Here is a 57671-nt window from a genome sequence, read left to right on the forward strand (position 1 = left end):
GCCTTGCCACTTGGCGTGTTCCAGACATGCTGATTGGCAGGATGCTCCAGATGGAAGCCACCTGGCTGATAAACCCGCTGGTTAAAGTCATGGAACTCATCAAACACATCGGCAATTGAATCACGAATACGGTCATAGCTTTCAATGTACCAGCGCCATTTAATTTGACTGTCAGGCAAGGTCGCTTCTGCCATTCGGGCGACAATATCAGGTTCAGAAAGAATATTGTCTGAAATGGGTGGATTGCGTCCTGCGGAGAGATGCACATTACTCACTGAGTCTTCAACTGAAATAGCCTGCGCACCATGTAGTTGCATATCCACTTCGGTACGCCCCAAACAAGGCAGCATCAGGGCATCCTGACCACAGACCAAATGACTTCGATTCAGCTTGGTGGTGATATGCACCGTCAGGTCACAACGGCGTAACGCCTCCTGTGTATATAATGTGTCAGGCGTGGCAACAGCAAAATTACCACCCAGGCCAATAAAGACTTTGACATCACCCTCATACATTGCCTTGATGGTATCCACCACCCCATAACCATGTTTACGGGGTGATTGAATGCCAAACACCCGATCAATGTTATCCAGCAGTTTTTTACTTGGATTTTCATTGATGCCCATGGTTCGGTCACCCTGCACATTACTGTGCCCACGCACTGGACATAATCCTGCGCCAGGACGACCAATATGCCCTCTTGCCAACATCAGGTTGGCGAGCATATGAATATTGGCTGTTCCATGACGGTGCTGGGTAATGCCCATGCCCCAACAGAAAATGGCTTTATTCGAATCAAGGAACATTTTGGCAATTGATTCCAACTGTTCAGCAGCAAGCCCTGTGTGTTTATGAATGTGATCCCACGACGTTCGATCCACCTCAGCCAGCATCTCATCAAAGCCAATGGTGTTCATGGCAATAAAACTACGGTCAAAAACGCTTGGTTTGCCTTTGGCAAGTGCTTTTTTATCCCATTCGGACAAGTGTTTCAGCACACCAAACAATAAGGCGTAATCACCGCCAATTTTAGGCTGGAAATAATAACGGCTGATTGGGGTACTGCCGTTGGTCATCATTTCCAGAGGGGCTTGTGGGTCCTGAAAACGTTCCAGTCCACGCTCCTTAATCGGATTAATGGCAATAATATTGCCACCACGTTTTGACACTTCCCGTAAAGTTGCCAACATACGCGGATGGTTGGTGCCTGGATTATGTCCAAAACTAAAAATCGCATCCGCCAGATCAAAATCATCCAGCGTGACGGTGCCTTTACCCAAACCAATCGAATCGGTTAGCCCGACACTAGTGGTTTCGTGGCACATATTGGAACAGTCTGGAAAATTATTGGTGCCAAAACTACGGACAAAGAGCTGGTACAAAAACGCCGCTTCATTACTGGCACGACCAGAGGTATAAAATGCGGCTTTATCTGGATGATCCAAAGCCTGTAAATGTTTGGCAATCAGTTGAAATGCATCATCCCATGAAATCGGGACATATTTATCCGAGACTGGATCATAACGCATCGGGTCGGTTAAACGCCCCAAATCTTCAAGATAAAAGTCGCTCTGTTCAGATAACCAACTGACCGTATGCTGTGCAAAAAATTCAGGTGTAACGGTTTTGCTAGTTGCCTCAAAAGCCACTGCTTTTGCGCCATTCTCACAAAAGTTAAAGGCATGTGCGTCTTTCTTTTCGGGCCATGCACAACCTGGACAGTCAAAACCTGTAGGCTGGTTAATATTCAGTAAGGTGATTGAACCTTTCTTGAGAATATCTTGTCGTTTGAGATTGCGTGCAACACTTAACAGTGCTCCCCATCCCCCAGCAGGCTGGGTATAAGGTTCAATTCTGGCGTAGCCATTATTCTCTTGTTTATGCTTTGTTTGCTCTGAATTGTCCATGCGACCGTCCTCATCTGAGCTATTTTTATCTAAAGTTCGGTTTAGATTTAACATGAAAAGGCAACATTTACTATGCTGAATATGTTCGATTGCATTAATTCATTCTGGAACATCCAAACACTTCAACCTAGATGACAGGCGTATTCATAAAGCTCAACTCATCCATTGATTTGGTGACGTTTAAAAATCCCCTCACTCAGCAATACATAGATGTCCTGCAAATCTTTACGATCTGCTCCAGCCAGCAACTGACCATGCATCTGTAGAATATTCTGGTCACCCCGCATGGCAGGCCCAGTTTGCATGATTTTTGGGTTATACTTTGTGGCCTTGTCCGCAGTTTCCAGAATCAGGGGATAAAGCAGGCTAAAATCAACCTGTTCAGCCTCAACAATCTGCTGGGCCATGTCATAACAATAATTACTGAAATTACATGCAAACACTGCCGCCAGATGCAAGGTCTGACGCTGCTTGGAACTGTATTGATAAACTCGGTTACTTAGGCTATTTGCCAATTGTGTTAAAGTTTCCAAGTCTTGCTGCTGAGTTGCTTCCACAAACAATGGCGTTTCCAGCCAGTTCACTTCACGCTCAAAACTAAAGGTTTGCAGTGGATAAAATACACCTGCCCGCGGATGTGTGTGCTCAATGACTGCTAGACTGGTACTGCCAGAGGTATGAACAATCAGATTTTGTGGTAAATATCCAGTAATTGAATGAATGACTTGGGAAATCGCCTGATCACTCACTGCAACAATGACCAGATCAACCTGTGGATCAAGCTGGCTCGGACAGTTGATCGCCTGTGCATCAAGCTGCTGCGCCAACTTTTGCGCATGGGCCAGCTTAGGGCTAAAGACCTGCACAATCTGGTGCTGGCTCTGTAATACCAACGCCAAATGGGTTGCCACACGCCCAGAACCAATCAGGGTGATTTTCATAGCAGTTCTCTATCAGGAAATTTGCTCAAGCATAGCAAAATGAAATACAAAAAATAAAATCGAGCTATGGATAGCTCGATTTTATGCAGAAATCTCAATCAACCTGTTTAAAAGTTAAAAAAGACCTGTTAATTAAACACATTATTCAAGTAAACCACACGCTCAACAGTACGCTTGGTGAAACATTGGGTGTATTGCATATCCTGATTCTGCTGACGCATTGCATCATTCCAGTATCGTGCCTGCTTTTGATATGTTTCCATGTCTTTTTCAGCAATATCATAGACACTCTTTTGTGACAGCACCTTACAGTCCACATCACGTTTTTCAAACCAGTCGGACTGGTCCTGCTGCAATTGTGCTTTTTGCTCAGGCGTAAATTGATCCCAGGCTTGATTTAAACGCTCAACCTGTTTGGCTTTTTCAGCATCCAACTCTTTTTGACGCACATTCATGGCTTTTTGTGCCAAGTCAGTTTGAGCAGACTCATTGGCATCATACTCTTGTTGATATGCTGCCCCTTCTTTTTCAATCCGCTGATTTTCCTTTAAATAAGCAACATACTGCACTGCCCTTGTTGCCATAAAGACCACACCCTCAATCACAGAGTTCTGATTTGGGATATTAAAGACCAACCCATCTTTATCTGTTTTGGTGAGGTCATACAAGAACTCGCCTTTTAATTGGTCATCTTCAAGACTTAGTGGATATTCGCTATCGGAAAAATGATCATTCAGGGTATATGGCTTACAACTCTCTTCACACTCCCCATCACCCTGATATTTTTGTTCTTCAAGATAGGCATTTTCTGCACGTTTGTGTAAGCCTTTCGGGAAAGAAATCACCAACTGGCTTTCGCAGTTTAATTTGGTTTTTGATGCTTCCCCACTCTCAGCCTCTAAAGTACGCACATTGGTAATTTCAAACTTGAGTCCCTTGTTGATTTTATCCAGAATGTCATAGTCAGACTGGTAGTCACTTTGTCTTAAACTACGGTCAATCTGTTTTAAATATTCTTTTTTCAACGCCGCCTGAATATGGTTGAGATTTTCCTGATTGGTACAGCTCCACTCGGAAGCAGCCGTTGCGGCATCTTCGGCTTTCTCAGTTGGCTTTAATTTATTACAACCCACCAATAACATTGTCGTTGTCAAAGTTGTAAATATAAAAAACCTGTTCATTTTGAATCACCCTCTTGTCTTGTTTTTTTCGGGCGTATTCTACTCAATTTAAAAGCCTATTTTCGAGTTTTTTCTTTATTTTGCTTTAAACAGTCCTATTTATAATTAAATAGCTAAAGCAAATGGTCAAAATAAAAGGAGTTATGTCGCTATAACTCCTTTCAGACACTGCTTAAATAACAGCTTACGGGGTTACTGAAAATTCAATACGGCGGTTTTTAAAACGCCCCTCTTCTGTTGCATTATCTGCCACTGGATGATCAGCACCATGACCTACGGCGCTAAGTTGAGCAGCATCCACCCCCTGACTGACCAGATAATCCACCACAGCCTGAGCACGTTTCAGCGATAAGGCTTTGTTGTTATTAGCATGACCAGTTGAATCGGTATAACCTGCCACTGTCAATTTTGCATCCTTGACATTTTTCATTAATGTGGCGGCCTTATCCAGAATGGCTTTATTTTCCTCTGGAATTTGATGGGAAGCTGTTGCGAAGTTAATAATCTGTAGATTTAGGGCCTTAATGACTGCGTTGATATCAACCTGATTGCTATCAATATTTGCCAAAGCATCCTGAGCTGCGTTTAGGCTATTCGTTACGGTTTGAGCGGTATTATCTTCAGTTTCCACCACAACTTCGGTATTGGGTACAAGAGCTTTTATCTGCCCAGCCAATTCATTGAGTTTAGCGGAATTGCCACCCCTTAATGTCAGTTTATCCCCAACCCAATCGAGAGATACATTGGGTACACCTTTCAGCAAACCCAGCACACCAGCAAGCCCAGCCTGATCAGTAAATGACGCTGCATAGTTTGTAGCAGTATCAAGTGTACAATCTTGAGCCGAAGAGAAAACCTCTTTCACTTTTGCCTGCATGGCTGCAAACAGTCCTTGATCTCCAATTCCTGCATGGCATTGAGAAACATCACCCTTATCATCAGTACGCAATGAGAATGTTGCAGGAGCTACATTTGCAGCCACTTCAGATGCTGAAGAATCAGAACGATTGTCTATAGGCACCGCCACCTGTTGCTGTTGGCAGGATTTCCATAGCCACGCAACCAATAAAGCCAGAATAATGAGTGCCACAATCGGCAACCAAACCCGTGATTTACCTGCACCATTCACAGGGGGATTTGCCAAATTCGATGTGGTGGCAGAAGTACTGGAGATAAGTCCTAAAGGTGCAAGCAACCCTACGGCCCAGACTGGCAACAGTGAACGGATTGAATCAGCATGGTGCTGTAAATAATGCAGGATACTCTGTGTATCATTGCCAGCCTCGCTGGTCAAAGCAGCCATGCTTTTAGGAATCGCCTGTGTCAATGTCTGCTCAGCCTCTATATTGGAAAGCTGTCCATCCGTAAGCTTGGACAAAAATGTATCTTTAATCTGCTCATCCTGACCAAATAAAACGGCTAATGAGGGTGAGATGGAGTCTTTTAATTTCTGGATCAGTTCAGGTTTTGCCATCAAAATGGAAAGAAAAATTGGATAGAATTTAGATAACAGTGCATTTTTTTGGCTGGTCAAACCATCTTGGTCATTCAGGAATACAGGGGTGACTTTTTGCTTTAACAGTTCGATTGGATTTATTGACATTGTTATTTACTCCAACAAATTAAATTTATAATGTTCAGATTGCTTAGGGAAATTGTTCTATTACACACAAACTGATGCTTTTCATTCTAAGCATTTATATTTTTTTTGATCATTTTTACATAATTTAAATACAAGACTTACATCACAATTTACAAATAAAATGATAAAAAATACACTTAATATATTTCATTAATCGTTTTATTATTATGAAATTTTAATTATAAAACATATACTTATTTAAAGACCATTCAAACAACTTATTTACCTAACTGGTATAACCAGATGAGTGAAAAACTGGCAAAAAACAGGGCAAAAAATGGGAAAATTCGATGATGTCTATGAGACTCAGGTGGCATTTCTGGCAAGGATTCTTCTGGCTGTGCAGGCTCGTTTAATTCAAGCTGATCCAAAGGTAAAAGCACCTCGGCACTCCAAACAGGCAACAGTGCCTGAATCGACACATTATGCTCCCTAAGATAATGAATAATATAGATGGCCTCATTGCCAACCTCAGCTGAAAGCACAGCCAGGCTTTTAGGAATTGCCCGATTTAAGGTGGTCTCTACTTCTGTAACTGAAAGTTTTCCAGCGCCAAGATGTATAAGCAATGAATTGATCACCTGATTATTATTTTCCAGTAAATCAGACAGACAAGGCCTTAGCTTTTCCTTAAGTTGATCAATCAGTTCTGGATTTGCTAAAAAACGACTTAAGAGAATTGGGTAGAATCTTGATAAGATGGCATTTTTTTCATTGACCAGACAAGTTTGGTCATTGACGATGACCGATGAAACTTTCTGTTTAAGTAACTCCATTGGATTTATAGACATATTCTTTACTCCAATTTCCATTCAACCGCTTTATCGTATTAGCCGAGCCTTAGCTATTTGTTATTACTTTAATGAATTTTTCTTAGTTTTAATCTGTTCTATAAACTTTCAATACAATACTTACATCACATTTTACAAAGCAGAATAAGGTGCAGTCAACTTATTCTGCCTTTTATGATAATTATCAGGCAAATATGCCAATAACCTTACCTGTCAGTTGCTGTCCAATCAATGGGGTGTTTTTCCCTTGGGAAAGAATCGACGCTTTGGAAACTACCCATTGCAATGATGGATCAACCAGCACCCAGCCTGCCTCCTGTTGCCAGCGTTGTGACATATTCGCCACCTGTGCAGGAATTGAAGTGACTTTTTCCACCCATTCCAGTGGCTCAAATACCCCCTCGCTTACCAGTTGCACACCCAGTGCCACATAAGTATCAAAAGCGGTGATTCCAGACTGTGTTTCAGCAAAAGGTGCCATTTTCGCAGAACTACTTAATGGTTCATGATGGGTACAGATCGCATCAATCACGCCCTCTTTCACACCCTGACGCAATAACGCCTTGTCCTGTTCAGAACGCAATGGTGGACGTACATGTGCCAGCGCATTAAAGCCATCCGTCAACTGTTCAGTTAGATGTAACTGGTGCATGGCAACATCGGCCGTCACAGGCAAACCTTTGGCTTTAGCAGCGCGAATCAACTCCACTGACGCACCACAGGATAACAGGCCAAAATGGGCTTTGACACCTGTCGCCTCAATCATCAGTAGATATTTGGCAATTGCAACCGTTTCTGCAATCGCAGGGATCATTGGCAAGCCCTGACGTGAGGCAATAAAGCCCTCATGCGCGCAGCCATCTTTAGCAATTTGCGGTTCTTCCGCATAGAACACCACGGTCAGCCCCAAACCAGCAGCATATTCAAGGGTGCGAATCACCACATCATCATTTTCAAAGGCAGCATTGGCATTGGAAACGGCTGTACAACCGCCTTTTTTTAACCCTGCCATATTGGCTGGCTGTTTTCCATTTAGTCCTTGCGTCTGTGCGCCAATGATCTGTAAATAGATACCGCCATCGAGTTGTGCCTTTTCAATGAGACCATGAATCAAGGCACCATTATCCTGCACAATTGGCTTTGAATCTGGTGGCGTAATCACATGCAGAATGCCATTGGCACGGGCTGCCTTGCCTTCCGACTTCAAGGTGCCATGCTGCTGCTGACCTGGTTCACGCAAACGCGCACACAAGTCCACCATGGTTGGCATCAACCATTTACCCTGCCCATCAATGCTTTCATCCACCTGATCAACGGCTTCAACCAATTTTCCGTTTTCAATAAAAACTGTTTTAACCAGATCAGTTTTTTGAATTGGATCGAGCACACGGACATTTTCAATTTTTACAATACTCATGTGAGCTATCCCTTACAGTGCAATCGCATCAATTAAACCCTGTTCCTGTAATTGTCCTTGCATTGCAAGTGCCAATACCGCCATACGAACCGCAATACCGTTAGTGACCTGCTTGAGAATCACGGACTGATCACCATCGGCAATGCTGGAATCAATTTCAACCCCACGGTTCATCGGCCCTGGGTGCATCACGATACAATCTGGTTTTGCCAAAGCCAGACGTTCTTTATTGAGTCCGTACATTTTATAAAATTCAGACTGTGACGCTAACGCAGGTGAATCAATCCGCTCGTTCTGGATACGCAAGGCAATAATCACATCACAGTCTGTCACGCCTGCATCCATCTGGTTAAATAAACGCACATGATCACCATACTCATCAAAACCCACAGGCAGCAAGGTATTGGGCGCAATCACACGAATATCCTTACAACCGAGCGTTTGTAATGCCGCAACGTCTGAACGTGCCACCCGTGAATGTTTAATATCACCGATAATGGCCACACTGAGTTGTTCAAATGGTTTCTTGGTTTCACGGCGAATAGTCAACATATCCAGCATTGCTTGGGTCGGATGTGCATGGCGACCATCACCCGCATTAATAATGGCAACTTTAGGGCAGATATCTTTGGCAATAAAATGTGCGGCACCTGAAGATGAGTGACGTACTACAAAAATATCGGCTGCCATCGCCTCCAGATTCCAGAGCGTATCCCGCAGCGTTTCACCTTTTGAAGTACTTGAGCGTGCAATATCAATATTCAGGACATTGGCAGATAAACGTTTCGCCGCAGCCTCAAAGGTGGTTCGGGTACGGGTCGAGTTTTCAAAGAAAAGGTTCATCACCGTCAAACCCTCTAATAAGGGACGGTTGATCAGGTTATTATTGTCATCTAAAAAGCTTTGTGCTGTATCTAAAATCTTGGTCAGGCTTTCCCTTGAAAGGCCCTCAATGGTTAAAAAGTGTTTTAAATTTCCTTGCTGATTCAATTGAACCTGACTCGGTTGATGCAGGGCTGCAATATGCATAATGGATTCCTATGGGTCGAATCACCAAAACCTGCATAGTGTAGCCCAATTCTTGTATTTTCGCAGAACAACTTTTCACCGTTATGTTGCATTAAATGAGAGAGTTGCAACAGATTCAGCTAGCGGAGCGCACCAATATAGTGATGGTGAACCTGTGCCTGATAAATCTCCTCGTCAGTCACCTCTATTGAATAGTAGTCATTTTCCTCAACAGGCTTTTCTTTCTCAGCCTCCACCTTAGTTTCAACCAAGGCGAGAGCTGGCTCAGGATATAGGTCAATTAACGGGCGCAAGCGCTCAACATAATGGGCCAGCTCGGCATCCTGTGTTGCCAAGGCAATATCCACAATATGTTGTGCATATTCCTTGTTATGTACCAGATACATCACGTCAATCACGCGACTGGATACGCGTCTTAAACGTACATACATTTGGGTTGCGATTGCAAAAGCCTCGGCATTGACCATCACTTCATTATTCATGCTTTCTTTCATAACGTCCTCACATCGTTGGGAGAAGTATTTACTGATAATTCATCTGAAGAAATGCAAAAGCTGTACCAATTATTAAAATAAATTAAAAAATGCCCTGCCCAACGTGCAGAAATTATAAACAAACATCAGATCACTTTAAAAAAAACCTCTTAATAGATGATAAAGCTGACGATCACACAAATATGCGCCGACAGAACAGGTAAAAATCAGTTAAAATAACCGATTGCTAAAACCGCTTTGGAACATTGAATGAACGCTAAACCACGTCTAACAGAATATTGGGTGACCTGTGCGGATGGACTGGAAACCTTATTACAACAAGAACTGGAAAGCTTTGGTATTCAGGACATTCAACGTTTTGCGGGACGTTTAATTTTTAAGGGCACACTGGAACAGGCGTATCGGGTCTGCATGTGGTCACGCCTTGCCTCACGGGTCGTTTTGCCCATTCATAGACATGAGTTGGAACATTCGCATGATGCCCGTGATGTGGCAGAAGAACTTTATGAGGGTGCAATCAGTTTTGACTGGTCTTTAATTTTTGCACCACAAAGCACCTTTGCAGTTCGCCTGCACGTTGAACGTGAAATTAAGGTCAATACCCAGTTTGCCACCTTACGGGTTAAAGATGGTGTGGTGGATTCCTTTATGGAGGCAGTAGGCAAACGTCCAAGTATTGATATCAAGCAGCCTGAAATTACACTTTATGTGTTGGCAGGTAAAACTGAACATACCTACTGTCTGGATTTATCTGGTGATTCTCTACATAAGCGTGGCTATCGCCGTTTTATGACCGATGCGCCAATTAAAGAAAATCTGGCAGCGGCAATTCTGCAAAAAGCCCAATTAGCACAATATCAACCCGATATTATTCTTGACCCAATGTGTGGTTCAGGGACTTTTATTATTGAAGCACTCATGATTTTAACGGATCGTGCGCCAGGCCTAGTCCGACGTTTTGGTTTTAATGGCTGGCATGGGCATGACCGTGATCTCTGGTTATCACTTAAGGCTGAAGCAGCAGAACGCCATGAAAAAGCTTTGGAACAGGCTTTACCTAAATTTTATGCTTACGATGCGGACTGGGAAGCGGTCAAAGCCACCCGCCAAAATATCATTGCCGCAGGTTTTGAAAAACTGCTTGACCAGATCCAAATTGAAGAACGCACCTTAGCAGACTGGGTTGACTTCCATGCCGAGGGCAAGAAAGCCTTTATTGTGACCAATCCTCCTTATGGAGAACGTTTGGGAGATAAAGCCTCAAACCGTTCTTTATATCTGGGTTTATCGGCTTTATTGCAGAAGAATTTTCCAAACCAACGTGCTGCTATCATTGCGGCACAGGTTGAACAGGCAGATGTACTGGCATTTAATGATCCACAAACCTTACGTTTAATGAATGGTAAATTACCAATATACGTGCGTTTTGGCACCATCAAGCCAGCAACCGTCACCCAGCCATTTCTGGCGAGCTGGCAACCACAACAGTTTGAAAAAATCGAGGGTGCTGAGGACTTTACCAACCGTTTGCAAAAAAACATGCAGGCCTTGAAGAAATGGGCGGTTAAGGAAAATATCTACTGTCTGCGTCTGTATGATGCCGACTTGCCTGACTTCAACGTTGCCGTTGATTTATATGGGGATAGATTGCATGTACAGGAATATGCACCACCTAAAACCATTGATCCTGAAAAAGCCAAAAAACGTTTTAACCTTGCACTTGCCGCAATCCGTGCTGTGACTGGCTTACAACGTGATGCCATATTTATTAAAACCCGTGCAAAACAGACAGGTACAAATCAATACACCAAACAAAGCACCGCCTCTAAACGCTTTATCGTCCAAGAGGGTAATGCCAAAATTTTGGTGAATTTAACGGATTACCTAGATACAGGTCTATTTTTAGACCATCGCCAGATTCGTCTTCGAATCGCCAAGGAAGCGCGTGGCAAGCATTTCCTGAACCTGTATAGCTATACCTCAACAGCAAGTTTACATGCCGCATTGGGTGGCGCAGCCAGTACCACCAGTGTCGATTTATCCAATACTTATCTGAGTTGGTCTAAAGAAAACTTTGTGCTGAATGGCTTAACGGTAGACCATGCAGATGAACAGCATATGTTCTTTGCCAGTGACTGTTTTGAATGGTTGAAAGAGGGTCATGAGCAATATGACCTGATCTTTATTGATCCACCGACATTCTCAAATTCAAAGAAATTCTATGGAACATTTGATGTACAGCGTGATCATGTTTCACTGCTCAAACGGGCAATGAACCGCCTAAACAGTGAAGGGACGCTATATTTCTCGAATAACTATAGAGGCTTCGAATTGGATGAGGAACTTGAAGCCCTATATGATGTTGAAGAAATTACCTCTGAAACCATTGGGCTGGATTTCAAACGTAATCAAAAAATTCATCGTGCCTGGAAAATAAAGCATCCACAAATGTAAAAAATTCAGATCACACTATTCTCGTGATGTATGAATAGTGATCTCTGCGTGAACATTATCATTCGTGTCAAATTGATAAATCATAAAACGATCGGGAGCTTGAGCATGAGGTTTCATACGAGCTTCCTTTTTTTCATTAATTTCATCAATTTTCGTTTTTTTCTGCTCTTCATGTGGAGATAATACACTTTCCAATAACGTATTAATGCGTATCTCACGTAAATTCCAGTCGCTCAAGGCACGTTGGGCACGCCAGCGTTCTTCCTCTGGCTTTAATGCATCCTGCTGGGCTTTTACAATAATGCGTGGCAATGCGTTATTCAGCACTCCTGTTTGTAGTGCCAAATTTACTTCACTTAATGGTTGTGCAGTGTGCCCCATTGAAGATAAAGTGATCATAAACAAAACTACACAGAGGTCCGTGTAATGATGTTGCTTATTTTCCATTGCAATTCATCCTGAATTTTTTTCTTATTTGCTCTGAAACTATCAAGTTTTTCATCAAGTCGCAATGTTATTGGTAATTTTCCCTAAAAAATCTGACCAGTTGCACCCATATAAAAAAAGATGGTGATTCTCATCACCATCTTTTTGTCCAGCAATTACAGTTTTTGTTTAACTCAATTTAAGTTTATCAAACACCAGATGACCATCCTCACCTTTAATCAGGATATTATCTCCTGGCTGGAACTCACCAGATAAAATCTTCTGTGCCAGACTGTTTTCCACCTGTTGCTGAATTGCGCGTTTTAATGGACGTGCACCATACACAGGATCAAAACCAGCCTCAATCAACAGATCAAACGCCGTGTCATCCACAGTCAAGCCCATATCACGCTCATTCAGGCGAGAACGTAAACGATCTAGCTGAATATCCGCAATACCACGAATCTGGGCTTTTTGTAGTGAATGGAAAATCACCAACTCATCAATACGGTTAATAAACTCTGGACGGAAATGCTGGCTAACCGCACTCATCACAACAGTTCGAATCTCATCATCGGTTGCACCCTCACCAAGTTCACGTACATCCTGTGAACCTAGGTTGGATGTCATCACGATGACCGTATTTTTAAAGTCCACCACGCGACCTTGTGAATCAGTTAAGCGACCATCATCCAACACTTGCAGCAAGATATTGAACACATCTGGATGCGCTTTCTCCACCTCGTCAAACAACACCACACTGTATGGTTTACGACGTACCGCTTCGGTTAAAACACCACCCTCTTCATAGCCCACATAGCCTGGAGGTGCGCCCACCAAACGGCTAACCGAATGTTTTTCCATAAACTCAGACATATCAATCCGAATCATGGCATCATCACTGTCAAATAGGAAGTTGGCCAATGCCTTGGTCAGCTCGGTTTTACCCACACCTGTCGGGCCAAGGAACAAGAATGATCCGCTTGGACGGTTTGGATCGGACAGGCCTGCGCGTGAACGACGTACCGCATTTGAAACCGCCACCACCGCTTCATCCTGACCAACCACACGGTTATGCAAGAACTCTTCCATCTGGAGCAGTTTTTCACGTTCGCCCTGCAACATTTTTGTTACAGGAATACCTGTTGCTGCACTCACCACCTCAGCAATCTCATTCTCGGTCACTTTGGTGCGAATGAGTTTAGGTTCTTCATTTTCCTCAGCAATTTCCGCCTGTTCCAGACGTTTCTGCAACTCTGGAATCACACCATATTGCAGGCGTGCCGCTTCCGCCAAATCTCCCTCACGTTTGGCTTTTTCCAAAGCAACCCGTGCCTGATCCAATTCGATCTGAGCTTTTTTATCACCCTCAACCAGTGTTTTTTCAGCTTTCCAGATTTCTTCCAGATCATTGTACTCTTTCTGCTTTTCAGCAATTTGCTGCTCAAGATGATTGACTTCAGCCTTACTGCCCGCATCTTCATCTTTTTTCACCGCTTCCAACTGCATTTTTAACTGGATGAGACGGCGATCAAGCTTATCCAGTGCTTCTGGCTTGGAATCGATCTCCATTTTAATCCGTGAAGCCGCCTCATCAATCAGGTCAATGGCTTTATCTGGCAACTGACGGTCAGTGATGTAACGATGCGACATCTTGGCCGCGGCAATAATCGCAGAATCTAAAATCTGTACGCCGTGGTGCGTTGCATATTTCTCTTTTAAACCACGTAAGATTGCAATGGTATCTTCAACACTTGGTTCATCCACCAACACTTTCTGGAAACGACGCTCAAGCGCAGCATCTTTCTCAATATACTGGCGATATTCATCCAAAGTGGTAGCACCAACACAGCGCAGTTCACCACGCGCTAGCGCAGGTTTAAGCATATTACCAGCATCCATTGCACCGTCGCCCTTACCCGCACCGACCAGCGTATGCAACTCATCAATAAACAGGATGATCTCACCTTCATGTTTAGCAAGGTCTTTCAATACCGCTTTTAAGCGCTCCTCAAACTCACCACGATATTTTGCACCCGCCAGCAACGAACCCAAGTCCAGTGAAAGCACACGTTTATTCTTTAAGCTTTCAGGCACCTCACCATTGACAATACGTTGCGCCAAGCCCTCTACAATGGCAGTTTTACCCACCCCAGGTTCACCAATCAGCACAGGGTTGTTTTTGGTACGCCGTGACAGCACCTGAATGGTACGGCGGATTTCATCATCACGTCCAATCACAGGGTCTAGCTTGCCTGCTAAGGCACGCTCAGTTAAATCAATGGTATATTTATTGAGTGAGTCACGTTGATCTTCATGGTTATTGGTGGTCACTTTTTCTGTTCCTCTAATTTTTTCAATGACTGCACGCAATTTCTGTGCAGTTGCACCTGAGCTTTCAATAATTTTTTTGGTTTCACCCTGTTCAGCCAATGCCAATAACACCCAATCAGTGGATAAAAATTCATCCCCTGCTTTTTGTGCATAACTATCAGCCAAATTTAAAATGCGTACCGCTTCTGGATTTAAATTGACATCACCCGTTGGATTACTAATCGTTGCGGCATCATTTAATGCCTGATTCAGTTTTTGCATTAAGGTGGGTAAAACAGCCCCTGCTTGCTGCAACAGACTCTGGTTAGCAGGTTCTTCCAGCAATGTCATGAGGATATGAATCCCCGCAATTGCGGTATGGTCCTTACCCATTGCCAATGACTGTGCATCTGAGAGTGCTTGCTGTAGGCGGTTTGTAAATTTTTCAAAGCGCATTCTTGTTATTCCTCACAACAAATTTTTAACTTATCACTAAGATGGGAACACTTTTTAGAATTTCAAATAAAATTTATATATTTTTCAAAATCTTATAAAATAAAATATGGATAAAACTCACTAATAATATGGGTCTATAAATAATATATTTCAAGTATGTTTTGTATAAATTTTCAGTCTTTTCCAATTTGCACAGAACCTTTATTGTACTTTTGTATAGAACGCTTTAGCTTAGCTTTTTGTTTCGATCAATATGTAATATGACGACCATGTATCTAAAAAAAATCTGCCTTTTGGTATCTTGCCTCATTCCTATTCACTGTTTCGCCCAACTCCCCCAAGATTCACGACGGGCAGGTGGAATTGCCGTCATTCCATTAACAGCAGATACAACCCAGGTTTTTTATGAACAAAATCCCGTACTGATTACGCAGGAACAGGGACAACGTTATGCCGTGTTTGGTATTCCTCTTTCTACACCATTAGGAACAGTCACCTTAACCACCAATGCCAATCCCATACAGATTGATATAAAACCCTATGCCTACGCTGAACAACGCCTAACGGTTAAAAATCAGGAGTATGTCAACCCCAATCAGGAGCAGTTGGATCGATATGCACGTGAGGCAAAGGAGCAAAATGACATCTACAGTTCATTTAACCCAAGCACATGGACAATATTTCCAGAATTTATTCGGCCTACAGCAGGAAAATTCAGTAACTCATTTGGAAAAAAGCGTTTCTTTAATGGAGAAGAACGTGCACCCCACTCTGGTTTGGACATTCCAGCACCCGTTGGGCAAAAGGTAATTGCCCCTGCGGATGGTATTGTGGTGCAAACAGGTAATTACTTTTTTAATGGCAATACTGTGCTGATTGATCATGGTCAGGGCCTGATCAGCATGTTCTGCCATCTGAGTAAAATTAATGTTGAAAAAGGACAGTCTATTCGTCAGGGAGAACAACTTGGACTGGTGGGTAATACTGGACGTGTAACGGGTGCGCATCTACATTGGGGAATGAGCCTGAATAATGCTCGGGTAGACCCACGATTGTTCATAAAATAAAAAGATAAACTTATAAAAAAGTGATCTATGACAATAGATCACTTTTTAGTAAAACTTAACAATCAGGCTTTATTCCGCTTCAATAATTTCGAAGTCATGGCTAATTTCCACCCCACCATCCGAAAGCATTTTACTTGCCGAGCAGTATTTTTCTGCTGAAAGCTCAACCGCCTTTTCAACCTGCTTTTCTTTTACAGCTTTACCTGTCACAATGAAGTGTAGATGGATTTTTGTAAACACGGCTGGGATTGCATCTGCCCTTTCAGCTTTTAACTGACATACAACATCTGTCACATCTTGGCGGGATTTCTTTAAAATGGTCACAATATCAAACGAAGCACAACCACCAAGTCCCATTAAAATCAACTCCATAGGACGTGGACCACGGTTTTCACCCCCATATTCAGCGGAACCATCCATCACCACACTGTGGCCACTTTCCGATTTCGCTTCAAAAGCAACATTCTCTAACCAATGTACACTTGTTTGCATTGCAACTACCCAAAAAACGTTATAAATTTACCTAGTTCTTGTACACTAACATAAAATGAGTTGATAAGGAATTTCATCTCTTCTGTGTAGAAAAGGCTCTAACAAGGCCTGTGCGATCGGTTTTATCCAAATTCGGAAATTTTAAGCATGACTTCAAATTTTTCACAACTTAGCACTGATGCTTTATCTCCAGGCCAACTGCCTGAGTCAGTAAAGGCTTTGCTAAAACGTGCTCATATTAACAGATACCCTAAACGCACCACGATTATTGATGCTGGAACTGAATCAAAATCACTGTATTTAATATTAAAAGGTTCAGTGTCAATTATATTACGTGAAGATGATGAGCGTGAAATTGTTGTGGCCTACCTCAACCCAGGCGACTTCTTTGGTGAAATGGGTCTTTTTGAAAAGAATCCTCAACGTACCGCAGAAGTACGTACCCGAGATGTATGTGAGATTGCTGAAATTTCCTACGACAATTTCCATGAGTTAAGCAAGCAATACCCTGACCTAAGCTATGCGGTATTTGCCCAGTTGGTGCGTCGTCTTAAGAACACCACCCGTAAAGTGACTGACCTTGCGTTTATTGATGTGTCTGGTCGTATTGCACGTTGTCTAATCGACTTATCTGCACAACCTGAGGCAATGATTTTACCGAATGGTCGTCAGATTCGTATTACCCGTCAGGAAATTGGCCGTATTGTGGGCTGTTCCCGTGAAATGGTTGGTCGTGTACTTAAAACACTTGAAGACCAGGGCATGATCCAGACTGATGGTAAGGCCATTTTAATTTTTGATACGTCTTTAGAAGAAAATGCTTTTTCTGAAGAGGAATTTGACGACGAAGATTGATTTCATCAGGCTTCTGTCTCACTATCAAAGCCAGTGCAAAACACTGGCTTTAATTTTATCAATTTACGTGAAAATCCATGTAATATGACAAAATAGTGATTACATAATTACTATGATTATAGAGCCATTCGGAATGTAAAGCGTTATAAACATTTTTTATAATCCTCCTTAATCATGACGATATTCATAAGATACTGATTTGGAGCGAATAAGTATGAAAAAATTGGCTTTAAGCCTTTGTGCGATCACTGTAATGACCATTTCAGGCTGTGCCTCATTTGCAGATATGGCGGGTGCGGACAGTGCAACCCTGAATGCGCAATCAGCACAAAGCTTTGCACAGATGACTCAGGAAGCACGTGCCAAGAACCAGCTGGATACCAGTTCAAATACCTATCAACGCATTAACAGCGTATTCCTGCGCCTGAAACCTTATGCTGATCAACTCAATCAAACAGGTCAACGTTTTGACTGGCAACTGGCTGTATTAAAATCTGATACCGTCAATGCCTATGTGGCACCAGGCGGTAAAGTGGTGTTCTATACAGGTATTGTCAACAAGCTGAATTTAACCAATGATGAAATTGCAGCAGTCATGGGCCATGAAATGACCCATGCACTTGAAGAGCATGCCAAGAGTAAGATTGGTGCACAGGCACTGACCAACCTGGCGATTGGCATTGGTACGTCTTATGCGGGTGCCAATATCGGTGATCTAGGCAATGCCGCAATTAATTTAGGCAGTCAAATTGGTATTGGCCTGCCTTATTCACGTAACCTTGAAAGCCGCGCCGATTACGGCGGTTTAATGCTGATGGCAAAAGCGGGCTACAACCCAAATGCGGCCATTAGCCTTTGGGAAAAAATGAATCGTTTAGATGGTGCGGGTGGCGCTTCATTCTTGTCAACTCACCCATCGAATACACAGCGTATTGGCGATATGCGTAAAAACCTGCCAGCTGCGATGGCGGTGTATAACAAGCGTCGTTAATAAGCATTATGGCCTTTCTTACAAGAAAGGCCTATTTCAAGATACTATAATTGTTCTATTTTCTGGACAGTTTTAATGATTTTAACCAGCCATCACAAGCATGTTTTAAATTATCTTCCTGTATCTAGCATATATAGGTTCCCCCATTATATTCCACAATAAAAATATATAAATTTTCTTCTAGAAATATCATTTATTAAAATTTAACGTAGGTAAATACTAAACAATCTCCGCAATTTTAGTATCTGCATTTAGGGTTTGGTTTAAAGCTGCCAACGATTTTATTTGTCCCGTACGATGTGCAACTACCTGCACTTCCATTTTCATTGCTTCCATAATTGCAATCACATTTCCCTGCTCGACATGATCATTTTCCTGAATTTTCCACTCAGTAATCACACCATTGATTGGGGCCAACACATCATTTTCATGCTGTGAAATATGCATGCCTTGATCAGTAGATGTGTTTTCTTTCGGTGACCCGATAAGACTAAACAGCACGATTGGTAAGCCAATTTGATGAAGTTTTCCATCAATCTCTATCGGGTAACGTTGCAATTCACTGTGATTAGGTTTCTGGCTACGGGGATAAGCTTCAGATTCATTCTGGTAATCCTGCTCAATCCAGCGGGTATGCACTTTAAACTCATCGACAAAATCAGGTTCAGATAAAATCGCTTGATGAAATGGCAAGACCGAAGCGACCCCCTCCAACTCAAACTGTGCCAATGCCCTTTTAGCACGCTGAATGGCGATTTCACGTGTAGCACCCGTCACGATCAATTTGGCCATTAAAGAATCAAAATGACTCGACACCAGACTGGACTGCATCACACCTGTATCTAAACGGATACCAATCCCTGATGGCGGATTAAACTGAGTAATTTGACCAAATGCGGGAATAAATCCACGTGCAGGATCTTCTGCATTAATGCGAAATTCAATCGCATGCCCTTGTGGCTCTGGCGTTTCCTGAATAGAAAGTGGCTGCCCCAAAGCAATCTGAATCTGCTCAACGACTAAATCAATACCAGTTGTTTGCTCGGTTACTGGATGCTCAACCTGTAAACGAGTATTCACTTCCAGAAAGGAAAGCTTGCCATCCTGACTCAATAAATATTCAACTGTTCCCGCCCCAACATACTGAGCTGCTCGACAAATATCGACTGAGGACTGCACCAACTGCTGATAAACCTGTTGGCTAATAAATGGTGCTGGCGCTTCTTCAACTAGTTTTTGATTACGGCGTTGTAGTGAACAATCCCGAGTTCCCACCACAAGCACATGACCATGTTGGTCTGCAATGATTTGTGCTTCCAGATGTCTTGGTCTATCCAGATATTGCTCAACAAAACATTCACCACGCCCAAAGGCAGCCTGTGCTTCTCGCACCGCAGATTCATATAAGCTTGCAACTTCATCCAACTGCCAAGCCACTTTTAAGCCACGTCCACCACCGCCATATGCCGCCTTAATTGCAATCGGCAGACCATATTCCTGTGCAAATGCAACCGCTTCATTGGCTGATTTGAGTGGTTGCGCTGTACCCTGTACCAATGGTGCGCCAACAGATTGGGCAATTTTACGCGCCTGTATTTTATCGCCCAATTTCTCAATACTTTCAGGTGATGGTCCAATCCAGATCAAACCCGCATCAATCACGGCTTGGGCAAAGTCAGCACGCTCAGATAAAAATCCATAGCCAGGATGAATCATGGTTGCCTGTGAATGTCTGGCAATATTTAGAATCTTATCAATATCCAGATAGCTCTCTTTAGCTGTCACTCCAGACAATGCCCATGCTTCATCTGCAAGTCTGGCATGCAAACTGCTTACATCATCATCTGCATAAATGGCGACTGAGTGAATGTCCAAGTCTTTACATGCCTGAATAATACGAACTGCAATCTCTCCACGATTGGCAATCAAGAGCTTATGTGGTTTATTCATGGTTATTGATGTCCATAAAATCTGAAATTGGGCGGAATTGGATCGAGCAACCTGCTGGAAGCTGTGCAATTAAATCAAGATGGTAAGGTGCGACCGTAGCAATGACTGGGTAACCGCCAGTCAAAGGATGATCATTCATAAACAGTACAGGCTGGCCATTTGCAGGCACTTGTAATGCACCTGTGCAACAGCCCTCGCTTGGTAATTCCTGATGCAGTTGCCGTTGTAGAGGTTGATCACCAAATAGTCTTAATCCAATACGGTTACTTTCTGCCGTCACCAACCAACTTTGTTCCCACAGTAACGCTAGACTATCCTGAGTAAACCAATCTGTTCGTGGCCCGAAGACAATATCAACCATGACTTGATCACCCACTTTCGGTAACGATACTGGCAATTGATTTAAATCGACAGACAGCGTTTTTAACTGGGCTGAATAAAGTTCATCCCCCATCTTGATTGGCGGTGTGCTCAACTCAGCCAAAGAATCATAACTTGCACTGCCTAGCACCTGTTCAACCGCAATACCACAACGAATAGCCAAATAATTCCGAATACCAGCCTGCGGCGATGAAATATAGACCTCATCGCCCTGATCCAATGCAATGGGTTGATATAAGTTTTCCTTTACTTGATGCGCACTGGCATAATGAATCGACAGTTCTGCTTGTGCACCTGTCACTGCAATCACAGTCGATTGCAAAACTTGCAATCGTAACCCACCATTAAGAATCTCCAGAACTGCGGCATGGTGAGGATTGCCAACGATTTGATTGGCACTTATATAGGCAGTACGATCCATTGCACCTGCCTGTCCCACACCAAGAGATGCCACATTTCGCCGCCCCTGATCTTGTATCAAAACCTGCAAGCCAACACTTTTAACCTTTAAAATGGCTGTTTTTTCTATTAATTGATTAGCAATGAATGGCGTAGATGGAACAGTAATTTGCACTGGATTTTGAGTGATGTTGTTAAAAACAACCTGATCACTCGGGAGTAACAAGGCAGGCTGTTGTCGATGCAGATCCCACATTTTCTCATCAGTTTGACCAATCAACTGCCAACCACCTGGGCTGTCTTTGGGATAAATACCACTATATTCACCAGCCAGCCCAACTGAGCCTGCACAAATCTTTTTCCGTGGTGAAGCCAAACGTGGAATACTGCCAAAAGGATGGTCTGGACTGATTAAATAGGCAAAACCAGGTGCGAAACCAATAAAGGCAACTTGCCAACGACTATTGCTATGTCTTTGAATCACTTCATCTATAGCAATACCCAGATATTCAGCAACATGAGCTAAATCAATACCGTCATAACGAACATTGATCACCACCTCTTTACCTGAGTTAAAAAAATCCTGATCGATTTTCTGGGCTGAAATCCATTGAATCAATGCTTTTGCATCCGTGAATAAATCATCAAAATAAACCAGTATGGTTCGAGCGGCTGGAACTATTTCCTGAATATGTGGATGCTGGGCATGCTGTAAAAAATGATGTGCTGCGACGGTTTCCTCTAAACTGGAAAACTCAATTAAAAAACAATTTAGATTGACCGATAAAAACCGCATGTCATCATTCTTTCCACATTAATTACAGTATTTAGTTTACAAAAGGGCGTACTTCAATTTGATGGGCTGTAAGTGCCTGACGAATCACCTGCGCCATTTGCACTGCGCCCAAAGTATCCCCATGCACACAAATGCTATCTGCCTGAATTGCCGTAAATTCACCCTCGATTGATTCAACTCCACCTTTTAACACCATGTCTAAAACACGTTGCGCAACAAGCTCAGCGTCATGAATCACGGCATTGGCTTGACGACGTGAAACCAGCGCCCCATTGCTGTGATAGGCTCGATCTGCGAATGCTTCTGAAACAACTCTTAAACCTTGCTCACGTGCAAACTCAATTAACGGTGAACCTGCCAATGCCACCAGAACCAGATTGGCATCATATTGTTTGATTGCATCAATCACCGCCTTGGCTTGATTTAAATTTGTGGCAATGGTGTTGTACAACGCACCATGTGGTTTGACATAGCCAACCTGAGTTCCTGCGACTTGTGCCAAGCCCTGTAATGCGGAAATTTGATAGAGCACATCAGCAAACAATTCATCATAAGATAAATCCATATTGCGACGACCAAAACCGACCAAATCTGGGTAGGACACGTGCGCACCCACACTTACATTAAGTTCAGCCGCCTGTTTTAGTGTATTGAGAATGCTAAGCGGATCACCCGCATGAAAGCCACAGGCAATGTTGGCACTACTGACAATCGGAAGAATTTGCGCGTCATTGCCCATTTTCCATGAACCATAGCTTTCACCCAAATCGCTGTTTAAATCAATCTGCATACTGCATTCCACTCGCATCTTTTCTTTTTTACAAGTCCTCACTTTAGCAATATACGCCAAACAGGCAGTTTAATAACACTGATTTTTATCATTTTTATAGTTTGAAAATATCATTGGGTTTTGAAAAATTAAGACTTAAGTCATCATTATTTTAAAACCTCTAGCCACAAAAGATAGAAGCTAGAGGATCATAGGAAACCTATTTCATCAAACGCAAATGTAGCATCCGTGTCGCAATGGTATGACGAATATGATCAGGGCGATTATGAAAATAACGCTCACTCAACCCATCACCCGATAAATCTTCCGCAACAACATAGCCCATTTTTTCAACCTCTTGGTGTAATACCTTTGGTCTAAATTGCCCTTTTAATGGCTCTTTCAAGAAACGGGTAAATTGGGAAACAAACAAGCTGCCAAAGCGCTCCACCCCATCCAATTCTCTATAATCGATGGAGTAATCTAAAACCACCTCACTATTGGCTGCCGCAATGTTGGCAATGCTCTGCAAGGTATATAGCGTGGTTTGTGGTTCAAGATAGTGGGTTGTGCCCAACCATGAGAAAAATGCAGCTTGGTCCTGTTGAAATCCGCTTCGAGCCAAGGCATCGGCAATCGACTCTTTTTCAAAATCAATTGCCACAAATTCAACATTGGTCGGGATTTCTCCAAACTCTTTTAGTTTTTTTTGTTTTGCTGCCTGAGTATCAGGGTGATCCACTTCAAAGATTTTGAGATTGGGATATTGTTGTACCTGGCGTAAGGTAAATGAATCCAGGCCTGCCCCAACCAACACATATTGCTGAATACCTTGTTGAATCGCCTGTTGCAAGGAATCTTCAGCATAGCGTGAACGCCCAACCACCTGCCCTGTCAACAATCCCAAAGTTCGGTTAAATATGGATGAGTTCATCACTTTAACTGTCAGTGGTGTCGTTAGTAATTTTTTCCAACCTGTACTGGTCAACTCAAATGCAAAAGGATCAGAAAACACTGGATTTTCAGCATTCTGAAAATGATTGGCTCGTAATGCTGCCGCAGCCTCAGCGGTTCGGCTTGATTGTCCTTCTTTCATCTTTCTTTCCTAATTTTTAGGGTCTGTTGACGTTTCAGCCATGCATTGCGTTATCAGCTAAAACGACATAAACAAGGCATGAAACGTAGGAAATGGCGATACCCTTGTCAAGTTTCATAACGCAGTTTAGGGAAGTTTTAGCCATAACCCTACGGGACAGGGACATTTTTTGCCACTATGGCGTTATGTCTTATTTATTTAGAATGACTAAATTGCATAAGCCATGCCTTGTACCGTCTAAAAAATGTCCTCTGTCGCAAGCATCTGTGAAATGTCAACAGACCCTATTTATCTTGCAAAAAATAAGCAGCAAATTCCATCCTAAGATAAAATTTACTGCCCTTTCACGATTTATCTAAAATTAGTTGGTTTTTTCAGTTTGGTATGTCACCTGATAATCATTCAAGTCCATACGTTTTAAACGTTGCTTCAACTTCTTCAATGACCACGGCCATGCAGCAAAGTTACGGCCATTGGCATCCAGATAGTAGCTCTTACATCCACCCGCATTAAATACTGTGGTTTTAAGATGTTTTTGTACCAACTCATTATGGTGCTTGATCACTTCAGGCTTGATGTTCAACTTGGCAATGCCTTGGTCTCTGATTTTCAATAAACCATCAACAATATAATCCAGTTGTGCTTCTGCCAAACCAATGAATGAGTCATAGACCAGTACGTTTGGACCTAACACTAGGAATGCATTTGGCACATTTTCAATGCTGGTACCCAAATACGCTTCTGGTGAACTGCTTTTCCAAAGGTCATTTAAAATCTCACCTTTTTCATTGGCAACACGCTTACCAATCGGCGGATGAGACACCTCAAAACCTGTACCCCAAATGATCACATCCACTTCATGACGTTCACCATTGGCAGACACCACAGTATTGCCTTCAACCTTGACCAATCCATGTGGAATGAGTTTGGTATTTGGTTGCTGCAATGCTGGATAATAATTGTTAGCGAACAATAAACGCTTACAACCAATGGTAAAGTTTGGCGTTACATTTTTACGCAATTCAGGATCTTCGATTTGGAAACGTAGAATCAGTTTAGCCAACTCACCGACTGGCTTTAACACGGCAGGATTACGTAAACCAAAGTTGATTGCATTCAATGATTGAGCAACAGTTTGGCGCCATGTTTTTTGAATCAACGGAAATTTTTCAATCAGTTTTTTGCTGATATCACCCAAATCAGTATCAGGCTTTGGTACAACCCACGGCGCAGTACGCTGGAATACATAGAGTTCTTTAGCTTTTGGCTGGATTTGTGGCACAAACTGAATGGCTGACGCACCCGTACCAATCACTGCAATACGTTTACCCGTCAAATCATAATCATGATTCCATTTTGCTGAATGGAACATTTCGCCCTTAAAGGTGTCTAAACCATCCAGTTTTGGAATCTGAGCTTCAGTGATTGGACCTGTTGCAAAAATCGCAGTACGCGACAGGAACTGCCCTTTATTGGTGTCCATCACCCATAAATTACGTTCATTGTCCCATTTAGCACCCAACAGTTCTGTACCAAACTCGATTTTTGAACTCACACCAAAATCTTCGCTGACTTCTTCTAAATAGCTTAAAATTTCAGGCTGACGAGCAAACAAGTGACTCCATTTCGCACTTGGTGCAAATGAATATGAATACAATGCTGATGGTACATCACAGCCACAACCTGGATAGGTGTTTTCACGCCATGTGCCCCCCACACGGGTTGCTTTCTCGATGATCTTGTAGTTGCTATAACCCACCTGATCAAGACGAATTGCGGTTGCAATCCCTGAAATGCCCGCACCTACGATAAAGGTATCGTAAATGTGTTGAGGTAATGCTTTTTTGTCAGCAGAATTTAATTTTTTTGCTTGAGCTGTCATTAAAATTTCCTTTCATTTATTGCACTGAAATAAGCCTATCGTTCACCTTATTTCAGTCATCAAAATCTTTTACCCGACTGGGCTTACTTCATTAATCGGTACGATGTGCCTAGGAATTTTGCATATAAATTCGGTGCAGTACGTTTCATAAACCAGAACAACTTGGCATCAATTTGCGGAATGGTATAAAGCTCACCCTTATCCAAACGGTCCAATGTCAGCTTCGCAACCTTGTCACTGGTGGTAAATGCCAGATTAGTCAAGGCATAGTCCAAAAGACCTTTATGGGGTACCTTGCCATTTTTAATGATGTTGGTTGGAACCAATGTCGGACAAAGCACATTGACCTTGATGTTCGATTTTCTCAATTCAGCCGACAGAGTCTCAGACAAGGCACGTACACCCGCTTTAGAGACGTTATAAACGGTCATCTCTGGCGCTGCGGTATACGATGCTGCTGAAGCAACATTAATGATTGCACCATGACCCAGTTTTTTGAACTTCGGTACAAAGGCACGGCAACCGTAGATCACACCCCAGAGGTTGATATCCATGCACCATTTCCAGTCTTCTGATGACATTTCATCAAACTTACCGCCCAGACCAATACCTGCATTGTTAATTACCAATGTAACAGGATTCTGCATCAACTGTTCAGCCTGTTCAGCCAATTGATTCACCTGTTCCTCTTTAGCAACATCACATTGCACTGCAAAGGCTTTAGCACCCAGTGCTTCAACCAGACCTACTGTTTCTTTTGCTGCATCCAGATTGATATCAGAGCACACCACGGTGCCACCACGTTTTGCCAATTCAAGGGCAAAACTACGACCAATCCCACTTCCTGCACCAGTGACCACAGCAAATGCTTTTTGGCTTGGTTTGGTTTTTTTACCAAATAATTTCATATTGGTTTTCCAGTCATCTCGTATATACATGGACCAGCTTATGCAGTCGCTGCACGTACAGGTGGTACAAATTCTTTCAGGAAATACGGTGTCAGTAATCCTGTTTCAGGGTTTAACAATCGCTCTTTGTAATATTCCATATACGCTGTCGTATCATGGTCATTTGGATGGAAACTTGGACGCAGATATTCCAAAATATGCATAAAACTGCTACCAAACACGCCACGCTCACTACCGAATAGCAGTCCTGTGCTTTCCACAATATCTTTCATATAGCGGGGATTCACCAGATTGCTTGGTTTACGAATAAATGGCATCAGATAACCACCGAGTGATACCCCACCTAGAATGGTCAGGCTTGCCAATAGGAAACCTGTAATTCTGAGCCAGTAATTACCTGATAACTCCAGGAATACGTCATAAGCAATATCTTTATGCTCTGACTCTTCCAGCATGTGCCACATCCACATTGCACGCTGTCTTTCATCTTGTGAACCAAGCAGATAGTCTTCATGCTGCATCATAAATTCAGCCAGCACAGCGGTGTAGTGCTCAATTCCTGCCATTAGGGACAACTGCAATGATTGCGGCAGTTTATAAATACCGTATTCAAAGACCTTATCTGCAATCGCACGAAGCAACTCCACTGGATAGCCATTTTCCTTCAAAACTTCATCATTAAACTGGTTGTGAATTTTTGAGTGAATCGCTTCCTGCCCAATCAAAGAAGTCAATCTTTGTTTTAAAATAGGATCATCAATAAAATCACGGTGATGACGTGCAGTTTCAATCACCACATCCTCACCAAAGGTTAAGAAAATAGATAATGCATGAAAATAAGACGTTGCCAGCTCTTTATTCAAAAAGAACCTTTCATCTAATTCTGTCGGATTAAACTTAAAATCAAAGTGGCGAATTGGTATAGATGGCTTATTTGCCAGCTCCTGAATAAGCCCTCTATATTTCGTACTCAGCTTATCTGAAACCTTACGTATCACTTGAGCGACCATTCTTTAAATCCTATAAAAATCAGGTAGGAAGAGAAGCCTTAAAAATCTAGGCGACTTTCTGAACCTTAGGTGTAAATTCTTTTACAAAGAATGGATGCAACGCACCGCCCTCTGACAGGAGTTTCTTCTCATAGTATTCAAAATAAGCAGAAGCATCGTGGTCATTCGGATGGAAATCGGTACGTAGATAATCAAAAATACGACCCTGGGTACTGCCAAAAACACCATCTTTTGGACCAAAGACCAACTTCACGCCACGTTTTGCATCTTTCCAAAATTTAGCTGTCAGCATTTCCTGTGGTTTACGTAAGATAGGCACCATTGTTGCTGAGAATGGAATCAGACCAAGAATAGTGAAATAGGCAAGGAAGAAACCTGCGATGCGAAGTGCGTAGTTACCATTTAGAGTTTGATAAACATCATAGGCCACATCTTTATGCTCAGACTCTTCCAGCATATGCCACATCCACAATGCACGTGTCTTAGCATCCTCGGAGAAATAGAAGTTCTGTTCATGTGCCATCATGTATTCCGCGAGCACAGCAGTAAAATGCTCAATTCCTGCCATTAATGAGAGTTTCAATGGTTGTGGGAATTTTAAGAAAATATGATCAAAGAATTTTTCGCCTAAGAAACGATAGAGTTTTACTGGATAATCCAGTTCAACAATCGCATCGTTAAATTCATTATGCAATTTTGAATGAATCGCTTCCTGACCGATCAATGAAGTCACGCGCTGTTTCAGGATTGGGTCTTTGAGTAGGTCACGGTGATGACGTGCAGTTTCAATCACCAGATCTTCACCATAGGTCAAGAATACTGAAAGTGTAGCGAAGAAAATGGTGGCGAATTGATTGTTCATATAAAATGAAAGATCAACCTGCTTGCCTTCAAACCCGATTGCCAAGTGGCGAATTGGAATACTTTTTTTACTTGCAAAATCAATTTGCTCAGTTATTGGGTTAGATTTAAACAGACTTAAACCTTTTTTTAATGTGCTGCTAATCATGGCTACACCTACCTACTTCACTTGAGCGTCATTTGCCCTTTTACATTCTTTCTCTGAATCAGGTTCATCACTTTTCGTATCTCTAAAACAATCTTTGAAGTTACGAAAAAATATTCGGGAGATATTTTTGAACCTAATTTACCACTGCAACCAATGTAAACCGATCTTATGTTCGGATTCAATTCGGGTAAATTCAGCCAATTTCAAGAAAATATTGAGTTTAAAAATTAGTGTATTTACTCTACTTTCTAATAATTTCACTTATTCACAAATATAAAATTAAACAATTAAAATCAATTATATAATTTAATTTAAACAATATTAATTAAAATAGAATAGGTCTGACAGACGATTTTTTGATTACATTTATTACAGTTTAAAACTGGATATTAAAAACAGTGTAATTTTATTTGTTCGGATTACAGGCATAAGACTTTTATAGGATGCTGCCCCATGTTAATCTGACGTTATGTTCGGATTTTTTAAATAACCTGTCATGGCTACCCGTAAACCCCGTCAAACTCGATCCAAAGTCACTGTAGACACCATTATTGAAGCTGGTTTTATTGCTGTCGCCAGCAATGGCACCAGTGGCACCACCACCCGCCATATTGCTGATATTGCAGGTGTGAGCGTGGGTTCCTTATACGAATATTTTAAAAATAAAGAAGAAATCTACGATGCCATGGCCAAGTCCTTTGTCAAGGAAGTATTGGATATGGTGAAAGAGCTGACCCCGATCATTGTGGAAATGGAGTTGGAACCTCTGTTTGAAATGATTTTCTATACGTTCCGTGACTTGCTGACCCGTGACAATGACCGTTACCTGATCTGTCTCCGATATGCCACTGAGCTCAAGTACGAGCGCTACATTGGACAGATTGAAATGGCGCTGATGGAAGTGCTGATGAAATATATGATGCGCCATCCAAAATACTTAAAGGTCAACAACCTCAGCGTTACCGCCTATATCAGTATTAACAGCAGTATCTTTAATGTGGCACGTCACCTGATCCTACCCAATCCACAAATCAGCTTTGATGAGATGGTCAGAGGCCTAAGTACCATGATTATCAGCTATATTGATGCGGAACTGGCTAAGGCTGAAAGCTAGAAGCCAGCTTTCACTGACTTCAACACGCTTAAAATGGTCTTGAACCTGCCAGACTGACACGTTTCAGCAAACGGCGTTGTTCGGCAGGAAAGGCGGTACGGGAGTGCAACGTCAACTGGTTGTCCCAATAGACAATATCGCCAATTTCCCACTGGTGTTCATAGCGGTATTTGGGTTGCACGATATGCGCCCTTAAACGCTCAATCAGGGCTGAACCTTTCTGGTCGTCATAGCCAACTACCTCCACTTCAGTCTGCGCATCCAGATAAATACCGCGTCTCCCACTTTCAGAATGGGTACGCACCAATGGGTGTGGAAACGCCGCACCTAAAATCGGTTGATCTGAAAAACGGTATTTGGGAATTGGGCTTTTATCCTTTAAACGCAAGAATGGGTTATAGGTAATCAGTTGCAGGCCCTCGATTTCATCCTTGGTTGCCTGATCCAGGTCTTCATAGGCCTGTACCGTGTTGTACCAACTGGTTGCACCACCATCTTTGGGTAACTCAATGGCATACAGCAAAGAACCGCTGGATGGCTGTGGGGTCCAGTGATGGTCGCTATGTGGGGTTAGTTCGCCATGCCCTGTATAGTCACCCTCACCCACCGCATTGGAGACAGGCACAATGTCAGGCGGTGCATTGGTATCATTGCGTGTCGCCAAAACAGGCACATCAATCGGTGGACGGAAAATCCCGCCAAAATAACTGGCAAATGCAAGCAGGTCATTGTCCTCCAGTTGCTGTGCCTTAAACACCAAGATCAAATGCTCATGCAATGCCTTTTTTAGCTTAAGAATGACTTCGGCACTCTGCGGCTTTCCTGCGTCCAGTCCTGTCACAATCGCACCCAGGGCACCATTGATGGGAGTAATCTGTACAGTATCTAAAGTATGCTTGTGATATTCATGCCAGCGTGGTGCATTTTCAATTGCCGCTGAAAGTTGTGTAAGTGCAGTCATTTTATTTTCCAGTCAACTCATTTTATTAAAAAACTTAATTTTAATTAATTAAGGTTAGGCCACCATTTAAGTGATGCTTTAAAATATATTTAATTTATGCAATTTAAGAACCAATATTTTTTTATTAATTTAGTCTTTTTTATGATTATAAAAAGTTTGCCTAGTATTACCAGGCAAACTGAAATTGATTAAAATCTTTGGTCGGTGCAACCAGTAAATGATCTTCAATATTATGGCTAAAATCAGTCAGAATATCATTGCGAATAGCTGCAAGACGAACATCTTCACGTACACGTGGGTGGGCCAAACTGACAGGCACGATTCGCTTGATACGTCCTGGATTCGGTTGCATCACCACCACACGATCACCCAAGAAAACTGCTTCCTCAACATCATGGGTCACGATAATCATGGTGATTTTTTCAGTTTGCCAAATCCGTTGTAGCTCCTTTTGCAGGTTGGCACGCGTTAGTGCATCGAGCGCGCCAAACGGTTCATCCAGCAGCAGGATTTTCGGTCGGTTGATCAGGCTTCTGGCAATGGCGACACGTTGGCTCATCCCACCTGAAAGCTGTGCTGGATAAGCCTCCTTGAACTTACTTAATCCCACCAGCTCAATGTGTTCATCAATAAGTTGATTCTGTTCTTCTATAGACAATTTACTATTCAATAAAGCAACGCGAATATTGTCCTGAACATTTAACCAAGGAAATAATCGGTGGTCCTGAAACACAATACCACGTTCCAGACTTGTCCCCTCAATCGGCTGACCATCCACCAAAATCTTGCCTTCAAACTGGCTGTCCAATCCAACCAGCAGGCGCAGTAAGGTGGATTTTCCACAGCCACTGCTCCCAACAATACTGACAAATTCACCCGCCTTAATATCCAAAGAGATATCATCCAGAACCTTGAGTTCATGGCTCTGATGATGACCATAAGATTTATTCAGGTGATTAATTTTTACTGATCCGACATTTATTGATGTCATTTTTAGCCCCCAGATACAGAAAGCCTAAATATAACAAGGAATCTCCCTATTATATTTAGTACCTATATTTTCTATAGTTTTGCCAAAGCAACTTCTGTTGACTTGATTAATACAATCACTTCACTACCCAATTCAAGATTCAGGTTTTTTACTGAGCGTGTGGTAATCACCGAAGTAAAAACACCTGCGGGTGTTTCCACATCCACTTCAGAAACCACACTACCCTCGATAATTTCCTTGACCACACCACGAAACTGATTACGTACATTAATTTGAGGAATACTCATATTTCACCACTTAGCATTTGTTTATTCAATCTAGTCTTGTCATATTAGGCAATGAGAAAATATTTTGAACTATTATTTTTCGATATTTTTTGATTAAAAAACTATATTTATTTTCTATCAATGATTATATATTTTTAAGCAAAGAAAATTGGGGTAAATAAAAAGGTGACTGTATGTCACCTCACTATTTATAAGCATTAATTCAATAACTCTTCCAGCATGATATTCACGACTTTATCATTTCCCACCAATCCATATTTCACCAGTCTCGCCCGTACAATATTACGGCTAATCCCCAAAAGTTTTGCGGTTTGCACCTGATTACGATGGCAGTATTCATAGGCAATCCGAATGCTGGCTTCCTCAATCAGGCGATCCAGATTTTCATTTTTCAAGGCATGTGACGATTCAAAGAGATTGAGTAAAGCATGCTGCAACATTTGTTTGGGCAGTAAATCTGTCCGTGGAATGGTCTGGGTGCTTTTCTCCAAATCTGAAATTTGCCGTAAATTCAGGCTACTGGATAGAGAGGCAAAACAAAAGTCGGTGGGCTGAATCTGGTGATTCTTGCACACCAGCAAGGCATGGTGAATCGCATTTTCCAGCTCACGGATATTGCCTGGATAACCATAGGTCAATAGTTTCTGTACCGCACTTGGGCTTAGGCTTGCCAATGGATAGCCCAGACGTTTGCAGTATTGGGCAATGAAGAAATTGGCGAGAGGTAAAATGTCCCCTGGACGTTCCGCCAAAGGTGCTACCTTAAGCAATGCCACATTCAGGCGATAAAATAAATCCTCTCTAAATTTACCCGCTTGTACAGCTTCATCCAGATGGACATTGGTCGCTGCAATGACACGGACATTGAGTTTAATTGGCTTTAATGACCCCACTCGTACAATTTCACGCTCTTGCAATACTCGTAAAAGCTTGACCTGCATTGCTGGAGACAGGTCACCAACCTCATCCAGAAACAGGGTGCCATGATTGGCAGCTTCAAACCATCCCGCCTTACTGTTGATTGCCCCTGTAAACGCTCCTTTTTCATGTCCAAACAGTTCGCTTTCAGCCAGTGATTCTGTAAATGCGCCACAATTTACCGCCACAAAAGGACCTTGAGCACGCTGACTCATCATATGCACCTGACGCGCGACCAGTTCTTTGCCTGTTCCCGTGTTTCCAATAATCAGGACACTCGCCTCACTTGGCGCAATTTGTCCAATGCGGTCTAGCAATTCCCTTGATTTTTGATCTTCAAAAACCATTGCTGTGGCACGTTCAGTACGAGTCAAGGTATGACTTTGTGGATAAGTAATGAATGACATGCATTTACTCCCCTATTTTGCTGAATGAGGAGTTATCTTGCATGACTATGGGTTTAAATAGAAATCAATAATTCACCTTTGTTATTTCCATTTATTAAAATAGAAACAAACAGCAGTTAATTAAACTAAAAATCAGTTTTAATTCAGGCTATATTCATTATGTTGATTGCTATATATCTTTTTATAATCAATCTGGTTTGGTTTTAGCTGCCCCTCAGCAATCAGATTATCCACCCATATTTTAAAGTCATGCTGTTCAAATTTCCCACCCTCACTTGGTATTCCCCAATTGGTCCAGTATTTTAACATGGTATTATTTTCTGGACGTTTACGTTTCTCCAAAATATGTTCAAAGCGTGCGATCACTTCATCCCGACTACTTTGTCTAGACCATTCAATGGCTTTGGCAATGCCTGTCACCACTTTGCGGGTGGTGTTTGGATGTTGTGCAATATAGCGATTGGCCATGACATAAGTTCCTGTGGTCAGGTCTCCGACCAGATCATAGTCCCGATAAAGACGACGAACCCCACCACGTTCTATTGACGGGCCTGTCAAGGGGGCCAGATCAACATGCTTATTGCGTAATGCCTGCTCTGAAGAACCAGGTGGCAATACCACCAGTGTGACCTGATTGATTTCTTCGGGTGTCAGTCCTCCTTTTTTCAGGTAGGTTTTCAGCATATATTCAACCTGTGCCCCTAAAATATTGGTACCCACTTTCTTGCCAATTAAGTCGCGGGCGGAATGAATCGGGCTATTTTCCAATACATAGTAACCCGCAAATGGATCATCAAATGTGCCATAGGCCGCGATGACCACGGTTCCTGGCACACCACTCGCCACCATCTTAACGGCTGATCCTGCAAAACTTGGACTGCTAATATCACTATCACCTGACAGGGCGGACTGGATACCTTGCGGACCACCTGTAGATACGCCCTGATAATTCAGCTTGATTGGGGCGAGATAACCCAAATCCTCCGCCAGCTCCAACGGCGTGACGATCCCTGGTGAACCCAGATATTTAAACTCCAAAGATTCCAGTCCATCTGATGTCAACTGTTTTGACTCTGGCTTTGTACATCCCAGCAAAACAACCGACATGGCAATGATGCTGCTCCAGTGAAATAAATGTTTGTTCCAGTAAGGCTTTTGCATCGAGATATACTCCTGACTATCGTTCAGTTTTCCAGGCAGTTAAACGTTTTTCGATAAACAAAAGACTGTAGTTAAACAGCAAACCAACTGTCGTAATGCTGATGATGCCAAAGAACATTTCTGGAATCTGGAAGTTATACTGCGCATAGTTGATCAGATAACCCAGCCCTGCTTTTGCACCGACCATTTCAGCCGCAATCAGCATCAACACTGAAAATGAACCAGCCAAACGCACCCCAACAAAAATCGTAGGAATCGCTGCGGGTAAAATGACTTTACGGAATAACTGAATTGGGCTGAGTCCCATGGTCCGTGCCGATTTAATCAATAATGGATCGACATTGCGCACGCCACTGATGGTATTCAGCAAGATTGGCCATGTGCAGGCATAGGTCACCAACGCAATTTTGGAACTTTCACCAATTCCCAAAAATAGAATAAATACAGGTAATAAAGCTAAAGCTGCGGTATTTCGAAACACTTCCAATAAAGGACTTAAAAATTCTGAAAAACGGCTATACCAGCCAATGGCCAAGCCCAAAGGAATTGCAATGAGTATTGATAGAATAAAACCACTGAATGAACGAACCAGACTGGCTTGCAGGTGCGTCAGCAACTGACCATTTTGAATCAGGTTCCAGCCACTCACCAATACCGTGGAAAATGGTGGCAAAAATGCTGGATCGACCAAACCAATACGCGGCGCAATTTCCCAAATGGCGATAAATAATAAAATGGCAGCCGAATGTTTAAAGCTGCTGGAAAGCCAGCTTAAATTGAGATCAGTCAAAAAGGAACTCACCTTTTGCGTGGAATGAACAGCACTGGGCTGGATTGTTTTTGGAAATGTTAGGGTATCTTTTGAACTCGACATAATGACCTCTGATTCTTTCTAATATTGATGATCGTTTGTTTAAGCAACCAGTTGCTTTTGTTTTTCCTGCTCCTGCGCTTTCAGCACTTCTTCACGCAACAGGCTCCAGATCTGGTGGCGTAGCTGGCTAAACTCAGGGCTGGAACGAACATCCTCCTGGTCGCTTCTTAACTCGGCAGGAACTTCTATCACCTGCTTAATTCGGCCTGGGCGTGAGGTCATAATGGCAATGCGCTGTCCCAGATAAATCGCCTCATCAATACTGTGGGTAATAAAGATGATGGTCTTCTGCGTCTGCTGCCAAATCTTGACCAGTTCAGCCTGTAGGGTTTCACGGGTCTGTGCGTCCAAGGCGGCAAAAGGTTCATCCATCAGTAGAATATCGGGGTCATAAGCCAGACTTCTGGCAATCGCCACACGTTGTTTCATCCCACCTGAAAGTTCATTCGGATAATGATGTTCAAATTCAGACAACCCGACCAGATTTAGAAAATATCGAGCTGTTTGATAGCGTTCATCTTTGCCTACACCTTTGGCATCCAGACCAAACTCAATATTTTCCAGTGCAGTGAGCCAGGGAAACAAGGCGTATTGCTGAAAGACAATACCGCGGTCCAAACCTGGCTTTTTAATTGGCTGCCCATCAATGGTAATTTGTCCTGAAGTCGGTGTGGTCAAGCCTGCCAGTAAATCCAGCAAGGTCGATTTACCGCAACCACTTGGCCCAACGATTGCCACAAACTCACCCGCTTTGACATCCAGAGATAAATTTTCAACTGCAACGAAATCTTCAGTCTGAATTTTTGCACCCTTGATTTTTTTTGCTGCAAAGGATTTATATACATTTTCAATTTTTAATTTAGTCGTCATTCGAATCTTCCTTTCAGTTTTGCTGATTTGTTGCTGCATGATTTTCATTTGCATAAGGATTGAATTGATTGGTAAATAAGCTGTCAGCATTGATCTGGTTTGGCTTGAGCTGACCTTGCTTTACAAACAAATCGATCCAGCGTTGATATTGTGCTGCATTTAATAAGCCACCCTGACTCACCACGCCATAGCTATGCCAGTACTGCATCAGTACATCGCTTTCATTACGCTTTCTTTTTTCGATGATGCTTTTAAAACGTGCCAACACCTGTTCACGCGGAGTCTGCTTACTCCACTCGATGGCTTTGGCAACACCTGTCACATACTGCTTCACCACTTCGGGATGCTGCTGAATAAATTTTTCAGTAAAGACATAACTGCCAGCGGTGAAGCTGCCATATAAATCTGTATCTGAAACCAGTTTTCTTAAACCGCCACGTTCCAGAGCCTTATCCTGAAAAATCGAAACCAGAGCGGCGGCATCAATCTGCCCCGCACGCAACGCCTGTTCGGTATTGGCAGGTGGCAACACGACAAACTCAACCTGCTTGATTTCATCGTCGCTCAGGCCCTGACGTGCCAGATAATCTTTGAGCACAAACTCGTAATGTGCGCCCAAGGTATTCACCGCAACCTTTTTACCAATCAGATCACGGGCTGAACGAATTGGGCTATTGTCCTGAACGTAATATCCCACCCAGCTTTTATCATCACTACCATACGAGGCCACAACAGCCTTGATTTTAATGCCTGCGGCAGCCAGCTTAATGATGGCACCATCAAAAGCGGTGGCAACATCGACATCGCCTGTACTCAGCGCCTGTAAATCCTGTGGGCCGCCCTGAACGCTACCGACATATTTAAGTTTCAGGTCGCCTAAATAGCCCAAATCCTCGGCAAGTTCTGGTAAAGACACTACACCTGTTAATGACTGATAACGTAATTCATGCACTGCATTGGATTGAGTTTCTGAGTTTTTACTACATGCCAATAAAGTAACCGTGATCAGACCGAATAAACCCAACTGAGCTGCCTGTTTAAAATGACGGCGAAACGGCTGCCAGAAATTTTGTAATTTTTTCATCTTTATATCATCCTCAACGTCGCCAAACCAAAATGCGGCGTTCAGCCCAATTGGCTAAGCTGTTCCACGTCACACCAATAAAGCCAATCACGATTAAGCCAAATACAATCAGTCCAACATCCAAGGCGGCACGGCCACGAATCACGATATTGCCCAGTCCCACTCCATAATTCGCCAATAGAAACTCTGCGCCAATGGTGGCAACCCAGGCAAAAATCAGCCCAAGCTGTAGACCCAGGAAAATTTGCGGTGCTGCCGCAGGCAGAATCAACTTGCTCAAGGTTTGCCAGGCATTAAATTGATAGACTTTTGCGACTTCATATTGGTTCAATGGAATACGGCGTACCCCATCAATGGTGTGCAGCGCCACTGGGTAAAACACCGAGAGCACGATAAACAGGATTTTTGCGCTGTTGCCATAGTCTAAAAAGGTGGTAATCAACGGCAACCATGCAAATAAGGAGATTTGACGCAGCACATTAAAGCTTGGCAAAAATAAATAATTCGCCCAGCGTGACACGCCCACCACAATCCCGAAAATAATGGCAAGAACACTGCCAATCACAAATCCAGTCAGGTTACGGAATAGGCTTGCACCTAGACCTTGCCAGAACTCTTGCTGTTGAAATTGTTGAATTGCTATTTTGACCACTTCAATCGGCGCTGGAATCAACTTTGGATTGACCCAGTTAAATTTCGAGGCCAGCGTCCATAAAACAATGAAGCCAATCGGCAATACCAAGCCATAAAACTGCACATGACTCAGCTCAATTTTTTTAACGTGTTTGGTTAAATCTGTAGTAATCGACATATTCTGCTCCCCCTAAAATGCACTGCGTTGCCATTGGCTAAAGAAACGCTCAACCCAGCCCAAAATGTAGTCCAGCACAAAACCCACGATGCCAATCACAATTACCGCCATAAAAATAATATCGGGTTGAATCAACTGACGGCCCCAGACAATCAGGTAGCCAATACCCTCGCTACTTGCCAGAAGTTCGACAAAAACCAGCGATAGCCACGCCTGCATAATGCCCTGACGCAGTCCACTGACAATATTCGGCAAGGCTGAGGGTAAAATCACCCTTCTAAAAGTCTGCCAAGGACTAAAGGCATAGACACGCGACACTTCAAGTAAATGTGCTGGAACACTCAGCACGCTTCGATAGGTTGCCACCAACACAGGAACAAAAACGGCAAGTGAGATTGCGGCAATCTTTAAACCCTCATCAATGCCCAAAAAGATCATGAGCAATGGAATCCAGCCAATCACAGGGAACTGGGCAATGAGGTTAAAGGTGGGATAAATAAATTTATGCGCCACACGGGACAGACCAATGACAAAACCCAGTAGCAGGCCAATGCTGCCACCAGCCAACACACTCCATCCGACACGCTTTAAACTGATCAATAAGTTATCCTGCAACTCATGGGTATCAATCAGTTCCAGTGTGGTTTGCCAAACCAGTGCTGGGCTAGGCAAAATCTGTTCAGGCAGCCACTGTTTCTGGAACGCATGCTGCCAAACAGCCAGGACAACCGCAGGTAAAACCAGCGCCAATACAAAACGTGCAATCCATGCTCCCGTTTGCCTGAGATAAGGGCTTAAACTTGTCCATTGCCACGTCTGTTCATTTTCTAGTTGAGTTTCTATGGTGCTCATTTTATTGACCCTCTATTTCTGAATATATTTCAATCTCTGATGCAGATGCGGTAAAAATCTGGGTAAGCTGCTGGGCAAAGCCAATCAATCCAGCAAACAAGACCGCCGAGATCAGGAACATGGACTGTAAGCCCCAGTAATGACCCAGCCAGCCTCCGACGATACTGCCGAGCAAGCCACCTGCTGGACCCGCCATTGCGCTCAGACCCGACACTTTCGCCATGCCCAGACGCTCACCGACATTGGCAAACATGGTGAAATTCACAATATGCAGCATGGCAAGACCCAAACCCAAAACCACCGAACCGCCCCAAAGCAAAGCGGGTACTTTTGGCGTTCCCAAGGCAACCGAGGCAATCGCAATCAGGGCAAAACCGACCTGATAAAAACGCTTGATACCCCAGCGTGCCAACAAAACCCCTGTGCTGAACAATGCGGCAACAAAAACCGCCCCCTGTAATGTCACCAAGCTTGCCGCAATGGTTTCGCTAAAACCAAAATCCTTAATCGCAATCACAATGATGAAGAAACCGTAGTATGCCATCACCGCATTGCTGACCAATTCAATTAAGCTAGTACGGCGTAAGGTCTGGTCATGCTTTAACAGGGTCAACTGCCTGGCAATTACGCTTAGGCTAAACACTTCATGCAACTGGGGTTGCACCTGTGCTGATCCACCCAAGGCAAATGCCAGGGGAGCAAACAAGGCTGGAAGCAAAAACAGTCCCGCAATCCACCAGTACGCACCAGAAAAACCTGAACCATTGACCAGACTCACCGCCAATAATGGACCAACCAGAAAGAAACCCATCATGTGCGTTCCCCGAAACCAGCCTGCCTTTGCTGCACCAATACTTTTTAAATGCTGCATATAGACCGTGTTCAGGGAAACAAAACGCATCGGCATGCACAGACCAACTAAAAACGTGCATAAAATCAGGTACCAGACTGTTGGATAAAATGGCACGGTGAGATAGACCAATGCAGCAAGGAAGCTTCCAATCACAAACATTTTCTTCGGGCCATATCGCTGTACTAAAATCCCGATGGGCAGTCCAAGAAATAAAATACCCAGACTCTGCACCGCTGCCACCAGTCCCATTTCAAACTCGGTTGCCTGTAACTGCACCGCATATAAAGAGGTGACAATTTTAGCGATACCGATTCCCAATCCTGCACATAGCGCCAAGGCAATAAAGCCAAACACAAAGCGAAACTGGCCTAGCCCTGCTTGGGCAACTGACTGCTCAGCCATGTACACGTCCTTAAAAATGAATGAAAGCCACACATCAATCGGCCAGCTAAAGACTTTAGCTTTAGCCAACCCCTGCTCTGGATTATTTTTTACGGTTACCATTGGCATCAAATTGCGGCCAGAAATTTTCAAGTTTCAGCTCTTGCAGCGCATTGTTGAGGTATTTCCGCTCAATCCATGAATCAATATCGACAGGACGGCGAATCAGCTTGTAGTCAATGGATTGCTGTACAGATTTCTTTAAGGATGTCACCGCATACTCATCGAAATATGGAGAGTTACGGTCTTTCAGCGCATAGTCATCCCAGTCTTTTTTATAATCTAAATATGGTGTGCCACTCTGTGCCCATAATTTATATTGCGTATCACGGTTCTTTTCGTCAGAACTCCATACGTTGTCTTTAATAAATGTCGTGACCACACGTTGCACCGTCTGTGGATACTTCTTCTCAAAATCCTCACTTACCCACGCAACAAGTGGTCCATTTAGATTTGAATCTTTACGCACCTCTAAAATCCGCTTTGCGACCCCACGCGATTCCAATGTCCAGGGACTGGTGATCATTCCATCAATATCACCCGTTGATAAAGAGGTTTGGGCGGAATATGTATCCTGACTAATAATGCGGAAATCTTTTTCAGTAAAACCGTATTTACGCAACAGACGACCCAGGATCAGTTGCTGGTTGGTTCCCTTAAATACCGAAATGGTTTTGCCCTTTAAATCCGCTAAACTTTTTGCCCCTGAATCAGAGGGAACGGCAAAATAAACAGGTCCAAAACGTCCAGTCACGAATAATAATTTTGATTTTAGACCTGTGGAACGCCCCACAATTGAAGGTAGATCACCATGTCCAATACCAAAATCCACCTTGCCATTGGCAAGTGCCTCATTCAATGCAGGCCCTGCGCCTGGGAAGAAAATCCATTTGACTTTAATACCATCCTTGGAAAACTCTTTTTCCAGTACACCCCGTAAGTGCGCACTTGCATAAGCACTCGCACCCACTTTAGGCTTACCCCCTACGCCTGCACCTGGAACACCCAGTCGGATTTCAGTCGGGTTGGTTTCAGCAAAAACCGAGAAGCTGGTTGCAACCAGTAAACCCGCCGCTGCACTGATCAATAAATGTTTCTTAAATGTCATGGTCTTATTACTCATATTGAAAAATTAAAAGGTGTATTGAAATTGTGCCTGCACTTCAGAAAAGTCTTTTTGGGTCGCCGTTTCGTGGTCATAACTCCAACGATTTAGCCCAAGCTGGAACTTTGTGGTTTGTGCAAAGAAGAAATTTAATCCGAGTGTGTGAATGTCAACCTTACCCAGGCCATGCCCTGCAATACCCACTACATCAGCCCCCTTGTTCGGGTTATAAGTGTCATAGCGATAAAAGGTTTGAATCGACTTTGGCCAGAAGTCATCGAATTTCGCAGCGGATTTCACACTGTTATAAAATTGGTCGCCAATGGTATAAAACAGGGTTGCAGTATGACCTTCCGCTTTCACCTCAGAACTTGAGCCTGTTGCAGCTGCAAAGTCACTCAGGCCCTTGACATATTCATAGGTAATCCCAAAAGGCGCATGGTTGTAGTAAATATCGAAGCCCAGACGGTCATTGCGGCCATTTCCATCAACAACGGTTGCCCCAGAAATGACGTTTTTACTGCCTTTTAGGTAGGAAGCACCAAACTTCAACTCACGTAACCAGCTGGCATAGTCCACAGGCAAGGTAAAAGCGACACGTCCGATATAATCTTTCTTGTCATTGTCATCGACCTTGTTGGTGCCATTACCATTGACCACACCCAGGGCATATTCAAATAACGGCGCACGGTAATTCGATGAATAATCTACAAAAGGCTTGATATCACCGCGAACGATCAGGCCTGTTTGACGGTTAAATAGCCCCAACTGCGCCAGACCTGTTGCAACGTTGATGGTTGGACGTAAGTCCTCTGGCGATTGTGGGTCTAAACCAAATGGAATTAACTGTTGACCCAAAGTTGCATTTAAGCGTGGGATTTCAGGGCCACCATTGGTTGAGGTAAAGTTGTAACGAACAAAGGCATCGGCCAGGTTCAGGTCACTGGCACTACCCGCTGTGCCTGTACGTTTGCCATAACTAAAGGAAAGCTGATAATCCAGGTTCTTCCCTTCCTTATAGTCTCTATACAGATTACCGCGCACCCCAAACAATGCGGTTGGAATATCAAAGGTGTTGCGACGTGGTGTAACAGGCGCGGGATTTCCCGATGCGGTATCAACGCTCTGGCCTTGGGCCCGTACCTGAACCGTACCGTATAATGTGGTATCGCGGGCAGACTTTACTGAGGTTCGCTCATATTGGCGCGACTGGTCATATTTGTAATTTTCCAGATCAGTACGGAAACCCGCCAATTCGCTCTGTGTGGCAAAGCTATTTTCGGTATCATCATCCTGAGCTTCATTTTCCTGCTGAACAGCAGTCTGCTCAGTGGTTTCCCCCACTGAAGCCTGTTTCTTTTGCTTTAACACATTGACCTGTTGCTGCAAGGCAGTGAGTTGCGCCTGCAACTGTGCCAATGTGGTGTCCACATCTTCGGCGGCCTGAACAGCCCCACTTCCCAGCAGTGTTGCCAAACCCAATGTAACTGATAAAGAGAGATGATGTTTTTTCACCTATAAACCCCTAAAATTAAATGCTAAAAATTGAGTACAAAAGTTCCTGACATGATTGAAAAAACAATCACGGCTAAAAATTTCAAATGAAGAAAGAGAGAAAGAATTAAGTTTGCATACAACAACGTGAAATAAACATCATGGACTCCTCAGCCTGTAAAAAATGTATGTGTAAATACCATGCTGAATTCTTTGCAAGGGCTATGCCAAAATTTAATCCATTGTTTTATATGATATTTAAAATATATAACGGTGTATTTATGTGTTGATGGGGTGTTGAGAAATCAGCACCCTGCTTATACAAAAACATCATATTTTTTTGTTTTTATTTCTTATTTTTAGATATAACACTGATTTCTTGGCCAGCTCACCCATTTGACTGAACTGAAAGATGTTCAAACATCAAAATAAATCAGGTAGTGGCGAACTGTGTTCGTCCAAATCAATCAAAATAAAGATGCATGAAGCTGGATTTAACCTCATCGCATAGGTTTCAGGTTATAAGTCACCACGCCCCAAATCACCAGTTCCTGCCCCTCGTGAATATAGATATTTTGATAGTCTGGATTCTCAGCCTTTAACCATACTTTGGGTGGACTAAAATGATGGTCAATCATTAAGCGCTTAACGGTAAAATCATTATCAATCAACGCAATCACAATATCGCCTGACTTTGCTGGAATACTTCGATCAACCACCAAGGGATCATCAATATCAATCCCCGCATCAAGCATAGACAGGGAATTTGCTTTCACGATAAACGTAGAATTTTCATTGCGAACTAAAAACTGATTTAAATCCAGAGATTGCTCAACATGGTCCTGCGCGGGTGATGGAAAACCTGCTGCGACACGTTCTGTTGCCAGTGGAATATGGTAGATTCGATCATTCTGGGCTTGTACATTCTGAATTTTTAATGAGGATGTCAAATCTGTACGTGTACCTGTTTTGACATTATTCAGTAACCAGTTTTTGATAAAATCAACCTGAGACTCAGGAACACGGATCACCTTGGTGGGTTCATTAAACTGTGCCTTACGCCCAGCATTGGTTCGCGCACCACCATGCTCAAATTCAGTTTTTTTAGACATAGCTCCCCCAAACCCAGATAACTAAACAATAATTTAATTTAACTTGAAAAAGTTACAAATTCAAGTTGACGTACATAAAATTTTGCATAACAATAAATTTCATAGATCAGATTTTAGCTTGTTTCACTTAGACAAGGATGTACAACAAACTAGAATTTATGTTTTAAATGAATAACTTATATTATCAACCAACCTGTTAAATAATATTAAGTTATTGATCTAATTCAATATCATACCTGATCTTCAGCAGTTGGGTTTTATTCAAATATTTTTGATGTGGAGACATGAAAAATGAACAATCAACGTGATGCTATTCTTGGCTATGCTGATGAAAAACATGCTTACTTTATTCGCCTGATTGAAAACAATATAGTGCTGGGCAATAGTTATGGACTGTTTTGTGAAAGCCCGAATAGTGAGGCAGCAGAAAGTATTATGACCACCCTATTTCTAAAAAAATCCTTTTGGCTGAATGGCTCTGAATTTAACGATATTGTCAAAGGTCTCAACCCCATTACCTAATGATATAAATAAGTGGCATGACTTTATTCTCCCAGAACCTGCATGCAAAATTTAATTTTGGAAATAATGCAGGTTCTTTTTTATTATTTCTAAATAGATACCAATTTATGAAGAAACCAACCCTAAAAACATTATACCCTCTCATACATTAGTTGGTTCAATTTCACTATTAAAGAAAGGTATACTTATTCAGAGATTGAATCAAGTTGACACGACTTTTTAGTCTAACCAAAAATTCAAAACTTTTAACTATCTATATTTATTCTAAGTTCAAGGCTTTAACACGCATGAATAGTGACACAGTTATAGCTGATCTTTCATCCCATACGCCGATGATGCATAAATACCTTTACATTGATTTATAAAATAAATTTTTAACAAAATTTTAAAACCTACACAACAACCTACACTTTTTCAAAATCATAAAATAAAAATACTATAAGCATGTAAAGTCCTGAAATTTCTTGTTCTCACTAACATGTACTCCGCATAACCAGAAGTATTTACTAAATATTATTTCTATAACCAACTTGTCGTATCATACTAAACTCACTACTAGTTGGGATTGGATTGGCAATCGATCTGTATATTTCTAATGCCTGATTAATCTTAGCAACTTTCTGTCTTAACTCAGTAGATAAGAAATGCTCTGACTGCTGTAATGCAACCCATCCTGCTTGTACTTGTTCATTTTGATTGCCTTGCAATTTTGCTTCCAACCAGTGTTGCAAGCAATGTGCATGAAGATAGACTTCAAACTGATAAGCGATAAAGGTCATAGACAAAGCCAGATTCTGTTGATTCTGCTTTAATTTTTCTCTGACTTTTTCAAAAGAAGATAAGTTTTGATTGACCCGATAATCTAATAGTTCATTTTTAAACCATTGTGCAAATTCTATCAGTAGTAATACAACACTATCCCTTTGGCTACATAATTTTTCACGATTTAAAGCATTCGCACCTGTTGAACCCGCCACACCACCAATATAAGCACCTACTCCCCCTGCCACAGCAATTCCAACTGGTCCTGCCAATATTCCACCGATCGTACCAAGAATCATCTTTCCTGCCACTGCTCCACCTGCTATTGCAGCAGTTTCTTTACCAATATTTTCAAGGTATTGTTTGGAACTGGTTTGTCCTGTATCAAAATCCCGATAATTACGATATGTTGCCAAGCCCAAAGTAATTAGCGGAATAGGTATAAGGTCGGCCATACTTTCAAATTGGTCGATTTGTTCTAAACTTTCGTGCATGGTTTGATTAACATGAGCATGGCTTAGTCCAGAATCAATAAATACATTAGGATGATTATCTAACGAATCAGTAAGTTCCTGATTTACAATCACTGGAATATCAGGATTTTTTTCAATATGTTGCAATACATAATCACTACTTAATGTATTTTTAACCTGCATTGCCTGACCATCGACAATTAGGTCAAAACCCACTTGATTGGCTGTAACAGGAAATTCTACGGTATGTCCCTGTTGCGTGAGGTTGTAGGCGACTTGCTGTTCGGCAACATAACCACTCAATCGGGTCATTGCTCCAGCACTGTCTAGCGTTGTGCCTGCAATATCCTGTAATCTTGCAAACTGTTCGGGTTGTCCTTTTGAGGCAAAGGTCAGGGCATTTAGAACCGTAGAATCTATTTGTGAATAGCTCCATAGCAACCCAACTGAATAGGTGAGCGAAGCCGCACCGATAGTTATATTTACGCCTCTATCTGATAGAATTTTTTCAAGGGCATATTGTGCATTTTTATCTTGTGCTAAATGCTGGCTAATTTCCTGATGGGTTAATAATATTGGTGCATTGGCAATGATGCCTTTACTATACGGAATTTCAGATTCTCTCCCACCTAATAAACCGCCGATGGATTTTCCAAAGTGGTTTAAGCCTCTCCCCATATCGGCAAAGATATTGGTCATTTCGCCACGTTTTGCAGTAATGTCATCAGGTAAAATTAAAGTGACTGCTGTATATTTTAATAGGTTGTAGCGTTCCTGATTGGACGATGTATTGAGCAGAAAATATAATGCCATTTGTGCATCAGTACATTCACCATCATATTGAGCCTGACGAGAGAGCAAACACTCTGAAAAATCCAGTATATCGTCCGAAGTCAGTGCTTGTTCCTGTTGTAAAATCCATTGATATTCTAAAATTGCCTCTGACCAGCGTTGATTATTTTTATAGTCCTGTGCCAAAGCCAAAGCATTTATTGTACAAGGATTTAAGATTTTAAACTTCTTTAAAATTTCTGTTTTAAGTGAATTATTTTTACAGTCTTTTAAGCGTTGGATATAGGTTTGTATATGGTATTTTGTTGGGTTTTGCTCAAGATGTTTTAAGCTATAATTTAAGCATTGCTCATACCAATAGTTATTTAAAGATGGTTTGATATAAGCAGGGATTAAGTCATGGATAATAATATCAATCAGTCGTTTACTAGATGCGATGTCATTTTTATTTTGGTGTGGAAAATACCATTCGGTTGGGACAGTCACAGTAAATAATCGTTTAAAGAATCCTGTATTAAAATCAGGGTTCTGCATCGTGAGTAGTATTAGTTTCTGTTCCGCAGAAAGGGTATGCCGTTGCTGCTCAATTTGATTTAAACGCCCTATCAACACGCTTGTTTCTAGCATCATTAACCTCTATAATCTATTTTTTATAAAAACTATATACTAAAAAGCTGTGCGGACTAACCGTGCGTAATTATGTTCCTCTTTATTGTATGTATACGAAACACCTGTATTGAAATCCACGCTCCACGCACTAATATTGTTCCCCAATAATGTTTCTGACCAATATTCTCCCCATTCATTATGTCCAATACTAAATAAAACCCTCTCAGGAGAATTAAAACCTGTTTTACTTTTAATCATTAACGTTCTTAGCTCATTAATTGTAGGCAATCTCCAGTCATCATAGTTTGAGAGTTTAAAGTCTTGACATGCTTTTTTCGCACCTTCCCAGTTTAATCTTCTAGCTTTTCTAATACATTTCCCATCTTTCCATTCTTGCCCAATGCTAATCCTTGCCCACATTAAGCCTGTTTTCGCATCTGTCCATACACCTCTATCTAATTCTATAGCTGAATTAATTGATTGCTTTTTGGATGGCAGAAATACTGGGTTCACTATATTGATCTTGTCATTCGGTTGTTTTAACTTTTGTTTTAATTCATCAATTTCCTGACGATATCTAATCTCTAATGTCTCTAAATCAGCAATTTTTTTATTCAACTGCTCACAATGTTGTTGCGTAAGTTTTCTAATCTCTTGCTGATATTGCTGTTTGTCTTGTCCTATTTGATGTATAGATTGTTTTTGAAACAGCTCAGCTCTTTGTAATTTCTCTTGTAAAGTACTTAGTCTTTGGTCAAAGGTATTAGTTTTCGCAATTGATTGTAAAAAGTGATCTATGGCACTAAACTCTGTATCTGAACTAAAAAAATCTACTAGTGAATAATTTTCCATATTTTAATCCTTTTTAAATATATTACGAACTGCACGAACATATCTCTCATTGTTCTTAATACTGCCAATTAAATCACTATAATTAAAGTTCACGACCCACGCATAGTGATCACTGTGCTCACCAAGTGAACCAGACCAATAGCCCCCCCATTCATTTGCTACTGGTTGGAACAAAACACCTTGAGGGCAAGCATAACCTGCTTTATCTTTACTGATTAAAGTCTTTAATTCACTTATGCTAGGCAATCGCCAATTATTGTAGCCAGCAAGTCTAAAGTCTTGACATGATTTTTCAGCCTGTTCCCAACTTAATGCTTTTGATTCACCCCAATATTGTCCATCTTTCCATTCTTGACCTATACTGATTCTTGCCCACATTAAGCCTGTTTTCGCGTCTATCCATACACCTTTTTCTAATTCAATTTCAAATATTTTCTCTATTTCAATCTGTTGGTTTATTTTTTGCTGTAACTGCTCAATTTCCTGACGATATTTATTTTCTACACGAGTAGTCTCTTTATTTAACTGCTCACAATGTTGTTGGGTAAGTTTTCTAATCTCTTGCTGATATTGCTGTTTGTCTTGTCTCATTTGATGTATAGACTGCTTTTTCAACTGTTCAGCTTGGCGTAGTTGTTCCTGCAAAACACCTAACTTTTGTTCGAAAGTGGTAGTTCTTGCCATTAACTGTAAAAAATGTTCTATAGTGTTTGGTTGTACGCTAGAATTTAAAAATTCCACGAGTGAATGATTTTTCATATTTTAGTCCTTTTAAGTAGTACGAACTGCTCGAACATAGTAATCATTATTTTTAGAATATCCCCCAGCACTACCACCACCAAAATATACTATCCATGCAAAATCATGATAAAAATCACATTCCGAAATAGACCAGTAAGAACCATCTATACGTTTTTTGGGCTTAGACAATACATCATGATGGCAATTATAACCGCTTATACCTTTTTTCATTATTGTTTTTAATTCATCAATCGTAGGTAATCGCCAATCATGATAACCCGCTAATCGGAAATTTCTACATGCCTTTTGAGCAGTAATCCAATCCATAAAATCAGCGTCACCTATACACTGCCCAGCTTTCCATTCTTGTCCTATACTAATCCGAGCCCACATTAAACCTGTTTTTGGATCTGTCCATACACCATGTTCTAATTCATTATTTGAACTTATGGTTTTATTTATCGCTGATTTAGTACATCTTACTGACTCAACATCTGACTTAAGTTTGTGTGCAATCATAGCTTCATCAATGATTTTCTTCTTTATAACTACTTGGGGTACAGTCGTATTCGTTATTTTAGCTGTTTGAGCAGCGTCTATACTATTCTGTTTTAATTTTTGAATTTCCAGCTGATAAATATTTTCTTTCTTTTCTAAGGCGACAATTTTTGCATTAAGCAATTCAATATTTTGAGTGCGCTTTTCTAACCTCCGCTCAAAAGTATTATTTTTAACCATCAATTGCATAAACTGGTCGATAACCATGAGTTCACTTGCACTCAATAATTCTGCCAGTAATTTAGTTTGCTTATCCATGACGTTACCCAAGATATTCTATTTGATGCTGATAATGGTCTTGATAACGGCTTTCTAATATAGATAGCTTTAATAAAGTCGCAATAAATTTATCCAAATGTAAAGTTTGCATCTGTTGTTCAATCACTTGTGTCACTAAATCAAATGATATAGCTATACTTATCGTTTCTACTGCCTGTAAATAAACAGGTTTTATCATAGTAGATAAATAATCTTGTAAATCTATAATTTCAGTTGAAACTTGAGCAATTGCCTGCTGCATGAATTGAATATATTGCCAAAAAGCCTGATAAACGATGGATAAATTTTCTAGCCAATATTGATTCCACCACTGTGCTAAAGGATGTTCTTCACTTAATTGTTGTAACTGAACTAAAAATTTTAATTCATCAACATTTTGTACTTGTATCTGTTTAAGCCAACGCTCAGTTAAACGCTGTATCATTTCTGATGATGATAATCCACGTAATCGAGTCATATTCATATTTTGAATAAACTGTCCCTCTAAACAGGCAAAACTAAGAATTTTCTGTATTTTTCGTAAGCTAGCAATCTGCTTTATTAACACAGGACGAATATCCCAATCATTTGACCAGTTTAGAATTTGTTCTGCATAACCTTGTTGAAATTCAAACTTTTCTGTCCCAATCGGTTTTAATAATTCTTGCCAGAAATTTTCTCTAAACTTTTGAATCTCTTGATCAGACATTTCAGCAAAATCTAAAGCCGTAATATTAAGCATTAAATTTTCAGGCTCAAAGTACAAATCTTGCCACTGTTGCAAAATCCGATCTCGCATCCGTTGCGATAATCGCTGTTGGCTATCTTTTTGACAATGTGTAATGATGATATGTAAATGAGCTTTGCCTGTTAAAAACATTGCATCGCCCAAAGCTTCTAGAAAATTTTCCAATCGTGCTTTATTAATTTCACCATCTAGACGATTCGCATGACAAACATAGATAATTGCAAGATTATGTTCACCAACAAAATATTGATGTGCATCCTGTTCGGCAAGATCATCCTCACCAGAGTTCCACCCTGGAGTATCAATTAAGAACAGTTTTTTCGGCTGATTGTCATCTGAATAACCATCACCTTTTGCTAGAATAAAACGTGATTCATTAATCAATAATCTTAACCTATAGTCATCAGGATTATATTGGCTGACTTCAGCTCTTGATGGAAATTGTGTAAGCTCTTCTACAATGACTGCATCATCTAAATCTTCACTTTTTTCAATTAGAAATAGTTGATTATTTTGACCATAACTAATTTCGAGTTGTAATCGAGTTTGTGCTTCTAATGAGCTAATAGGAGAATATTGTTGTGGAATCTGATTAGCTAAGATTTCACGAATTACCCTAGTCTTTCCTGCCGAATATTCACCCACAACACGAGCAGTTAATACACCATCAGCAATTTCTGTTTGAGCATTACCCATTTTTTCCGAAAAATCGAATAAACTTTCCGTGACGATTTGTGTTTTCTGAAAATTCATAGCCTTATCCATCATACCAGTTCCGCATTTAGCTTGACCAATGCCGCCTGAAGGTGTGTTTCTTCTTGTTGTAAAACACGCAACCTTTGTTCCTTTTGTAGCGGTAGTTGATTGATTTGCCGCTCAATTTCTGTCATTTCTTCAATTCTAATGGCTAATTGTTCGTGAATCACTGTTTCCCAATAACCTTTTATATACCGTTGAATATACTGCTCAATACCTTGAGTTTGATGGTTAAATTGTGTTAGCCACTGCCGCAATGCTCGCTCATGATAGCTTTGCAAAATTTTGGCTTGTTGCTGTTCTCGCTCCGCTTGAGCTTGTGTCTGCTGTTCTTTTAGTTCTTGTTCCAGTTGGACAATACGCTGCTCAATTCGTAAAATCTCTTTTTTCTTTTGCTCTAAAGCCAATTCTTCTAATTGCTGTGATGCAATTAAATCCTGTTTGCGAATCAAATCATCATGTAAATGCTGAATATCAACATTAATTTTTTGTGCTTGTGCAGTCACTTGTGCCTGAATTTCAGGGTCAGGTTTTAAAATAATCTGTGAGGGGTCATTGAGTAAGCTACCTAGCTTTTCAGTCCATGTCGCCACCGAAAGTAAACTTAAAATTTGACCTGCCGCTGATGGCTGCATTTTTTCGGTCGTCTTTTTTGCCATTTTTGCTGTTTTTTGAATCGTATGTACTGTTTTAACTGTTTTCTCACTTAATTTGGCTAACTTTCCAACTTTAGTAACTGCTGCGGCTGGTAAAAAGAATAATGCCCAATCAATCACTTCACCAATCGCCCGACCAGCATCCGAACCTGATGTATCATAAACTCTTTCTTCGATATTTTGGATTGGCTGATTAAGAATATCCTGCCTATGCCGACTTAAATCGGCAATTTGTTCTTCCAGTTGTTTTAACTCTACATCTGAAAATACATTATCAGACTGTTCAAACTGTTCTACTTCATCTTTTTTTGCGATAAATTGCTGTTGTAATTGATAGAGTGCGGTAGCCTGTAAAAAATCCTGCTCATCTATTTGTGGCAGTTCTGGTAATCTTAAATTTAAATCGTTAATTGTACTTTCTGGTAAATAAATCTGTCCAAAATTTTGCATTACCTCTTGCACAGCTTGAATAGTCCTGGCTTGTGTTAAACGCAAAATTTGCGAACCTTGTAAAATAAAAGCGTCCCATTGTTCAGGTGTGACATGCAAAGCATTTAATTCTGCACATAAATCAGTTTTTTTGCTTTGAAAAATATCAATCATCCGTTTTTGCAAATCATTTTGTTGCTTTTCCTGTTGTTGATACAAATCTTTTTTTATCTCAATGATTTTTTCTTTTTTCTGTAAAAATGACTGGTGTAGTGTTTGGCTTTGCTGCTCATCTAATAATTGATTGGCTTGTTGCTGCTCCTGATTATATCCCAAAATATTTTTTAGGCGTGGAAGTAATTCAGCAAATAAGCGTTTTGCACGAATATCATGGATTTGTTCTTTTGCTTGAGCAATAAAATCTAAAATCAACTGATGATTTAATCCATTACAATGACTACAAATGAGTGCTTTATCATAACCAGTTGCGGCTTTAATTTGTGCTGACCATTTATCCAAATCAGGTTTTTTCTCACCTAAACTAACCACAGTTTCTACTTCGTCCCAACGATTGACAATCACTAAAACATGCTTGCCATATGAGCGAATCAATTTAATCGCATCAATATCTGAAGACGATGCCCCACGAGGGGCAAGTAAATATAAAATAACATCTGCCTGCTGAATTTGAGCAATCGTATAAGCATGATGTTTTTCCGAGATTGACCCTAAGCCTGGAAGGTCAATAATCGTCAAACCTTTTAACCAATCTTGAGACAAATGTAACATGGCATATTTTGCGTTATCTGGTGCATGGGTCGTCACGTCATAAAATTGCTCACGGTCTAGTTGCACACTACTTTGGTCAGTATTAACCAGTTGTATATCCTGCTGTTCAGCATATTGAATCAATGTTGGTAAAGCAGTAGCTTCTTCCTGTGCAGTAAACAACCACTGCTCCCCTAATAAACCATTCAATAGGCTACTTTTTCCAACCGAAAATGCCCCAATCAATGCCAAAGTTAAAGTTTGCCCTTGGTCATTAAAACTTTGCCAAATATCCTGTACAAGTTTCTGATGTTGTTCAGGAAGTACATCTATTATCTCTTGAATATGTTTAGATGTTGTCATGGTTTTTTCTCACAAAGTTTAATAGCTACTTTCTAAAGCATCTTGTGTCATTGCAATTAAAGATTGTGTTTTAGATAATCCTTGTTGTAACTCTATTCTACGAGCATCTATTTTGGCTTGTCCTTGTACAATCAAATCCTGTACTTGCTTACGTTGTGTCAATTTTGCGTTTAATGGTTCTTCCAATTGTTCTTTGACCTGACGTTGCAACAAATTCAACTGCTCATCAAAAACCTGTTGAATATGCGGTTGTACCTGCTCTTGTAATTGACGGATAAATCGAATTAAAACACCTGATGTATTGTGTAATAACTGTTGATGTGTGTCTTCAATCAACTGCTGACGACTGGCTTGCATTTGGTCTTCAATACGTTTACGCTGACGCTCAACTTTTGCAACTTCTTGTTCATACTTTTGTTGAATACGCTCGGCACTCATACGTTTACGTCCTTTATCCTCCTCCTCTTTTTGAACTTTTTCTAGAAAAGCTTCTTTATTGGCAATCGCTCGCTGGGCTTCCTTATATTCTGTTTCCCATTTCAAAACATTGCTTTCATCATAATCAATATAATTTACCTGTTTGGTAAATCCCATCCATCCAAAAATCCCCCAACTTGGTTCAGTACGTGAACGTGTGATTTGCTGAGCTTGTGGTCTTCCGCCTAAACTTGTTCTTGCTCGCTCTGCACGTAACAATGAATTTTTTGCATTCTCCAAAGCCATTGGACTAGCTTGGCTATTTACAATATCATGCTCAAGTTTTTCAATTTCCTGTCTTTTTTTCAAAATCTCTTGCTCAAGTTTTGCTTGCTCGGAGAAATAACTATTAATTTCACTAAAATCAACATCAAAACTCAAATCTAAGCTTGGTAAACTAAAATTAATGCCTGAAATACTTTGTTTTAAATGTGCGGCATGTTCTTCTAACTCTTTTGCATAATCCGCTCTTAAATCTGCTAACTGTGCATCGATATCTTTACTTTGCCGCTTCATAGTACTATTTACCTCTACAACTGCAATTTCATATTGCTGTTGTAATTGGCTTGGAAGTTGAATGTTCCGACTTCCTTTAACAATTTGACCCTCTACATATCGTACAGTCACCTGACTTTCAATATCTGCCTGTAAATCCTCTAAAGGCGAAATCAATTTCTCTTTTAAATCAGCAATTAAATATGTTGCTACCCGATGATGCTCTGTCCGTGCATTATCGTTAGTAATCTTAAGTTCTTGCTGTAAATTTTTGATTTCTAAATCAAGTTTTTCACTTTCTCGCTGTCTTTCAACAATAGTCTGACTGGAGTCTAACTGTTGTAATTCTTCTTGAATAAACTCACTTAATTCTGTCTGAATCGAAACCAAAGTACGTAAAGGCTTTTTATAAATTTCATCTAATGCTTCACCCGTTGAGAGCATATCACTGATTCTTTTTGATAATATATTAATATTAGAACGTTCTCTTTTATCCTGTTCCTTAGACAATGCCCACGCTGCACTTACTCCAATAAGATGTTCATTATTGGTCATTACATCTAAATCTTGCTCAGAAATATCAAATAAGTTTTTTCTAAAATTATTTTTTACATGTTGATATTTCTGTGACTCTCGTTCTGCTAATGACTTTTGTTGGTCAAATGGATCCTGTGGTTCGAGAACACTATCCCACATATTTACTACTGTCAGAAATTTATTAAAATTTTTACGAATAGTACCCGATAAAAACTGCCATTCTGTTGCATTACCACCCAATTGTTGTGTACTTTGCACCCAAATTGCAATATGAGCTTCATCAATCGCTCTACGGGTAATACCCTCATGATATTCAACTACGGATTGCAATCCTGGCGTATCAATCAATACAAGCCCCTGATCTAACAATGGATGTGAAGTAAAAATTTCAATACGATCAAGTTGTTGTCTAGCACTTGCATGAGTCGTATTTAATTCTGTACTCCATTTTTCCAAAGTATCAGTGTCATTTTCTAACCATTCAATATCTTGTATATTTCCATCTTGAAAATGGATACGAATAAAACGATGCTCTACACCTTCTGGCAATCTCCGTACAAACGTATTGATTGCTGTAGTTGCTTCTTGAGCTGACCGCAATAATAAAATGTTAAGTAAAGCATTAACTAAAGTAGATTTCCCTCGAGAGAACTCACCAATTACAACCAATTTAACTTCTTCACCAGACTCTAATGATTTTTGTATATCATCAAATTTCTGCGTAATATGAGTCAGTTCTTGTTGTCCAAATTGCTGAAATAATACTTCTGTTTGATCTAAATAATTCACTGCATCCTGAATTTTTTCTTTACGGATCTGCAATCCTTCATTAAGGTAGTTCACTACTAACCATACTCCAAAAAAATACTTATTTTTTAAATAGCTATCTAATATAGCATACCATCTGTTATATATTTTTTACAAATGAAATCAGACTTAATCCAATCAATAGTTACTAGAAATTTTGAAATACTTTTACTTAAAATTACTTCTATGATTTCTATCATTCGCAACAATCTAAATCACCTATTTGACTCACTCAATGAGTCAAATATACACTACAATCTACTCACTCCTATTCTTCACTATTTCTGGAAATGACTAAATATGTATGATGACTGGATTTGGAAACAGCCTAATTGGACAACGTTTACATGGAAAGATGAAAATATTCTTCCACTCACCAGACACATTCATCAAAAAATTGGAATCCTGCTTGGGCAAATCCAGCATAACCCTGAAAAAGAATATCTTACCCTAGACAACCTGATTGCCAATCTTGTCTCATCTTCGGCTATCGAAAATGAAACTCTGAATGTTTATTCGCTTCGTTCATCTCTGGCAAAACGTCTAGGTGTATCACTGGAACAACCCTACCCAAGCTCAGAACGTTCAGATGGTTTAGCCAATATCATGCTGGATGCCTTAAATAATTTTGAACAAAACCTCTCTGTAGAAAGATTATTGCAGTGGCATCAATGGTTATTTAATGAAACTGACTGGACAATGCAACGTATTCGGATTGGGCAATTACGTGGACATGAACCCATGCAGGTTGTATCTGGACGAATGGATTACCCTACGGTGCATTTTGAAGCTCCACCACGAGATGGTTTAGAGCAACGTGTGGATGAGTTTATTCAATGGTTTAATGCGAGTAGAACCAATAGCCTGCTTGACCCACTGATTCGAGCTGGTATTACTCACCTATGGTTTGTGACACTGCATCCTTTTGATGATGGTAATGGACGTATTACCCGTACATTGACTGACTTGGCTTTAGCCCAGATGGATCAGCAGAGTATCCGCTTATATGCCATGTCACCTGTCATCCTGAATAAGCGTAAGAGCTATTATGAAATTCTTAAAGCTACTCAAAAATGTGGTTCTGATATTACGGATTGGTTGCTTTGGTTTTTACAGGTACTCAATGAAAGCCTTGAGCAGACATTAAAGCGAATTGAAAGGACACTTCTAAAGAGTACATTTTGGCAAACTTTTTCAGAAGTGGATTTACATGAGGGACAGCGTAAGGTCTTAAATCGGCTGCTTGACGGTGGGGAAAACGGCTTTGAACATGGGATCAGTGCTTCACAGTATCAGAAAGTGGCTAAAGTGAGCCGAGCCACTGCAACTCGTCATCTCACCGATTTATTGGAAAAAGGCTGTCTTGTGAGACTTGAGGGTGGCGGGAGGAATACGAGGTATCAAATTAAAATTTATAAACTCAAGTATATTTCTTTATAAATATTAAAATTATCTCTTTTTTAATAGTGTATATTAGAAAATAACAAGCACATTCTATAGTAAACCTATAGAATGTGTAAAAAAAATTTAATTCAATTGTTTCAATGCTTGATTACTTGTAGCCCTGAGTTGATCGGCAACCTTGACATTGATGTTGTCCTGAATCCATTGTTTTTCTCTATAATCAACATTATGTAGATATAGATGGCCAACAACTAACTGTTTTAACAATGAATATACTAATGGATTATTTTCATTCTCTTTTTTAATCTTCTTAATCAAAGATTTGGGCAATTCTTTCTGAATTATTAGTCGTGAATATAAATCAACAAGAAAATAAGCTGGTGTATCTCTTTGTTCTGTTAATTTTTCTGATATTTCCAATAATTGGCTATGTGCAGTAGACTTGGAAATAAGTTGTATAATATACATACAAATACTAAAACAAATTTGATGTATAATTTTCTCTGCAACTTTTTTTGCTTCTTCAGTAGATATTTCTCCTTTATCTGAAACAATTGACTTAATAAACTCTTTTAGATCATTTTCTGTATCTTTAAATATATTCAAATAGAAATTCAAAACTTTAAGGCCATTATCATAGGCAACCATTAGTATGTCACTTAAATCATTTCTA

Annotated in this window: 48 protein-coding genes (2 of these 48 running past the window's edge); 7 read left to right on the forward strand and 41 right to left on the reverse strand. The window is 41.1% G+C overall.

Features of this window, described 5'->3' with window-relative positions; all coding sequences use genetic code 11:
• The 8 genes from N5J47_RS01195 to N5J47_RS01230 form a co-directional block, all read right to left on the reverse strand.
• Positions 1–1907, reverse strand: partial view of an FdhF/YdeP family oxidoreductase gene (locus tag N5J47_RS01195; protein WP_279958925.1) — the 5' portion only. 505 nt of this gene lie to the left of the window's left edge; only the first 1907 of its 2412 coding nucleotides appear in the window; its start codon is at positions 1905–1907; the stop codon falls past the left edge of the window.
• Positions 1908–2065: 158 nt separating this feature from the next.
• Positions 2066–2848 carry a DUF2520 domain-containing protein gene (locus N5J47_RS01200; RefSeq protein ID WP_279958926.1) on the reverse strand — a complete coding sequence of 261 codons (783 nt, stop codon included), beginning with the start codon at positions 2846–2848 and terminating at the stop codon, positions 2066–2068.
• 128 nt (positions 2849–2976) lie between these two features.
• The gene (locus tag N5J47_RS01205) at positions 2977–4029 is read right to left on the reverse strand and encodes a DUF1311 domain-containing protein (protein WP_279958927.1); all 1053 of its coding nucleotides are present in this window, start codon (positions 4027–4029) and stop codon (positions 2977–2979) included.
• A 184-nt stretch (positions 4030–4213) separates the two neighbouring features.
• Positions 4214–5632, reverse strand: coding sequence for an OmpA family protein (locus N5J47_RS01210; protein WP_279958928.1), 1419 nt, complete (start codon positions 5630–5632; stop codon positions 4214–4216).
• A gap of 257 nt (positions 5633–5889) precedes the next feature.
• The gene (locus tag N5J47_RS01215; RefSeq protein WP_279958929.1) at positions 5890–6462 is read right to left on the reverse strand and encodes a hypothetical protein; all 573 of its coding nucleotides are present in this window, start codon (positions 6460–6462) and stop codon (positions 5890–5892) included.
• Positions 6463–6646: 184 nt separating this feature from the next.
• The gene (locus N5J47_RS01220) at positions 6647–7879 is read right to left on the reverse strand and encodes a dihydroorotase (protein WP_279958930.1); all 1233 of its coding nucleotides are present in this window, start codon (positions 7877–7879) and stop codon (positions 6647–6649) included.
• A gap of 12 nt (positions 7880–7891) precedes the next feature.
• Positions 7892–8908, reverse strand: a complete 1017-nt coding sequence (locus N5J47_RS01225) for an aspartate carbamoyltransferase catalytic subunit (protein WP_004759718.1) — start codon at positions 8906–8908, stop codon at positions 7892–7894.
• A gap of 119 nt (positions 8909–9027) precedes the next feature.
• Positions 9028–9402, reverse strand: coding sequence for a hypothetical protein (locus tag N5J47_RS01230; RefSeq protein WP_279958931.1), 375 nt, complete (start codon positions 9400–9402; stop codon positions 9028–9030).
• A gap of 249 nt (positions 9403–9651) precedes the next feature.
• Here N5J47_RS01230 and rlmKL point away from each other — a divergent pair, with 249 nt between their 5' ends.
• Positions 9652–11856, forward strand: a complete 2205-nt coding sequence (gene rlmKL / locus N5J47_RS01235; protein ID WP_279958932.1) for a bifunctional 23S rRNA (guanine(2069)-N(7))-methyltransferase RlmK/23S rRNA (guanine(2445)-N(2))-methyltransferase RlmL — start codon at positions 9652–9654, stop codon at positions 11854–11856.
• A gap of 15 nt (positions 11857–11871) precedes the next feature.
• Here the strand turns inward: rlmKL and N5J47_RS01240 are convergent, their stop codons facing one another.
• Together N5J47_RS01240 and clpB are read right to left on the reverse strand one after the other, a co-directional pair.
• Entirely contained in the window at positions 11872–12303 is a 432-nt protein-coding gene (locus N5J47_RS01240; protein WP_279958933.1) for a hypothetical protein, read from the reverse strand.
• 168 nt (positions 12304–12471) lie between these two features.
• Positions 12472–15051 (reverse strand): ATP-dependent chaperone ClpB, encoded by a 2580-nt coding sequence (clpB, locus tag N5J47_RS01245; protein WP_279958934.1) that lies wholly within the window; start codon positions 15049–15051, stop codon positions 12472–12474.
• Positions 15052–15320: 269 nt separating this feature from the next.
• Between clpB and N5J47_RS01250 the strand changes: the two genes are divergently transcribed.
• Positions 15321–16118, forward strand: a complete 798-nt coding sequence (locus tag N5J47_RS01250; RefSeq protein ID WP_279958935.1) for a peptidoglycan DD-metalloendopeptidase family protein — start codon at positions 15321–15323, stop codon at positions 16116–16118.
• Between the two features lie 69 nt (positions 16119–16187).
• On the opposite strand, the gene N5J47_RS01255 is transcribed toward N5J47_RS01250, so the two are convergent.
• A complete protein-coding gene (locus tag N5J47_RS01255) occupies positions 16188–16610 on the reverse strand; it encodes an OsmC family protein (RefSeq protein WP_279958936.1) in 423 nt (140 codons plus the stop codon).
• A gap of 147 nt (positions 16611–16757) precedes the next feature.
• Here N5J47_RS01255 and crp point away from each other — a divergent pair, with 147 nt between their 5' ends.
• Together crp and N5J47_RS01265 are read left to right on the forward strand one after the other, a co-directional pair.
• Positions 16758–17465 (forward strand): cAMP-activated global transcriptional regulator CRP, encoded by a 708-nt coding sequence (crp, locus tag N5J47_RS01260; protein ID WP_267979856.1) that lies wholly within the window; start codon positions 16758–16760, stop codon positions 17463–17465.
• A gap of 214 nt (positions 17466–17679) precedes the next feature.
• Positions 17680–18456 (forward strand): M48 family metallopeptidase, encoded by a 777-nt coding sequence (locus N5J47_RS01265; protein WP_267979857.1) that lies wholly within the window; start codon positions 17680–17682, stop codon positions 18454–18456.
• Positions 18457–18675: 219 nt separating this feature from the next.
• Here N5J47_RS01265 and N5J47_RS01270 read toward each other — a convergent pair whose 3' ends face one another.
• The 8 genes from N5J47_RS01270 to N5J47_RS01305 all read right to left on the reverse strand — a co-directional run bounded on the left by N5J47_RS01270 (position 18676) and on the right by N5J47_RS01305 (position 28656).
• Entirely contained in the window at positions 18676–20406 is a 1731-nt protein-coding gene (locus tag N5J47_RS01270) for a biotin carboxylase N-terminal domain-containing protein (protein WP_279958937.1), read from the reverse strand.
• Positions 20399–21982 (reverse strand): urea amidolyase family protein, encoded by a 1584-nt coding sequence (locus N5J47_RS01275; protein WP_279958938.1) that lies wholly within the window; start codon positions 21980–21982, stop codon positions 20399–20401. Before N5J47_RS01275 ends, N5J47_RS01270 begins: the two co-directional genes overlap by 8 nt.
• 31 nt (positions 21983–22013) lie before the next feature.
• On the reverse strand, positions 22014–22772 hold the full coding sequence (locus N5J47_RS01280) for a LamB/YcsF family protein (protein ID WP_279958939.1): 759 nt from the start codon (positions 22770–22772) through the stop codon (positions 22014–22016).
• A gap of 199 nt (positions 22773–22971) precedes the next feature.
• Positions 22972–23847, reverse strand: coding sequence for a class I SAM-dependent methyltransferase (locus N5J47_RS01285; RefSeq protein WP_279958940.1), 876 nt, complete (start codon positions 23845–23847; stop codon positions 22972–22974).
• Positions 23848–24208: 361 nt separating this feature from the next.
• Entirely contained in the window at positions 24209–25729 is a 1521-nt protein-coding gene (locus tag N5J47_RS01290; protein ID WP_267979862.1) for an NAD(P)/FAD-dependent oxidoreductase, read from the reverse strand.
• 83 nt (positions 25730–25812) lie between these two features.
• Positions 25813–26637, reverse strand: coding sequence for an SDR family NAD(P)-dependent oxidoreductase (locus N5J47_RS01295; RefSeq protein WP_279958941.1), 825 nt, complete (start codon positions 26635–26637; stop codon positions 25813–25815).
• A gap of 38 nt (positions 26638–26675) precedes the next feature.
• Complete coding sequence (locus N5J47_RS01300) at positions 26676–27647, reverse strand: metal-dependent hydrolase (protein WP_267979864.1); 972 nt, start codon at positions 27645–27647, stop codon at positions 26676–26678.
• 46 nt (positions 27648–27693) lie between these two features.
• Entirely contained in the window at positions 27694–28656 is a 963-nt protein-coding gene (locus tag N5J47_RS01305) for a metal-dependent hydrolase (protein WP_279958942.1), read from the reverse strand.
• A gap of 496 nt (positions 28657–29152) precedes the next feature.
• Between N5J47_RS01305 and N5J47_RS01310 the strand changes: the two genes are divergently transcribed.
• Positions 29153–29770, forward strand: a complete 618-nt coding sequence (locus N5J47_RS01310) for a TetR/AcrR family transcriptional regulator (RefSeq protein WP_267979867.1) — start codon at positions 29153–29155, stop codon at positions 29768–29770.
• Positions 29771–29798: 28 nt separating this feature from the next.
• On the opposite strand, the gene N5J47_RS01315 is transcribed toward N5J47_RS01310, so the two are convergent.
• The 14 genes from N5J47_RS01315 to umuD all read right to left on the reverse strand — a co-directional run bounded on the left by N5J47_RS01315 (position 29799) and on the right by umuD (position 43991).
• Entirely contained in the window at positions 29799–30731 is a 933-nt protein-coding gene (locus N5J47_RS01315; protein WP_279958943.1) for a TauD/TfdA family dioxygenase, read from the reverse strand.
• 166 nt (positions 30732–30897) lie between these two features.
• Positions 30898–31722, reverse strand: coding sequence for an ABC transporter ATP-binding protein (locus tag N5J47_RS01320; RefSeq protein WP_279958944.1), 825 nt, complete (start codon positions 31720–31722; stop codon positions 30898–30900).
• A 71-nt stretch (positions 31723–31793) separates the two neighbouring features.
• On the reverse strand, positions 31794–32009 hold the full coding sequence (locus N5J47_RS01325; RefSeq protein WP_004654121.1) for a TOBE domain-containing protein: 216 nt from the start codon (positions 32007–32009) through the stop codon (positions 31794–31796).
• A 197-nt stretch (positions 32010–32206) separates the two neighbouring features.
• On the reverse strand, positions 32207–33334 hold the full coding sequence (locus N5J47_RS01330) for a sigma-54 dependent transcriptional regulator (protein WP_279958945.1): 1128 nt from the start codon (positions 33332–33334) through the stop codon (positions 32207–32209).
• 138 nt (positions 33335–33472) lie between these two features.
• Positions 33473–34495 (reverse strand): ABC transporter substrate-binding protein, encoded by a 1023-nt coding sequence (locus N5J47_RS01335; RefSeq protein WP_279958946.1) that lies wholly within the window; start codon positions 34493–34495, stop codon positions 33473–33475.
• A 16-nt stretch (positions 34496–34511) separates the two neighbouring features.
• On the reverse strand, positions 34512–35369 hold the full coding sequence (locus N5J47_RS01340; RefSeq protein WP_279958947.1) for an ABC transporter permease: 858 nt from the start codon (positions 35367–35369) through the stop codon (positions 34512–34514).
• A gap of 39 nt (positions 35370–35408) precedes the next feature.
• Complete coding sequence (locus tag N5J47_RS01345; protein WP_279958948.1) at positions 35409–36239, reverse strand: ABC transporter ATP-binding protein; 831 nt, start codon at positions 36237–36239, stop codon at positions 35409–35411.
• 13 nt (positions 36240–36252) lie between these two features.
• Positions 36253–37323, reverse strand: coding sequence for an ABC transporter substrate-binding protein (locus N5J47_RS01350; protein WP_279958949.1), 1071 nt, complete (start codon positions 37321–37323; stop codon positions 36253–36255).
• Between the two features lie 13 nt (positions 37324–37336).
• Positions 37337–38134 (reverse strand): ABC transporter permease, encoded by a 798-nt coding sequence (locus tag N5J47_RS01355; protein WP_279958950.1) that lies wholly within the window; start codon positions 38132–38134, stop codon positions 37337–37339.
• A 12-nt stretch (positions 38135–38146) separates the two neighbouring features.
• On the reverse strand, positions 38147–38986 hold the full coding sequence (locus N5J47_RS01360) for an ABC transporter permease (RefSeq protein ID WP_279958951.1): 840 nt from the start codon (positions 38984–38986) through the stop codon (positions 38147–38149).
• A gap of 1 nt (position 38987) precedes the next feature.
• Entirely contained in the window at positions 38988–40241 is a 1254-nt protein-coding gene (locus tag N5J47_RS01365; RefSeq protein WP_347815008.1) for an MFS transporter, read from the reverse strand.
• Positions 40242–40323: 82 nt separating this feature from the next.
• Positions 40324–41388: an ABC transporter substrate-binding protein gene (locus tag N5J47_RS01370; RefSeq protein ID WP_279958953.1), complete on the reverse strand. Its 1065-nt coding sequence runs from the start codon at positions 41386–41388 to the stop codon at positions 40324–40326.
• Positions 41389–41412: 24 nt separating this feature from the next.
• Positions 41413–42900 (reverse strand): DUF3138 domain-containing protein, encoded by a 1488-nt coding sequence (locus N5J47_RS01375; RefSeq protein WP_279958954.1) that lies wholly within the window; start codon positions 42898–42900, stop codon positions 41413–41415.
• A 479-nt stretch (positions 42901–43379) separates the two neighbouring features.
• Entirely contained in the window at positions 43380–43991 is a 612-nt protein-coding gene (gene umuD / locus N5J47_RS01380; protein WP_279958956.1) for a translesion error-prone DNA polymerase V autoproteolytic subunit, read from the reverse strand.
• A gap of 291 nt (positions 43992–44282) precedes the next feature.
• Between umuD and N5J47_RS01385 the strand changes: the two genes are divergently transcribed.
• Entirely contained in the window at positions 44283–44513 is a 231-nt protein-coding gene (locus N5J47_RS01385) for a hypothetical protein (RefSeq protein ID WP_279958957.1), read from the forward strand.
• Between the two features lie 506 nt (positions 44514–45019).
• Here N5J47_RS01385 and N5J47_RS01390 read toward each other — a convergent pair.
• From N5J47_RS01390 to N5J47_RS01420, 7 genes are read right to left on the reverse strand one after another with little or no spacing between them, the layout of a single operon-like run.
• Entirely contained in the window at positions 45020–47167 is a 2148-nt protein-coding gene (locus N5J47_RS01390) for a glycine zipper family protein (RefSeq protein ID WP_279958958.1), read from the reverse strand.
• A 39-nt stretch (positions 47168–47206) separates the two neighbouring features.
• A complete protein-coding gene (locus tag N5J47_RS01395) occupies positions 47207–48001 on the reverse strand; it encodes a DUF1566 domain-containing protein (protein WP_279958959.1) in 795 nt (264 codons plus the stop codon).
• A gap of 3 nt (positions 48002–48004) precedes the next feature.
• On the reverse strand, positions 48005–48760 hold the full coding sequence (locus N5J47_RS01400; RefSeq protein WP_279958960.1) for a DUF1566 domain-containing protein: 756 nt from the start codon (positions 48758–48760) through the stop codon (positions 48005–48007).
• A gap of 12 nt (positions 48761–48772) precedes the next feature.
• Entirely contained in the window at positions 48773–49558 is a 786-nt protein-coding gene (locus N5J47_RS01405) for a DUF1566 domain-containing protein (protein WP_279958961.1), read from the reverse strand.
• Positions 49559–49562: 4 nt separating this feature from the next.
• Entirely contained in the window at positions 49563–51074 is a 1512-nt protein-coding gene (locus N5J47_RS01410) for a dynamin family protein (RefSeq protein ID WP_279962402.1), read from the reverse strand.
• Positions 51071–53278: a dynamin family protein gene (locus N5J47_RS01415; RefSeq protein WP_279958963.1), complete on the reverse strand. Its 2208-nt coding sequence runs from the start codon at positions 53276–53278 to the stop codon at positions 51071–51073. Before N5J47_RS01415 ends, N5J47_RS01410 begins: the two co-directional genes overlap by 4 nt.
• A gap of 18 nt (positions 53279–53296) precedes the next feature.
• On the reverse strand, positions 53297–55630 hold the full coding sequence (locus tag N5J47_RS01420; RefSeq protein ID WP_279958964.1) for a dynamin family protein: 2334 nt from the start codon (positions 55628–55630) through the stop codon (positions 53297–53299).
• Between the two features lie 264 nt (positions 55631–55894).
• Between N5J47_RS01420 and N5J47_RS01425 the strand changes: the two genes are divergently transcribed.
• A complete protein-coding gene (locus N5J47_RS01425) occupies positions 55895–57034 on the forward strand; it encodes a Fic family protein (protein WP_279958965.1) in 1140 nt (379 codons plus the stop codon).
• A gap of 87 nt (positions 57035–57121) precedes the next feature.
• On the opposite strand, the gene N5J47_RS01430 is transcribed toward N5J47_RS01425, so the two are convergent.
• On the reverse strand, positions 57122–57671 hold the 3' end of the coding sequence (locus tag N5J47_RS01430) for a hypothetical protein (RefSeq protein WP_279958966.1). It continues 1535 nt past the right edge of the window; only the last 550 of its 2085 coding nucleotides appear in the window; its start codon lies off the right edge, out of view — the gene reads right to left on this strand; the stop codon is at positions 57122–57124.

Source organism: Acinetobacter sp. GD03645 (genome assembly GCF_029845285.1).
Classification (GTDB): domain Bacteria; phylum Pseudomonadota; class Gammaproteobacteria; order Pseudomonadales; family Moraxellaceae; genus Acinetobacter; species Acinetobacter corruptisaponis.

Coding starts and splice junctions, on each gene's coding strand:
- N5J47_RS01200 (WP_279958926.1), bottom strand. CDS start 2,848: ATGAAAATCACCCTGATTGGTTCTGGGCGTGTGGCAACCCATTTGGCG.
- N5J47_RS01205 (WP_279958927.1), bottom strand. CDS start 4,029: ATGAACAGGTTTTTTATATTTACAACTTTGACAACGACAATGTTATTG.
- N5J47_RS01210 (WP_279958928.1), bottom strand. CDS start 5,632: ATGTCAATAAATCCAATCGAACTGTTAAAGCAAAAAGTCACCCCTGTA.
- N5J47_RS01215 (WP_279958929.1), bottom strand. CDS start 6,462: ATGTCTATAAATCCAATGGAGTTACTTAAACAGAAAGTTTCATCGGTC.
- N5J47_RS01220 (WP_279958930.1), bottom strand. CDS start 7,879: ATGAGTATTGTAAAAATTGAAAATGTCCGTGTGCTCGATCCAATTCAA.
- N5J47_RS01225 (WP_004759718.1), bottom strand. CDS start 8,908: ATGCATATTGCAGCCCTGCATCAACCGAGTCAGGTTCAATTGAATCAG.
- N5J47_RS01230 (WP_279958931.1), bottom strand. CDS start 9,402: ATGAAAGAAAGCATGAATAATGAAGTGATGGTCAATGCCGAGGCTTTT.
- rlmKL (WP_279958932.1), top strand. CDS start 9,652: ATGAACGCTAAACCACGTCTAACAGAATATTGGGTGACCTGTGCGGAT.
- N5J47_RS01240 (WP_279958933.1), bottom strand. CDS start 12,303: ATGGAAAATAAGCAACATCATTACACGGACCTCTGTGTAGTTTTGTTT.
- clpB (WP_279958934.1), bottom strand. CDS start 15,051: ATGCGCTTTGAAAAATTTACAAACCGCCTACAGCAAGCACTCTCAGAT.
- N5J47_RS01250 (WP_279958935.1), top strand. CDS start 15,321: ATGTATCTAAAAAAAATCTGCCTTTTGGTATCTTGCCTCATTCCTATT.
- N5J47_RS01255 (WP_279958936.1), bottom strand. CDS start 16,610: ATGCAAACAAGTGTACATTGGTTAGAGAATGTTGCTTTTGAAGCGAAA.
- crp (WP_267979856.1), top strand. CDS start 16,758: ATGACTTCAAATTTTTCACAACTTAGCACTGATGCTTTATCTCCAGGC.
- N5J47_RS01265 (WP_267979857.1), top strand. CDS start 17,680: ATGAAAAAATTGGCTTTAAGCCTTTGTGCGATCACTGTAATGACCATT.
- N5J47_RS01270 (WP_279958937.1), bottom strand. CDS start 20,406: ATGAATAAACCACATAAGCTCTTGATTGCCAATCGTGGAGAGATTGCA.
- N5J47_RS01275 (WP_279958938.1), bottom strand. CDS start 21,982: ATGCGGTTTTTATCGGTCAATCTAAATTGTTTTTTAATTGAGTTTTCC.
- N5J47_RS01280 (WP_279958939.1), bottom strand. CDS start 22,772: ATGCAGATTGATTTAAACAGCGATTTGGGTGAAAGCTATGGTTCATGG.
- N5J47_RS01285 (WP_279958940.1), bottom strand. CDS start 23,847: ATGAAAGAAGGACAATCAAGCCGAACCGCTGAGGCTGCGGCAGCATTA.
- N5J47_RS01290 (WP_267979862.1), bottom strand. CDS start 25,729: ATGACAGCTCAAGCAAAAAAATTAAATTCTGCTGACAAAAAAGCATTA.
- N5J47_RS01295 (WP_279958941.1), bottom strand. CDS start 26,637: ATGAAATTATTTGGTAAAAAAACCAAACCAAGCCAAAAAGCATTTGCT.
- N5J47_RS01300 (WP_267979864.1), bottom strand. CDS start 27,647: ATGGTCGCTCAAGTGATACGTAAGGTTTCAGATAAGCTGAGTACGAAA.
- N5J47_RS01305 (WP_279958942.1), bottom strand. CDS start 28,656: ATGATTAGCAGCACATTAAAAAAAGGTTTAAGTCTGTTTAAATCTAAC.
- N5J47_RS01310 (WP_267979867.1), top strand. CDS start 29,153: ATGGCTACCCGTAAACCCCGTCAAACTCGATCCAAAGTCACTGTAGAC.
- N5J47_RS01315 (WP_279958943.1), bottom strand. CDS start 30,731: ATGACTGCACTTACACAACTTTCAGCGGCAATTGAAAATGCACCACGC.
- N5J47_RS01320 (WP_279958944.1), bottom strand. CDS start 31,722: ATGACATCAATAAATGTCGGATCAGTAAAAATTAATCACCTGAATAAA.
- N5J47_RS01325 (WP_004654121.1), bottom strand. CDS start 32,009: ATGAGTATTCCTCAAATTAATGTACGTAATCAGTTTCGTGGTGTGGTC.
- N5J47_RS01330 (WP_279958945.1), bottom strand. CDS start 33,334: ATGTCATTCATTACTTATCCACAAAGTCATACCTTGACTCGTACTGAA.
- N5J47_RS01335 (WP_279958946.1), bottom strand. CDS start 34,495: ATGCAAAAGCCTTACTGGAACAAACATTTATTTCACTGGAGCAGCATC.
- N5J47_RS01340 (WP_279958947.1), bottom strand. CDS start 35,369: ATGTCGAGTTCAAAAGATACCCTAACATTTCCAAAAACAATCCAGCCC.
- N5J47_RS01345 (WP_279958948.1), bottom strand. CDS start 36,239: ATGACGACTAAATTAAAAATTGAAAATGTATATAAATCCTTTGCAGCA.
- N5J47_RS01350 (WP_279958949.1), bottom strand. CDS start 37,323: ATGAAAAAATTACAAAATTTCTGGCAGCCGTTTCGCCGTCATTTTAAA.
- N5J47_RS01355 (WP_279958950.1), bottom strand. CDS start 38,134: ATGTCGATTACTACAGATTTAACCAAACACGTTAAAAAAATTGAGCTG.
- N5J47_RS01360 (WP_279958951.1), bottom strand. CDS start 38,986: ATGAGCACCATAGAAACTCAACTAGAAAATGAACAGACGTGGCAATGG.
- N5J47_RS01365 (WP_347815008.1), bottom strand. CDS start 40,241: ATGGCTGAGCAGTCAGTTGCCCAAGCAGGGCTAGGCCAGTTTCGCTTT.
- N5J47_RS01370 (WP_279958953.1), bottom strand. CDS start 41,388: ATGACATTTAAGAAACATTTATTGATCAGTGCAGCGGCGGGTTTACTG.
- umuD (WP_279958956.1), bottom strand. CDS start 43,991: ATGTCTAAAAAAACTGAATTTGAGCATGGTGGTGCGCGAACCAATGCT.
- N5J47_RS01385 (WP_279958957.1), top strand. CDS start 44,283: ATGAACAATCAACGTGATGCTATTCTTGGCTATGCTGATGAAAAACAT.
- N5J47_RS01390 (WP_279958958.1), bottom strand. CDS start 47,167: ATGCTAGAAACAAGCGTGTTGATAGGGCGTTTAAATCAAATTGAGCAG.
- N5J47_RS01395 (WP_279958959.1), bottom strand. CDS start 48,001: ATGGAAAATTATTCACTAGTAGATTTTTTTAGTTCAGATACAGAGTTT.
- N5J47_RS01400 (WP_279958960.1), bottom strand. CDS start 48,760: ATGAAAAATCATTCACTCGTGGAATTTTTAAATTCTAGCGTACAACCA.
- N5J47_RS01405 (WP_279958961.1), bottom strand. CDS start 49,558: ATGGATAAGCAAACTAAATTACTGGCAGAATTATTGAGTGCAAGTGAA.
- N5J47_RS01410 (WP_279962402.1), bottom strand. CDS start 51,074: ATGATGGATAAGGCTATGAATTTTCAGAAAACACAAATCGTCACGGAA.
- N5J47_RS01415 (WP_279958963.1), bottom strand. CDS start 53,278: ATGACAACATCTAAACATATTCAAGAGATAATAGATGTACTTCCTGAA.
- N5J47_RS01425 (WP_279958965.1), top strand. CDS start 55,895: ATGTATGATGACTGGATTTGGAAACAGCCTAATTGGACAACGTTTACA.